Origin of the sequence: Salinivibrio sp. IB643 (assembly GCF_001996105.1) — a bacterium.
In the GTDB taxonomy this organism is placed as follows: domain Bacteria; phylum Pseudomonadota; class Gammaproteobacteria; order Enterobacterales; family Vibrionaceae; genus Salinivibrio; species Salinivibrio costicola.
In genome coordinates this window covers 1-57671 of the sequence record NZ_MUFF01000002.1, presented here as the reverse complement: position 1 = coordinate 57671, position 57671 = coordinate 1, and the positions used below count along the sequence as shown (strand labels likewise).

Genomic DNA, 57671 nt, shown 5'->3' with positions numbered 1-57671 from the left:
ATCAGCGTGCGCGAGATGTATCAAATCACCCTCCTCCATTGGCAAAAAAAGGGTTGGCGGCGTGCGCTGGTGGCTATGGTGTCGCGTTTGCATTGGCACTGTCATTTTATGCAGAAATTTGAAAGCGAGCACCACATGGAGCATCGGCCCGTCAATCGCGGCTACTTACATTTTGAGTACGTGAACGGTCCGCAGAGCGATGCGCACCTGCTCGCATGGCAACAAGGGTATACCGGTTATCCGCTCGTCGATGCCTGTATGCGTTGCCTACACGCCACCGGCTATATCAACTTTCGTATGCGGGCGATGCTGGTCAGTTTTTTAACCCACCACCTACTGATTGACTGGCGGCGTGGTGTGCATCATTTGGCGCAGCTATTTCTCGATTTTGAGCCCGGCATTCACTACCCCCAGTTTCAAATGCAGGCTGGCGTGACCGGCGCCAATACCCTGCGCATTTATAACCCAGTGAAACAATCGCAAGAGCAAGATCCGCAAGGGGCATTTATTCGTGAATGGTTACCCGAGCTTTCTCCCTTGCCCGATAGCTTGATCCACACCCCGTGGCAAATGACCGACATGGAAGCGATGATGTACGGCGTGGTGCTTGGCGAAGACTATCCCAAACCGATTGTCGATATCGAACAAACCGGCAAACGGGCGCGCGACATTCTGTGGTCGTTTCGTAAACAGGACACCGTTCGCATCGAGAAAGCACGGATCCTCGCCACCCATGTGCGTCCAAGCAGCCCTGAGCCAACAAAAAGCCCTGAGCAACGAATAAGCGATAAGCGGAGCATAAGCCTTGATCACGCGGATAAGCACACAATGAAACAACGGTCACGTGCCACTCAATCTACTGGAGGCAACCCAGATGGCGCATAAAAAGCCGCATCTCCCTAGCAAGGTATGTTTGACGTGCGAACGCCCCTTTACGTGGCGTAAAAAGTGGGCGCGCTGTTGGGACGAGGTTAGATATTGCTCTGACCGTTGCCGTCGCGAAGGTCGTCGCCATGCGCGAGCGGCGAAGATCTAAACGCTTCTAGCAGCGAGCTAAGTTGCGGATGCACCCACTGACGTTTAATCGATACCGCATAAAACGGCTCATACACACTCGGCAGTAAAGCATAGCGGGTGAGCATGCCGCTATCTAGCTCATCGCGAACCACCACTTCGGGCATTACCGCCAACGCGTCATTGTCTCGGGTTAACAGGCGTAGCATCGCCATATCATTGGCTTCTGCCATGATGTAAGGCTTGAGTTGATACTGCGCAGAGATAGCATCAAACCCCGAGCGAATCGGGTTATCGCCATAAGGTAACACCCACGCTTGGTGCTGGTAGCTGGCGTCTAAGGTCGGCGACAAGGCTTTACCCGGCCAGCCAATCACGGCCACCGGCTGGCGTGCCAGTTGCTGGTACTGCCAAATTTGTTTATTGGTGCCCCGCACCGCGATATTGGTTAGCGCCAAATCCAACTGGTGATCAGACAGCGCATGAAGCAAACCGGTTTGATCCATCGACTGCAACACATAACGGCACTCCCGTTGATTGACCAATGGCTGAATAAACTGCTCGATAAAGTTACGCGACATAGTGGATAAAGTGCCAATGCGAATCGTGGCACTAGACAGCGCCCCACCCGTCGATAACAACTGCTCAAGCTCTTCCCCCTGTCGGAAAATTTCTTCGGCATAGTTCATCGCTTGATAGCCACTTTCAGTCAACGTCAAGGTACGACCTTGCCGCTCAAACAATTGCACCTGCATCGCCTGCTCAAGCTGCTTGATTTGTGACGACAGCGCCGACTGCGAAATATGCAGCTGGCGAGCGGTCTGAGTCAGGTTGCCGTGGCGCGCCACCTGCCAGAAATAATACAAATGATGGTAGTTGAGTCGGCTCATCGTTCTCTAAAATAGAATGAAAAATAACTTATTATGTATTTTACTTAACTGTAGTAAGTTTTCACAATGTATCGCATAACTATTGTTGTGAGGTAAGTCATGTTATCCCTACTTCTCGTCACGCCGCTCAAACTGGTACTGCTGGCACTGGTTGCGCTTCTTGGCGGTGTTATCTGGCGATACAGTGCCACTGCGTTTGCAGGCCAAACCGATAAACACCGCTTTCTTTCATCCTTGCTGCTCACCTTGTCGGCGGTCTTATTGGTTTTAGTCAGCAACCACCTGTTGTTGTTTTGGCTTGCTTGGGTGGCGGTTAGCCTCTCACTGGGTCGCTTAATTCTTTTCTATCCGCATCGGCCTCGCGCCCAACTCGCGGCACACAAAAAAATGCTGCTCGCCCGCTTTAGCGAATTGCTACTCGGTGGCGCATTTTTACTGTTGTTTTTCCACTATCAAACCGCGCAGATTGACCAATTGATGTTTCAAGTCAGCCAGCAACCTCACACGCTGACCGTGAGCATCGCCGCCTTTATGTTGGTGGGCGTGGCGATTATCAAGTGTGCTCAACTGCCCTTGCACGGCTGGTTAATTCAAGTGGTGGAAGCGCCAACGCCTGTCTCCGCTCTGCTGCACGCCGGTATTGTCAACCTCGGCGGGATCTTATTGATGCTGTTTGCGCCGGTGCTCGCGGCGAGTCCCAGTGCCAGCCTTGCCCTGCTGGTTATCGCAGGCGTCAGTACGTTGGTCGCAGGACTGGTGAGCCTGACACGCGTGAGCATTAAGGTAAAACTGGCGTGGTCGACCGTCTCACAAATGGGTCTGATGTTAGTCGAGATCGCCCTAGGTCTTTACGAGTTGGCGCTGCTGCACTTGTTGGCGCACTCTTTCTACAAGGCTTTCTCTTTCCTCAACAGCGGCAATGGGGTGAATCATTGGCTCGCAACCCAACTGGCTGACGCCTCAGTTCCGCGTCGCTGCCATTGGCTTGCCGCGATGACCACCGCCGCCGGTTTGATTGTCGCCGTGCATCTGAGTGTTGGTATTTTAAATAGCTTGGCCGCCGGTTGGTTGCTGTGGATGGCGATGGCCATGCTGCTATTACCGGCCTTTACCCGCCCAGGCGCTGCTCGCCCGACACGCGTGCTGCTCAGTAGCGTGTTTGCGCTTGGCCTGCTCGGGCTCTACGCCGCCATTAAACATAGCTTGATTGTGTTTGTCGCGGGCGGAAATGCCACCTATTTATTTGCCGATGCCTTTGCGCTGGTGCTGTTTATCGCGCTGTTTGCTCTATCACTGGCGGTCCAGTACTGGCCTCACAAAGCGTGGGTCAACCGCCTGTTTATTTGGCTGAACGCCGGGGCTTACCTTGATGAGTGGGCGACGCGCCTAACACTCAAATGGTGGCCGAGTGCTTCTTTAATCCAACTACAAACGACCCCATGGCAGTCGCATAAGGAGACGCGTTAATGATTGCGAAAACGCCCAACGTATCTGCACACCCTGAGTCCCTCGATGTGAGCGATTTTCGCGATGCCACCCAGCAAGCGGTCGCAGCGATTGCGCCAAGCTGGCCGTTGGATCAAATGATTGCAGTGAACCCATGGTGGCCGCAACGCTTTACCACCATTGAGCAAGTCTTTGCTGAGCAAGCGGTGTTAAGTGGCCACTGTCCGCTAATGCCGTCGGCGTACTATCTGTCGCATTGGCAATCGCCCATTAGTGAGGCACATCTTGCCGAGGCCATTTCAACCTCTGACAGCGCATTAACAGTGAGTGATTGTCTGCGTGCACTGCGTAGCCATAGCAGTAACCTCCCGCGTTGGAAGCCATTGGCTGAGTTGTGTGACTACACCAGAGAAACACAAGAAGGCTTATCGTGGCAGCAAGAAATCCAGCAGCAAGTGAGCCAGTTTCTCGCGCTTTATCACCAATACCCACAGCGCTTTGATGCCCAAGGCCAAGGCGGTGAACACCTTTATCAATGCTGGTTGAGTGTGGTGAGCCAAGATAAAGGCATTAAAACCCTCACTGGCGTGGATTTGCTCGCCGATTTCGCCGCTCTGCCCACCCAAATGGATGCCTTGATCGCAGAAGCGGCCGCCTTTTGGCAACCGATCCTTCACGACCAAGACGGTAACTTGGCCTATTGCCACGCGCTGATGCATGGCTTATCGGGCTGGGCAAGCTGGCAGGCTTGGTTAGATTGGCAACAACAGCTCAGTGACAGTGAACAGCAAGATCATGGCATGGGCCTGTTCGCGATTTTACTCGCGTGGGATACAGTGCTGGCACGCTGGCTTGCCAAACACCGTGAAACAGCGTGGGCAAGCATTCGCCAGTCCATGCACCACCAAGCGGTGAATGTGCGCCATTGGTATCACCAAGCACAGCAACAGCTCGCGCCGTTGTGGATTTGGCAGCAAGCGCTGGAAATCAGTCAGCAGCGCCCTTGGGCACACGCCTTGTCCGCGCAGGCCAGTGTCGACACTCTCGCCACCTCTCCTACGCTGCAAGCTGTGTTTTGTATCGATGTGCGCTCTGAACCGATGCGTCGCGCGTTAGAAGCACAATCTGATCGGATTCAAACCCTTGGCTTTGCTGGCTTTTTTGGCTTGCCGATCGCCTATCAACCCACTGATAGCCAGATTCAACGCCCGCAAATGCCCGGCTTATTGGCACCGGCGATCACCGCCTCACAAACTCATGCCACCCCCGAACGCTGGTTGCGGATGACCAAGCTCGGCTGGCAACGTAGCCTTGATGCGCCCGCCGCCAATTTAGGGATGGTCGAAGCCGGTGGCATGCTAAAACTGGTGAGCCTATTAAAACGCGCATTACGCATTTCTGGCACCGAAAACCCGCTAAATCGACTCAGCCATACTGACAGTGATTGGGCGCTCACCCGTGACAATATGCCGTTAACCCCAGCAGAAAAAGCAGAGCTAGGCACTGGTATCTTGCGCGCCATGGGCATTGCTGACCATTTAGCCGATGCCGTCTTGTTGGTGGGTCATGGCAGTGAAACCTGTAACAACCCTCATGCAGCAGGGCTTGACTGTGGTGCTTGCGGTGGGCAAACCGGTGAGGTGAATGTCCGCGTACTCGCACAGCTTCTTAACGATGCCGACGTGCGTGATGCCATGGCACAGCAAGGCGTAACGATTCCCGCCAGCACCCGTTTTTATGCCGCCATGCACAACACTACCACCGACGCACTGGATGTCTTTCAGGCCCCCGAGCATGCCCAATGGCAAACGTGGCTGGCCGCTGCGAGCGAACAAGCACGTGCAACCCGCGCCAACCAATTTGCTCAAGCGCCTACCCAGGCATCCAAACTCAAACGCTTCTTTGCCTCACGGGCCAAAGACTGGGCACAAATGCGTCCTGAGTGGGGACTGTGCGACAACGCGGCGTTAATCGTGGGCCCGCGCACCCTGTCTCGACAGATTAATTTGCAAGGTCGCAGCTTTTTACACGAATACGACATGCACAAAGACAGTGACTTTAGCCAGCTTGAAACCATACTCACCGCGCCCATGGTGGTGACCAATTGGATCAATCTGCAGTACTTTGCTTCTGTCACCGCACCGGAAAAATTCGGCAGCGGAAACAAACTACTACATAACATCGTGGGTGGCCATATTGGGGTGTTTGAAGGGAATGGTGGCGACTTACGAATCGGCTTATCGCATCAATCCGTGCACGATGGTCGTCGATATCGCCACCAGCCAGTGCGATTAAGCGTATTTATCGCTGCCCCTCGGGAGGCAATTGATAGTATACTTGCACGCCATGACGATATAGCCGCGCTGGCGAATCACGGCTGGCTGTACTTGATGCAAATTGATGCGCAAGGTGCAGTATGGCAACGCGATCGCTCGGGTCAGTGGTATCACCTGAACGTAGCAAAATAAAACGGAGCATGTCGTTGAAAACGCAACTTCTCTCAGCGCAGTGTTCAACGGACCTAACACAAGCCGCCGAGCTACTGAAAGCCGGCGAACAAGTCGCGGTGCCTACAGAAACCGTGTACGGTCTGGCAGCGGATGCCAGCAATCCAGACGCCGTCGCGGGCATTTTTACCGCCAAAGGGCGACCCGCCAATCATCCTTTGATTGTGCATCTCGGTGACGTCGCATCGATCACCGAGTGGGCAACGCCGATCCCGGATGAAGCATATAAGCTGGCGAATGCCTTCTGGCCAGGGCCGATGACGCTGCTGCTGCCACGAGCCGAGCATGTTTCACCAGTGGTCACGGGTGGATTAGATACCATTGGGCTTCGCGTGCCCGCGCAACCTGTGTTATTGGACCTGCTCGCCACCCATCAGCTTGCCGTTGCCGCCCCGTCAGCGAACCCGTATAAAAAGCTCAGCCCCACCACGGCAGAGCAAGTGATGCATGGTTTAGGCGGAAAAATCGCCGCGGTGATTGATGGCGGCCCTTGCCAGCATGGGCTGGAATCGACCATTGTCGATCTTACCAAGCGTCCATTCCGTGTACTTCGCGCCGGTCCAATCACCGCCAGCGAGCTGAGCGCCGTATTGGGTGAAACGGTCGACGCCCCCGAGCAGCACGACACCGTGGTGCCCGGCAATGTGGGAAGCCATTATCAACCCAATACCCGGTTGCAGATGGTGGCTGCAGACTTATCCGATCTCCCAGCGCCCCATCCGGAAAAGCGCGCGGCCTTGCTTCACTTTGGCGACGCCCCGACACGGGATGATCTAGTCTGCATTGCCATGCCGGATGACGCCGCGCGCTACGGGCAAGCGTTATATCACCAACTCGCGCAAGCCGACCAACTCGGCGTCGATGAAATCTGGCTCGCCCAGCCCCCTCATGGCGAAGCGTGGCTTGCCGTACATGATCGCCTACGCCGCGCCGTCAGCTAGTTTTTGACGCTCACGACACGCGTGTTTGCATAAAGCTTGCCGTTGCACTGGCACACACAGTGCCAGCAACGGTCAGCGTTGCCTCCAACCGACTCATGCCGTGTTTCGCTTTTACACACCAAGCACGTATCTCAGCCTCAACCGCAATGGGCACTGGATGGTGATAGCGAATATTAAGTGACGCTGTCACACTTTGCGGGGCAAACAAGAAGGTACAATGGGTCAACGCCGCATCTAAAAGCGTCGCAATCACCCCACCGTGCAGCTGGTTTTGATACCCCTGCCAAGCGCTTTCTAACCAGACTTTTGCGGTGACGGCATTGTTATCGTCTTGATAAAATTTAAAATTAAATAGCCCGTTGTCACTGCAAGCCACACACTGATGATGCGAACGTGGCGGCATCACGCGTAATTCAGTCATGGCAGCCGCAACCCTTTCCACTCGCGCGACCGCCTTTACCTTGCCGCTTAACACACCCTCGATTTTGATGACCTAAACGGCGGCCTTGCGCGCCACAACCTTTCCCACGCTCTGAGTAACAAGCGGCGTTCTGTTGTTGTGGTTTTTGCTGCTTCATTCGCTGCAACGCCGGTCGTCCTTGACTGGCATCCGTAAGCGGTTGCCAGTACGCAGGCGACAGCCACTGAGTGGGGTTTAGGCGACCATTGGTGAGCTGATACACATGTAAGCCAGCATCAAGTAACCCCGCTAACGCATGCTCACCAATATGACGGGTCACCACACGTGTTACTTGGTTGGCTTTTAGCATCGCAATCAAGGCGTTTTTGGCACTACAACCTTCCGTTACACGTGGGTTGGCGAATTGAGCAAGTGCTTGGCCATCGTCGTCAAACAGCGCGAAATGTTCTGCTTTCATAAAATGCCCCGCAGGACGGTCTTGATTCATCGCAATGGCAATTGTCATCTTCCGTTCTCTCTTTATATAAATGGCATATGCCAAAAATACTCTTGATTTGTAGCATATGCAAACTATTCTGTGAGAGAAAAATGAGAGCTGTCGCATAAAGATATGGAGAGTGATCGCGTCAAGCTGCAACGTCGTGCGACAAAACGCTTTTTCGAACACGCGCGCATCCTTGCTAAGTCGCATGATGAATGACAATAATTAAATGGAAGTATTGGTTTAAAAATACCCATTTTCACGGCAATCATTGACGTGAAATTACAGTTTAGTAAACCATAAAAGCACCTTGGTTAGTCACGCGCAGCACAGACCTTATTTTTGTAGATGGTTAACCCAACACTACTCTTCTGACTCAAACACCAGTGCTTTGCCTTCTACGAGGCAGGCGGTGGTTTTGGCGCGGGCGCGTTTAACCAGGTTGGCTAACGTTTGACGAGATACGCCCATGACTTCCGCGGCTTGCAGTTGCTGCATCCCTTTATGGTCAACAAGGCGCATGGCTTCGAACTCATCCAGACCAATGGTCACCGTCTCTAACTCACTGAGTGGAATGGCGTTGGGTTTAAAACAGTTGGTATGCGGTTTCCCGCAGATACGGCGGGGCATTTTAGGACGCGGCATAGGGTCTCCTTTTTCGCCTATGCTAAGCAAGTTTATTGCTTATGCCAACAAAAAGGGATGCCAATGCATCCCTTTTCTATTTATTATTACTGGCAGTGACTTAGTCTGCCACGTTACACGTCGTACGTCGTCGAGGCAGTGTTACCACCGGTGCCCGTCCAGTTGGTGTGGAAGAACTCACCACGTGGCTTATCGAGACGCTCATAAGTGTGCGCGCCAAAGTAGTCACGCTGGGCTTGCAGCAGGTTGGCTGGCAAACGAGCGGTGGTGTAGCCATCCAAGAAGGTCAGCGCCGATGTAGTACACGGCATTGGGATACCGGTTTCCATCGATTTCGCCGCTACTTTACGCCATGCCGCTAAACAGTTATCTAAGATCCCTTTAAAGTACGCATCTGAGCCCAAGAAGGCCAAGTCAGGATCCTTAGCAAAGGCATCACGGATGTTACCCAAGAAGGCCGAACGGATAATACAGCCGCCACGCCACATCAGCGCGACGTTGCCGTAATTCAGATCCCAGCCGTTCTCGTTTGACGCTTCACGCATCAGCATAAAGCCTTGCGCGTAAGAGATAATTTTTGACGCCAGCAGTGCTTGACGCAACGCATCAACCCACTCGGCTTTATCGCCATCAACCGGTTGAATGTGTTTTTCAAATAGCTTCTCTGCCGCGACACGCTGATCTTTCAATGCTGACAGGCAACGCGAAAATACCGATTCAGAGATCAGGGTCAGCGGAATGCCAAGATCCAGCGCGTTAATCCCAGTCCATTTACCGGTGCCTTTTTGACCCGCGGTGTCGAGGATTTTCTCAACCAAAGGCTCACCGTCTTCGTCTTTATAACCCAAGATGTCCGAGGTGATCTCGACAAGGTAGCTATCCAACTCGGTTTTGTTCCAGTCGGTAAAGACTTGCTGCATCTCATCATGGCTCATACCAAGACCGTCTTTCATGAACTGGTACGCCTCGGTGATCAGCTGCATGTCGCCATATTCGATACCGTTATGCACCATTTTCACAAAGTGACCGGCGCCATCACGTCCAACCCAATCACAACATGGCTCGCCGGTATCGGTTTTTGCTGCGATACCTTGGAAAATAGGCTTCACCGCTGGCCACGCTTCTTCAGAGCCACCCGGCATAATTGATGGCCCAAAACGCGCGCCTTCTTCACCGCCAGACACACCGGCACCGATAAAGTGAATGCCTTTTTCTCGCAGCGCTGCCACACGACGGTTGGTATCTGGATAGTTGGTGTTACCGCCATCAATAATGATGTCGCCTTTCTCAAGCAATGGCGTCAGTTTGTCGATAAAGGTATCGACCACATCACCAGCACGAACCATCAGCATCACCTTACGTGGCGTTTCTAGCTTCTCAACCAGCTCTTCCAGCGAATAAGCGCCAACGATGTTAGTGCCCTTGGCTGGGCCTTCAAGAAACTCATCGACTTTGGCCGCAGTACGGTTATGTGCCACGACTTTAAAGCCGTTGTCGTTCATGTTGAGGATCAGGTTTTGGCCCATGACCGCCAAACCAATTACGCCAATATCACCTTTCATCGTGCTCTCCATTAATTCTGTCCTGGTAATTTTTTTGCTGCCGCGGCATCGAGTACCCATTCCGTCGTGCCTTTGGCACTGCGGATATTGGCGGCAGGATATGGCAGTTGAGTGGGCTCATGTGTGGCGATCTCATGTACAATCGCTTGCTTGCCTTCACCCAACACCAGATAACTGATTTTCTTCGCCGCGCGCAGCACACGGGCGGTTTTTGATACACGCTTTTGACCCGATTCAGGATGCGAGGCCACCAGCGCCAGTGCGGTATTGTCATACTGAGGATCGTGCGGGAATAGCGAGGCGGTATGGCCATCGCCACCGACGCCCAGCAAGATCCAATCAAACACAGGTGTGCCGTTTTCGCTTGGGATCAGCGCTTGCATTTCCGCACTAAAGCGCGCGGCTTCCACGTTCGGATCGTCTTCACCACGAATGCGATGAATGTTCTCTTCTGGAATGCGAATCTGGCTAAACAGCAGTTTGTCGGCTTCGCCAAAGTTGCTCTCGGCATCATCCGGTGCCACACAGCGCTCATCGCCCCACCAAAAATGCAAGTTTTGCCACTGAATCGCCGTGGCGTAGTCATCACTAGCTAAACGCTTAAATAGCATTTTGGGCGTGCTGCCACCAGATAGCGAGATGTGTACGGCACGATCTTGCTCGCTGAACGCTTGCATCGCGTCAGCTAAGTGATTGACCACCGCGTCGGCGTCATCAAAAATACGGGCATTGATCATAGTTCGCAGTATTCCGTGTCTGTGAGGTTTTTGCAGGGGAAACGCCACGCATGGTCGTCTCGCGCCAGCAAGTGATCGGCTTCTTTCGGCCCCCAAGTGCCACAGGCATAACCATATAGCGCTTTGCCATTATCCTTGTATTGGAGAATTGGCTCAACAAACTGCCAGCAGGCTTCCACCGCGTCACTGCGGGCAAACAAGGTTGCATCGCCTTTTAAGGCATCAAGCAATAAACGCTCGTAAGCCGTCAGCATCTGGGTTTCTTCCAACGACGTATAATGAAAATCCATGTTTACCGCTTTGGCGTTAAAGCCTGCACCCGGCTCTTTCAGACCGAAACTCATTTGAATGCCTTCGTCGGGCTGAATACGGATCACCAAGCGGTTTTCGGGCGCATTTTTGCCGAACACAGGATGCGGAGTCTGTTTAAAGTGGATCACCACTTCGGTCACGCGTGTTGGCAAGCGTTTACCGGTGCGCACATAAAAGGGCACCCCATTCCAACGCCAGTTGTTGATAAACATCTTCAGGCCAACATAAGTTTCAGTGCGCGAGTCTTCGGCGACACCTGGCTCATCACGATAGCTGGGTAATGCTTTGCCCCCAACTTGCGATTCAGTGTACTGACCCAGCACCAAGTTATTGTGCAGGTCGTCTTCAGAGAGCGGCTCGAGCGATTGCAGCGCTTTAAACACCTCATCACGCATTGCATCAGCATTGATCTGTGCAGGCGGCTCCATCGCCACAAGCGCAAGCACTTGCAGCAAGTGGTTTTGGAACATATCGCGCACTGCACCTGATTGGTCGTAGTAGCCACCGCGACCTTCTACGCCAAGATGCTCCGCACCGGTAATTTCAACATAGTCAATGAAGTTGCGGTTCCAAAGCGGCTCGAACATCGCATTGGAGAAACGGAAAACCAACAGATTCTGTACCGTTTCTTTGCCTAAGTAATGGTCAATACGGTAAATCTGATGCTCTGCAAAGCAGGCGTGAATGTCTTTGTCTAACTGACGAGCGGAGGCTAAGTCATAACCAAACGGCTTTTCGACCACCAAGCGTTTCCAACCGTTACTTTCATCATTTAAGCCATGTGCGGCTAGGCAGGCAGGAATAAAGTTGTACAGCTTCGGCGGCGTAGCAAGATAAAACAGCGTATTACGCTGGGTGAAACCATATTGTTCGGACAATTCGTCTAAACGCCCTGTTAGCGCGTCATATTCGTGGGTGTCAGAGATATTGAACGATTGATAATGCACGTGCGCCATAAAGGCGTCGAGCGTGGCAGGCTCGGTGTCTTCAAGCTCTTGCATCGAGCGACGGAGCTTGTCACGGAACGACTCGTCACTATAGAAAGTGCGGCTTGCGCCAAGAATTGCGAAAGACGCAGGCAGCTGTTTGTTCGCATACAAATGATACAGGGCTGGGATCAGCTTGCGGAAGGTGAGATCGCCAGATGCACCAAAAATAACAATACTGCTGTTTTCTGGAATTACCATCATCTTTCCTTTGATAATAAAGGTACTGCATGTGATTTGCGCCACAAATTAGCAGCGCATTGGCCAAATTGGTAATTGGCCCTACCTATTGATGCCATTGATATCGCCACTGAAATATGGAGCCGGCTAACTCATCCCTACATTTGCAGCCAGCACGACCAATTCAATGTGCGACAAAAGCACTTCAGTCTAGCACTTTATTCGTCAATAAGCTGCCCCACACTGGTAAGAGGTGCTCAATCGATATCGCTCGCCATCCAGTCAGTGCCGCTTTCCAGCAGACACGTAACGAACTGCGAGACTTTATCGCTTTTCGCCCCGTATGCGGTATAAACACCCACGTTGCCCCGTTTTTCTGCATTAACCCAAAGCATGTTAATTCCCTTAGCGCCGAGAAATGACGCGGCTTTATCGGTGTAAGGCATGACAGCATGCGTACGTTGCAACAACGAGATGCTGGCTGAGAGTGAGTCGAGATCAAAGGCATGCGGGTGAAGGTTTAGCAACGGTGGTAAAGGGCGAGAAAGTAAGTGGGCATGGCGAGGATGATCGGGTGTCACTCGCAATAATGGCCAGTCAAAAAGATGTGCTGACAACACCGGCTGATGGTGGCGCTTTAATTGGTCAAACAAAGGATGATCCTGATGTGCAAACCAAGCTTCTGTATCTTGGAACAACGGGGTAAAACGCACCTGACTGGTGGCAATTAGTTCACTAATTTCATGGCCAATAAAAACATCAATATCGCCATTTAAAAGCGATGACATTAATGCCAACCGATTACCAAACTCCATATGCACCGAACACTGATGCTCGGCTTGATACGCCACCACCGCCGATTCAACAAACAAAGGCCACCAGGCTTCTCCCGTCCCTAGCTTAACCTGTCCGGCTTCTCTGGCTTGTAACACATGCAACTGTGCTTGTAATCGTTGGCGCGCAGCGTGTTGGGCCGTTGCGTGCTGATAATAAAGCTCGCCAGCAGCCGTCATACTGACGCCACGCGGATGCCTTATTAATAATTGGCTTGATAGACGCTGTTCTAACTTTTGGATTTGCGCGGTCAATGTAGGCTGACTGATCCCTAGCTTTAACGCTGCGGCTTTGATGCTGCCACTCTCAGCCACAGCCAAAAAATAACTTGCCGCTTTTTCTACGTCCATTGCATCACCGTTCACATTTTTGCTTTAACCGTTATAGTTTAAAACACTTACTCGCATCAATCATAGCCGTTAAATAGGTTTATTTTCACTCTTTGGTATAGCCATATAGCTATAACAAAGAGAGAGTTATCTATTTTTAATCCCCGTCTTGGGCAGGTACATTCATATCCATTATCGAACGCGTGTTCAAACTGATAAAAAACAAAGAGGTAATGGGTATGCAGTACGCTTGGTGGCATGATGCCGTTGTTTATCAAATCTACCCACGTAGTTTTTACGACACCAATGATGATGGCATTGGCGATCTGAACGGAATTATCGAGAAACTCGATTACTTACATTGGCTCGGCGTCAATGTGTTATGGCTATCACCGGTGTACCAATCGCCGATGGATGACAATGGCTACGACATTTCCGATTACTGCGCGATCGCGCCTGAATTTGGCACCATGGAAGACATGACGCGCTTGATTGATAAAGCCGGCTCGCTCGGCATCAAAATCGTGATGGATTTGGTAGTCAATCACACCTCCGACGAACACCCTTGGTTCCAAGCTGCGCTTCAAGACAAAAATAGTCCCTATCGCGACTTTTACATTTGGCGTGATGCCAAACCCGATGGCAGTGCGCCGGATGATCAAGGCTCAATTTTTGGTGGCAGCGCATGGCAATGGGAGCCAAACACCGAGCAGTACTACTTTCACTTGTTCTCCAAACGTCAGCCCGATCTGAATTGGGAAAACCCCGCCGTCCATGACGCCGTGTATAAGATGATGAACTGGTGGATTGACAAAGGCATTGGCGGATTCCGCCTCGATGTAATTGATTTAATTGGTAAAGAGATCGACAAAGGCATCACTGGCAACGGCCCGCGCCTTCACCCTCTGCTGCAGGCGATGAACCAAGCAACATTTGGCGGCAAAGACTTGCTCACCGTCGGCGAAACATGGGGCGCAACGCCGGAGATTGCCAAGCTTTATAGCGCACCGGAACGCAATGAACTCTCCATGGTGTTCCAATTTGAACACATTACCGCGACCTGGAAAGACGGCGATAAATGGCAGCCCGTGCCGCTGGATGTCGCCGCCCTTAAACAGGTACTGTTCAAATGGCAACAAGAGCTGGCCGATAGCGGTTGGAACTCACTGTTTTGGAACAACCACGATTTGCCGCGCGCCGTATCCAAATTTGGTCACGACGGCCAATACCGAACCCGCTCGGCAAAAATGCTCGCCACAACCTTGCACTTAATGAAAGGCACGCCCTATATCTACCAAGGGGAAGAGATTGCGATGACCAATGTCGCCTTCCCGTCTATCGACGATTATCAAGACATCGAAACCCGCAATTTCTACGACTTGCGTGTGGCAGAAGGGGTCGATCCCGACACTATGATGGAGGCGGTATACCAAAACAGTCGCGATAACGCCCGCACCCCGATGCAATGGGATAACGCACCGCAGGCAGGCTTTACCCAAGGAACACCGTGGTTACCGGTTAATCCTAACTACCCCACCATCAATGTGGCACGAGCGACTGAAAATAGTGGCTCGGTGCTTTATCACTACCGCGAACTGATCAAGCTCCGTAAGCAATACCCAGTGATTGCACATGGCCAGTTTGCGCCTGTAGAAGAAGCCCACCCTGACGTGATCGCCTACGAGCGCTTCGACGATACCCACCGTATTCTCGTGGTCAGTAACTTTAGCGAGCAAAAACAAACCATCACCCTCCCCGAACACTGGCACGATAAGGCCTTAACTTGCCTTAGCTACAATATGGATCCGGTCAAACAGTTAAGCACCACCTACAAACTGGCTCCTTATGAGTCGTTTGCGGTGATGCTGTAGCAAGACGTTTAGTCGCCGATATCATCACGCGCCTGCAGATAGCTGCAGGCGCCCAGCCAAAGGCGACTCACCCCTCTTACACGCCATAAACGACGTCTACCGAAGGCATTAATACATATACCCAAGCCAATCCATATGCCCTGTAGGCCATGATTTGTCTGTCATCGGTTTTACATACAATTCATCAACATACTCGACCGCAACGCCATAGTTGGTGTGTTCATGAATGCGTAGCCAAGAGGCATGTGACTTGACAAGCTGAAAGCCATTAGCCACATAAAAATCGTGCAGCTCAGAGATGAGAATAATGAAATCAACATCTTTGTCTTTGGCATAGTCAGTCAGTTGCGCCAGCATACCCGAGCCAATCCCTTTTCTTTGCCAAGCGCTGTCGATGCAAAAATCACTCACGCCTAACACTTTATACACCTCACCACCGACATTCACTGCCCTATAGTCTAAACCCATACAACCAATCAGTTGATTACCTTGGTACTGCAAAGCTCGCATGTGGAGAAGCTGCTTATAGTAAGAACGGGAAACTTGGTGGTCAGGAAATGCCTTGTTTCTAAGCGCTTGAATAGCCTCATGCTGTGCGTTCGACACTTCGATTTCTGGGAGAGCTTCCATGTTTAAGCTATTGATAATAAATCCATTTATTCAATTATTAACCAGTTCGCCATACTAATAGGGTTCCTATCATCTTGGCTCATAGGTGACGGGGAAATGTGTTTTAGCTCACACAATAAAAATGGCGGCTTCTACGTAAAGTAAAAGCCGCCATTACTTACTCAACATTAACTTACGCAAATCTCTCTCAGCACGCATAACAAACAGAATAAACACCTTGTCTCCGTCTTGCTTATAGAAAACACGACATGGATTAACGACAACTTCACGATAACTTAAATGTTCTAGTTCGGGTGGAATACGACCTGACTCTGGGAAAGTTTGTAGTCGTTCGACGTTAGAGAAGATCGTTTGTACTAACTGTTTTGCAGCAACAATATTGTCAAGTGCGATGTATTCTGCGATATCGTTGAGGTCAGATAACGCTGGATCAGTCCAGATTATTTCAGCCATTTTGACATTTTGCCCTTGGCTTCATCATGACTTACCGCTTTACCGTCAGCTAGTGCGCGTTCACCTCGTGCTATCCCCTCAAGAATCGCTAAACGATGTTGCATAAACTCGTAGTCATCAACATCAACTAGATACGCGGATGGCTTACCATGCTCAGTAATTAATACTGGTTCTTTGGTGTCGTGGAGATCAGCGAGGATCTTAGTTGCTTGACGTTTGAGTGATGTAACTAGTTCTACTTTCATGAGAGCTGCTCCAAAGGAAGACTAAAGTGATACTATTCTATCACTCTGAGTATAGCAAGCTACATGACGGCTAACGAATGACATGGATTCTCCCTCTTGAAGGCCTGCCACACTTAGGTGCGGCCTTTAACCTTTAATAACGGAGGTAAACATGTCTACTCAATTCTTTTGTGGCGTTGATCTCGCCAAGCACCACTTTTCTCTTCACGCAGCTCATTACTCTTTCTCGCCACCGATAAACCGATACACCAAGGGCCTAATATTGCGCCAGCGATGGGAGCACCCCAGAATAGCCATAGTTGTGCGGTGATAGTTGTGCTATGGCTGAAAAAAGAGCGTGATTGCATTGTGCCATACTGCCAATGAGCGCTTTTGCTTCCCCCTGCTTTCTCCCTCTTGTAGACTACGCGCGCGTTGACTATCTACTGATAAGAAAATTGATTTATGCCTGCGATTACACCGGCCTTTAAAGTGATAGACGGTTTCTCTCTCTGTGCCACTGACACAGAGCGCCTTGATGTATTCTTTACCTACCTGCGTGAGGGTGCGCCCGAGCTAGCAGAGTTGCGTCTTGAGCAGCTTGTCTTAGCGTTAGCCAACTCCCCCTCTCAAGCCACGCTCTTTGCCAATAGCGTTTGCAATGAGGCCAAGAAAATAAAGCTGTCACCGGCGTTTGTGCAGCTGGGGATTTTCTCTAAAAACGGCCTTGTGACTGACATTTTTGGTCGACTTTATAACAAAGTCAATCCACCGCCTAAGCGCTGTAACGATATTAACGACCTATTAAGTTACTTTGTGGGAGGGGAAGATAAAGCGTGGGTCAAAGCCATCTCTCATAAGTGCTGGTTTAAGCTATACCGCCTATTAGTAAAAAGTGCCGCCCCAGAAGCAATTCGCTCAACCGGGGCTTATATGAAAAGCGAGTTGTGTTATTCGCTAGAAATGCTCTCTATCTGGATTGCCGCGGAGGAATTGGACCCAGAGTTATTGCGCATTGATCGGCGTCTCAGCGAGGTTGATTCACCGTTCATTGCATTGCAGCGTGAAACCCACCAACTTGTGAACGCGATTAAAAACGACACGTTGGATCCCAAAGACAGGGCACATTTTTGGGTGATAATTGAGCAATGCCAGCAGCAGGTTAAGCGGATCCGAGCTCGTGGTATTAACCAAATGGGCTTCTCCGCGCACGCTTCACGTATGCTTGAGCGCTTGGATCAAACGTTAAACCGAATGGTGCTCCTGATCCAAATCTTAGACTTTCGGCACCCACACCAAAAAGCACGCTGCGTATTAAACCTCTGGCGGCAATTGCTTATTTCAGTGACTGAACGCAACAGTGTACGCGCGATTTATCGCAAAAGTACCCGCACATTCGCACAAAGCGTGACACAAAATAAGAGCAACCACGGCGAGCATTATATCGCCAAAACCAAAAACGATTACTTTAAAATTCTGCGCGGCGCCTGCGGCGCAGGGGTGATTATTGCCCTGTTAGCATGGGTAAAAATGTATATCGAGACCCTGCAATTATCACCACTTAACAATGCATTACTGGTCAGTTTAAACTACGGCGTCGGCTTTATGCTGGTGCACATTTTACACTTTACCATTGCCACCAAGCAGCCGGCGATGACCGCGGCAAACTTTGCTGCACATGTAGAAAAGAACAAACAAGGGCGCACGCGTAGTAAAAAGCTGGCACGGTTACTGATCAATGTGAATCGTTCTCAGTGGTTTGCAGTCTGGGGCAATATCACCGCGGCAATTATCGTAAGTGTGTTGGTTAGTCTGCTTTTTAGCCATTTATATGGCAACCCGGTACTAAACAGCGAACAAGTGGCCTATCAAACCGCTGCGATTCATCCGATCCATGGTTTAGCCTGGCTTTACGCCGCTATCGCTGGGGTCTGGCTATTTTTGTCAGGTATTATTACCGGCATACTCGATAATCGGGCGGACTACATTGAGTTGAAAGATCGGTTAATCGGCCATCCGTTATTCCGCGCAATCTCGCTTCAACGACGAGAGCGGATAGCGCTGTATATTCATCAAAACTATGGCGCATTGGGGGGTAACTTTATTTTTGGTGTGCTTTTAGGCATGACCAGTTACTTAGGCTATCTTATTGACGTTCCGCTTGATATTCGCCATGTTGCCTTTTCTTCTGCCCATGCGGCCTATGCGCATATTAGCGATTACCAGTCGTGGTTGTCGGTTTTATCCAGCCTGTTTTTTGTATTGATGATTGGCTTTATCAATCTGTGGGTCAGCTTTGGCCTCGCGTTATTCGTCGCGCTGCGCTCGCGTAACTGCGAGCTAGACATCGCATCGGTCCGATCCGCCGTTATCAACCAAATAAAACAACGCCCAACCTCTCTGTTTTGGCTAAATGATCACCAGCCCCTGACTAAATCACAATCGTCTAGTCAGCGTCGTACGCCATAGATAACAGACATGACATCGACGAGGGCTCATGCAAAAACGTCAGTTTAGTCCGCGATTAACCGCTATCATGCCGCTGTAATCACAGCGGCATTTTTGTCTAGTCGGCATAGGGTATCTACTGAAAAGATAGACAATTTAAGGTCTACCCTTTTTCTCTTTGATGATTTAGCTATCAATGTAAACGTTGAGCGCGCATATAAATTTATAGCTTTCATCACGTTATAGACATTAATCACACGGTTATCACAGGTAAAAAAGATCACGACGCTCATATTTTTTATCTCGTCTACGCTTATAAGAAGATAAAAAAATTGGAGGCACCATGCCCAAACACCTGTTCAAACTCGCTTTCTCAGTATTACTACTGATCACGACACCCGCTCGTGCCGATGTGCTGACTATGCCTTTAATCAAGGACTCAAAAAAATCGATATCGAACAGATAATGAAAGAACGTTTGGGCGAATAATCTCCCTTACCAATAAAAGCGATCGAAATGGATCGTGCGGCAAAGACAAATGGAAGAGTAGCGCTATGTTTAAGAGTCTTAAAGCAATACTTGTCACTCAAGTGATTATTGCTGTTTCTATCGTGTTAGGCATATCAAGTTATATTGATTACCAGAGCACGAAAAAGGAACTGAGTAGCGCGCTTGAAACCACCGTGGCTAAAGCCACCAACCGAATGAACCTCAGTCTCCCAAAAGCGATTTGGGATTTTGATTTGGAAGCGGCGAAGTTATCCATTTCTGCCGAGCTCAAAGCGCCAGATATAAAAGCGGTAAGAGTGCTTGATAAACAAGGCGAAACCATGGTGTTTTTGCGTCTTGGCCAAGACAATGGCGAAGACGGTGAAAGGCAGGCAAAAACGATTGGTGATGATGAAAAATCGATGTACGAATCGATGATGCTGAAAGAGACCGAGCTGTCATTTACCGAATATGGAGAAACCAATCAAGTCGGTACATTACAAGTTTTCTACAATACTGAGCGATTAGAAGCCGCACTAGCAGACACACTGAAACGAAGCGTTATCGAACTCGTCGTGCTTGATCTTGTCATTATTGTGTTCCTAATTCTGGCACTCACTGCAACGGTGGTGAAACCACTCAATGATCTCACTGCTAGAGTTCGTGAATTAGCCAGTGGCGATGGTGATCTTTCTAAAGTTATCCCCGCGCCAAAGTATAAAGAATTTGCTCAGATAACCGAACATATTAATCATTTCACCGCCTCTCTTCGTGAGATCGTCAATGAAGTGACACAAGCATCAATTAATCTCGCCAGCGTCTCAGCAGAAAGTGGACAAATGGCACGAACCAACGCCGAGCGTTTAGAACAGCAAAAACAGAGCCTGTCTACCGTCGCTGCGGCCGCAACACAAATGAACCAGTCGATAGCAACGGTTGCGGATACAGCGAATGATGCAGCGACACATGCTGCCAATGCAACCGATCTTGTCAATCAAGTCTACGGCATTATTGAAAGTTCAGCATCTGAAATTATTAACATGCGTACTGAGATGGAAAATGTGAATACTGAAATGCACAAGCTGTTAGAAGAGGGGGAGAAAATYTCAGGTGTCGTCAACGTGATCAACGATATTTCAGAAAAAACAAACTTATTAGCATTGAATGCCGCGATTGAGGCCGCACGAGCGGGCGAACAAGGGCGAGGGTTTGCGGTTGTCGCCGATGAAGTGCGTAGCTTATCAGTGAAAACCAGCGAATCGACTGAGAAAATCCAATCCAACATTAAGTCACTGAGTGACGCAACGGAATCGGTTGAAAAAGAAATCAATCGTATTAGTAGCATCTTAGAAAGCACCGCAGGACGCGTATCAGAATCACAAGAATCCGTTAGCCAAGTGCGCGAAACAATTACGGATATTTCTGAGCGCAGCGGCCAGATTTCGCAAGCAACCGATGAGCAGCGTCAGGCCATCGATGAAGTCAGCCAAGCGATTAACGAGGCCTCAGAAGCGACTAATCAGGTTACAGAAGGGGCACAAGATAATGCCACGCGCACTGATAAAGTGCTGACGCTCAGTGAGGATATCAAAGGGCAAATGGAGAAGTTTAAAACCTAGCTCAAGCGCTAATAAAAAGGAGAACACATGAAAAAGTTAATCTCAGTTGGCTTAGGGTTATTACTACTTATACCCAGTGCCATAGCTAAAACATTGACAGCTGCGCAAGATCCTTGGCCACCTTTCGTGACTGAGGATCCAGAGCGACCTGGTATTTCTGTTGAGCTAGTGACAGCAGCCATGGAAACACAAGGCTATCAGGTGGACTTTAAAAATATGCCATGGGCACGTGCACTGGATGCAGTGAATAAAGGGAATATCGATATATTACCGGCAACGTGGCACACCAAAGATCGCACTGAATTTTTGCACTATAGTGATGCATACATGGATAACGAGCTGACGTTTATAAAACGGTCTGGCGATGGCTTCCAATTCTCTAACTTGAATGATCTTGAGGGTAAAGCCGTTGGTGTTGTGCGTGATTACGGTTATGGTGATGCCTTCTTAAGTGCCACAAACTTTGAAAAACCAGTTGCCAATAATCTTGCAAAAAATTTAAGAAAGTTACTAGCCAGCCGAATAGATTTGACTCTGGAAGATAAAATCGTCGCCCAGTCCGTCATGCAAAAAGAAGGGCTTGATAGTAACCAGTTTTCTTTTACTGATAAGTCACTATCAACCAACGCTTTGCATGTGACGAGTGGTAAGGACAACCCAGATGGAAGAGCGATTATTGATGCTTATAACCAAGGACTTAAAGCTATCAAGGAAAACGGTACATTTGAAAAAATCGTGAAAAAATACGGTGTCGATTAATAAACAATGCACCCATGACATAAAAAGAGGTGCGATTGCACCTTTTTTATTACTATTTACGTGCGTTAAGTTCGCACGTTTAGTTTAAATAACCATCAAGTATTGATTTTAATTGACCGGACTGACGCATGGATTCAAAGTTTTGGTCGAGCAATGCTTTTATATCATTAGCCTCTGGGTATTCACGCGAAATCATCATATAGAACTTATCACCCATATTGCCAGGAATCGGCTCGACTTGCATCCCGCCAGCGAGATAATCAATGCCTTGTGCCGCTTTGAACCCTGCGAGTATTTCGTAGCATGCTAAAAATACATCACAGCGCCCTGCTTGCGTCTGTTTTACCAGTTGCTTAACGTCTAACGCCAAAATCAGAGCAAACAAGGTGACACGATTGATGGAATACCCAAAAGCGAGATCAAGCCCCAGCGCCGCGCCATAGCTAATCGGAATCGCGATGGCCACGACCAAGGCACTGCGCCAGTTTAAAAACAGCCCCACAAACACCACCACGGTCAGCATGGCAATGCCTAAGCTCGAGACTAAATTATTGACTTTAGCATCAGCGGTTTGACCATAGTTGCGAATAATCTCAACCTCTACGCCCTCCGGGAACTATCACTTAACGTGGCGACATCTTGTAAGTACACAGGCTTGCCATTCACAACCGCGACAACTAACTGGCGAATATCGTCACGGCTTTGATACCACTGTCCGGTTTCAAGGACATACCGCTGGCCTCGATGCTGAATATCACCGGCGTTACGTTTTTGATGACTCAGTGAAAACGCACGGGTTAAATCGGCCACACTGATTTGATAACTTGCCATTGCCGCCGGATCGAAAGCCACTAACACCTGGCGTGGCATACCCCCGACAACGTTAACCACATTGGTTTGGGGAAGGGCTTTTAAATCCAAAGTGGCTTGCTCAGCAATACGACGCAGCGCGTAATGATCGACAGTATCTGGCTTATCGCTACGCAGCGCCGCCATCACAATAGGGACATCATCAATTTCAACTGGCTTAATCGCCCACTCGCTCACCGCGGCAGGGATCGCATCTTGGTTGGCGTACAGCTTGTTATATAGCTTGACCAGCGCTGACTCGCGATCTTCTCCAACATAAAAACGCACGGTCACACGCGCCGATCCGGTTTGTGTCGTGGAATAAACATACTCCACCCCGTCTATTTGACTGACTTTTTTCTCCAGCGGCTGCGTCACCTGCTTTGCCACTTGTTGCGCGCTTAAGCCCGGTGCTTGTATCAGCACATCTGCCATCGGCACCACAATTTGCGGATCTTCTTCTTTGGGTGTAAGCCACAGCGCGGCAGCCCCAACCAAAAGCGCCAACGCAATTAAAATAGGCGGAAAAAAACTGTTCATCACACGGGTAATAAACGGGCCTTGAGGTTGATCATCTCGCATAGCAGTTCCTTGTTGCTGTCGTCCGTGCGCATCCTTTACGGAATAGATATAACGTCTACATGCCTAGATATAACTTAGTTAACCATCGCCGTCTGATATGTTGTTAGCATCACAACAACGAGTAATAAATCAAGATTACGGGCAATAGATGCGTTGTAACGTGGCGATAATATCCGCGACGTTGGGATCTCGTAAGCGATAAATACCTGCTGTGATGATTTACGTACGCTCACCAGTTGATGACGTTTGAGCACGCTTAAGTGTTGAGAAAACGCCGACTGACTGAGGCTCGAACCTTGTTGCAACTGTCCCACATGGGTCTCTCCAGCCAGTAGCTGACATAACACCACCAGGCGCTCAGGATGCGCCATTACCTTCAACAAGGTCGCCGCTTTCGATGCTTGTTGTCGCATTGCGCCAATGTCCATATCAGGCACATTATCTTTTTCATATAACCCTGTCTGAACCACCATGTTAGGCTCCTGTTGTAAGGACTTCATTAAGCTTAGCTCCCTTTATTATTTAGTCAACTCTAATTTAGACATATTATCATTAGACTTTTCTAAACATAGCGACTACAGTGAAACTAACGCTGGATTCAATCCACATAACAGGACACGCACCCAAAGCAACCAACGTCAGTCGAGCGGTAGCTACGGTGCAATATCAATGCAAAGGAGTCTTACAATGACAATTGAAAATGCAGTTCGCGTGATCGCTGGCAGCATAGTGCTGCTTTCTGTGGTACTTACCCTCACCGTGCACAGCCAATTTGTTTGGCTTACTGTATTCGTGGGCGTAAACCTCATTCAAAGCGCGTTTACAGGGATTTGTCCGGCAGCCTTTTTCCTGAAAAAACTTGGATTACGTCACGCTTAACGGAGTCAAAATGACCAAGATAGTAATTATTGGAGGCGTCGCCGGTGGCGCTTCTGCTGCAGCTCGTGCACGCCGTCTGACCGAGGACGCTGAGATCATTATGTTCGAACGCGGCCCCTACGTTTCGTTCGCTAACTGTGGTTTGCCTTACCATATCGGTGGCGATATCACGGATCGCAGTAAGCTCTTGCTACAAACACCAGATAGTTTTCGTGCGCGCTTTAATGTCGATGTGCGTATTAATAGCGCCGTCAGTAACATTGACCGCGAAAACAAAACCGTTACGGTCACTCGGGCCGATGGCAGCACCTATCAAGAGAGCTACGACAAATTACTATTAAGCCCTGGCGCGGCGCCAATTATGCCGCCAATTCCTGGCTTAGATAACCCACTCACGCATTCTTTGCGCAACATCCCGGACATGGATGCAATTTTGCACACCATCGAGATGAACAACCCCAGTCACGCAACCGTCGTCGGCGGAGGCTTCATTGGTCTTGAGATGATGGAAGCACTCCATCAGCGTGGCATTGAAACCACCCTTTTAGAAATGGCCGATCAGGTGATGACGCCGGTTGACCGCGAAATGGCAGGCTTTGCCCATCAGAGCATTCGTGATCATGGCATTGATTTACGCCTGGGGACGGCCTTGGCGTCGGCCGAATACATTCCAACCACGCATGTGGCCAGTGATGACGCCGGTGAACCCAGTGAACCGCAACACTTAGAAGGTTTACTGAGCCTCACGCTAAATAATGGTGACACGCTACACACTGAATTGTTGATCATGGCTGTCGGCGTAAAACCTGAAGTCACCCTAGCACAACAGGCCGGCCTGGCGATTGGTGAAAAAGGCGGGATCGTGGTCAACAGCACCATGCAGACCCAAGACCCAGATATTTATGCGGTCGGGGATGCCGTCGAAGAAATCGACTTTGTCACTCACAAGCCGACGCTGGTACCACTGGCTGGACCGGCTAACCGTCAAGGGCGCATGGCCGCTGACAACATGCTAGGAAGCACTGAGCATTATCTTGGCACCCAAGGCACCGCCATTTGTAAGATTTTCGATCTGGCCGTTGCCTCTGTGGGCCAAAATGAGAAGCAACTTAAACAGGCCAACATTGATTACCAAAAAGTCTATGTTCACGCGGCAAGCCATGCGGGTTACTACCCGGGCGCAGAAATTGTCTCGTTTAAAATGTTATTTGCACCCAACACGGGCGCTATTTTAGGCGCACAAGCGGTAGGCAAAGATGGCATTGATAAACGCATTGATGTCATGGCGGTTGCACAGCGTGCCGGGATGACGGTTGAGCAACTACAGCATTTGGAGCTGACCTATGCCCCACCGTATGGCAGTGCTAAAGATGTGATCAACCAAGCCGCTTTTGTAGCAACTAACCTGATCAAAGGTGACGCAAAAGCGGTTCATTATCACGATTTAGCGACCCTAGGTGATGACCAAGTGCTTCTGGATGTGCGCAATGCCCCTGAACGCGAAAACGGTGAGTATATCGAAGGCGATATCCATATTCCGGTTGACGAACTGCGCGGGCGCATTCATGAGCTCCCCAAAGACAAAGAAATTTTGATTTACTGCCAAGTCGGCTTGCGCGGCAACGTCGCCTATCGCCAGTTAGTCAATCATGGCTTTAAAGCCCGTAATTTACTGGGCGGCTATCGCACTTACAAGTTTGCCACAGCTTAAATACGAATCATTGCCAGTCAAAAGCCACAAGCGCGAGCCAATGCTCGCGCTTTTTGTTTATTGGAAAACCCGCCCAACCTGGCTTATACCTATTAAGTTATCATCATAATTTGTCAGTTTTGTTGATAATCAAGGTACCGACTTAGGGCTCACTCCTTTTGTCCCACAGCTTTAAGGCCATTAACAGAGAGGATCAATATGCTAGGTCGTTCTAACTCTCACCTACAAGCGCTTGAGCAAGCAATTATCGCGGTTGTCACCATTGATCACCACAATAACATCACTTTCTTTAATCAGGCAGCAGAGGACATTTGGGGATATTCAGCAAGCGAGGTGAAAGGAAAGAACGTAGCAATGCTGATCCCCACCGAATTACAAGCCAACCACGACAGCTACGTCAACCGACACAGATCTGGGGGCGAAGATCGCATCGTCGGGCGTTCTCGTGAAGTGCAGCTTAGACGAAAAGACGGCTCATTGACTTGGGTGCAACTGTCTTTATCCAAGATACGCGTCTCTGGCAAAATTCATTACACGGCATTTGTTCGTGATGTTACCGCTGAACGAGATGCGCGAGAGATGATGACCCAAACCCTCGAACAAGCGCTTGATGCTGTGGTGTGTATTGATGAAAACAATTGTATTACCTTTTGTAACAAAGCGGCCGAGCAGCTGTGGGGATACAGCAAAGAAGATGTTCATGGCAAGAACGTTAAAATGTTGGTGCCTCATGCAATCCAAGCCAACCATGATGACTATGTAAATCGCAACCGAAAGACCGGCGAAGATAGAATTGTTGGCACCAGTAGAGAAGTCGAGATCGAACATAAGGATGGTCATCGACTCTGGGGGCAGCTCTCACTATCGAAGGTACATCTTGGTAATCGAACACTTTATACTGCCTTTGTAAAAGATGTCACTGAGACTGTGCAACGCCGGGAAGAAATGCAGTTATTGTCCATGGTGGCAAACGAAACCGATAACGCAGTTGTCGTGACTAACCCTCAAGGGAAAGTGGTTTATGTAAACCGTGGTTTTGAGCGGATGTCAGGCTATAGCTTAGATGAGATGAGAGGGAAAAAGCCTGGTCATATTCTTCAAGGAGCAGATACTAGTCCTGAAACCGTGCAAAACATTCGTGATCATCTTGCCCGCCATGAGCCCTTCTATGATGAGATTCTAAATTATACTAAAGATGGGCAGCCTTACTGGATATCGCTTTCTATCAACCCTATTTGGGACGACAACCACCATATTACGCACTATATCTCTGTGCAGGCCAATATTACTCAGGTAAAACAAACCTACTTAGATTTCACCCGCAAATTAGATGCTATCAGCGGCGCATTAGTTATTATGGAAATTTGCCCCGACGGTAAACTTGATTCCATAAACTCTCTATTTGAAGACGCCTTGAAAAATATCGGTACGCGATGCGAAGACGCCTCCTATGACATCTACCATAAAATCACACACGAATTAAAAGAAAGTATCGATAAACAAGGCCATGCCTCTACCCTCATTGAGTTTAATGGAAAAGGGGAGCAACTCGCAATTGATGCGAGGATTTGTGTACTCAAAGATTTTTCCGGCAATATACTCAATTATGTCATGTTTGGTATTGATATCAGTGCTCGACGTAAAACCGTGGCAAAAACGCAAACATCAATGCAGTCCGTTTCTCAGTCAAGCCAGGAAGTGATGAAAATTATTGATACTATCAACAACATTTCCGAGCGCACCAATCTTCTGGCACTGAACGCAGCGATCGAGGCCGCTCGTGCCGGTGAGCTCGGACGCGGCTTTGCGGTGGTCGCCGATGAAGTTCGCCAATTAGCTCAAGTCTCTCACCAGTCGAGCAAACAAATTAGCGAGTTGGTAGAAAGTACCGTGCAAAGCATTGATGAGCTTGCGGTTTTATTGAACGACATTGAAAGCTAAAGCGTCAATAAGCGCGAGATCAAAACACTCGCGCTTTTTTCTTTTTATACGTTGGCCAAAGTCATGACCATTAAACCGACTGGGCTACAGCCAACTGCTCTAAAGGCGCTGGATAGCCTAGATAGAAACCCTGCACGTGTTGACAATCAAGCTGCTTTAACAGCATAAGTTGAGTGTGGGTCTCTACCCCTTCAGCTACCACGTTAATATCCAGTCGTTTAGCGATATCGATAATGCCAGCGGTGATCGCTTTGGCGCGACTATCGGTTTCCATCGCTTGAATAAAACTACGATCAATCTTAATTTCATCGACGTTGATCCGGTTAAACATACCTAACGAGGTATAGCCGACCCCAAAATCATCAATCGAAAAGGTGACGCCATGGCGTTTAAGCGTGTCAACCACTCGCGCGCACTCAATAATGTCATCTAATGCGGCAGTTTCTGTGATCTCCAGGCAAAGATAACGAGCGAATTCAGGGTTGGACTGCAAATAGGTATCGATACGTGCTATCGCATCCACACTGTTAAATTCAACCGCAGAGATATTGACCGATACCCGTTTAACCATATTACCTAGCAGCTGACTTTCATTCAGTTGTTTGGTGGCTTTTTCTAACACCAGTGCCGTTAAATCCTCGCAAAAATGCTGCTCTTCAGCGAGAGGAATAAACACACTCGGGGGTATATTGCCATATTGATCATGTGTCCATCTTGCCAATACTTCTAAACCACTTAATTGGCCAGAAACCACATGGTATTGAGGCTGGAAAACAACATCGATTTTATTGGTATCAATCGCCTGCTTAAGATCATTAACCAGGTTTTGCCGCTTTTTAGCCTCTTCTGTCAGATAGATATCATGATATGCAACGGCATTTTTATGCTTCTTCGCTTCGTTCAATGCGCGTGTCGCCGCTGTCATTAAAGCCGTGGTGTCTTCTCCATCCGAGTCAAACACCGCCACGCCTACCGAACAGGTAATGTCTCTATCGTATCGTTGCAAAAACTGGTTACACTGACGATGTAACTTGTCAATGTATGGCGTCATTTCGCTAACATTGGGTAACGTCAGCAAACATGCGAATCTATCGGAGTGAATTCTCGAGGTTAGGTTTTCAGGCACGGTGGGCGTATCTATTTTACGCGCCACCCCAATCAGCAGTTGATTGGTGCGATCAAAGCCCAGCTTATTCGTTACCGATGTATAGTCATCAATGTCAAGCACAAACAACGTATAGCATGATTCCGCATTAGCATGCTGCAGTAATGTATCAGCGCGACGAATGAACACGGAGGGACTATGAAGCCCGGTAACCGTATCGATGTCACTCGCTCGCTCTAAATCACGATAATTTTTCTGTGCCAACGCCCAAAGTAACACTGAGGTAATAACGACAAACAGCAGCCCCTTGAGAGACTGTGCCCAAGTAAACATTTCAAGATTATCGGACAGCACGTTAACCAATTTATCGGAAAACAGCACCCATAAAGAAGCAAAAAAGAAGTAGATTAAGGCCAATTTTAGTGCGTAGTACGCTGTTTTTTTCATTAACACTTCTTAACCTCTTCGTCTCGCTTATTAACTTATCATTAATTATTGCATCTTTTATCGCCGCCGCTAATCATAACAGTTCTATCGCTTCACCGCGGTAACCTTTTACTTACACCAACGAGTGCAAACCGCCTGCGCCTGCCCGCCTAAACATAAAAACAACCTAAATTAGTATTGACTTATTTATGTATCCGAGTATGCTACCCTTCTCATTTAGCCGTAACGTTTTTTGACTCACTGAGAGGAAAATCATGACGTTTCAAATCCCATGGGATGCCTTGTTTGGTGGCATGCTGGTTGGCACTGCCTGTCTCGCCCTTTTAGCACTCAATGGCCGTATTGCCGGGATCAGCGGTATTGTGTCAGGCGCGTTATCATCACACGGCCGTGAAGCTCAATGGCGAGGTCTGTTTTTGCTGGGTATGATCAGTGCGGGGGTCTTCATGCCATTTATCGGTTTTGAACTACCCAACTACACAAGCCTTGCGCCTGCACTCACACCTATGGTTGCCGTCCTCGCGGGGTTGCTGGTCGGGATAGGCACCAAATTAGGTAACGGCTGTACCAGTGGTCATGGCATTTGTGGCATGGGTCGCTTATCGAAACGCTCAATCGTGGCAACGCTCACTTTTATGGGTGCTGCCTTTGTCACTGTTTTTGTTCGTTTACACCTTTAAGGACGTTTATCGCTTATGTTTCGGCTTGTTGCTCTACTCTCAGGCTTTATCTTCGGTGTGGGTATGATGGTGTCAGGCATGGTCAATCCCGCTAAGGTAATTGGCTTTCTGGATGTATTCGGCCAATGGGATCCCAGCCTTGCGTTTGTGATGGGCGGTGCGCTGCTGGTCTTTGTTCCCGGCTACTTTTTGGCCGTACGTCGGCAGAAAAAACCCGTACTGGCCGATCAATTTTGTCTGCCCAAGACGCAAACGCTTGATAAAAAACTCATCGGCGGTGCATTACTCTTTGGCACCGGCTGGGGACTCGCCGGACTTTGCCCAGGCCCGGCAATCACGGCTATTGGCTCCGGCGCACTACCGATCGGTCTATTTGTGATTAGCATGCTAGTGGGGATGCGGCTTGTACAAGTGTTCAATGCCAGCTAAAACCGCGCTCTCGCGACAGAAAGTTAATAAACAACGAGTAAAAAAGAGCAGGCGGCACAATCGCCGCCTGCTCACGGTTTATCCTATTACGACGAGAACAATCCCGACGACAAATAACGATCGCCGCGATCGCAAATAATGGCCACCACCACAGAGCCGGGGTCAGCTTTGGCAACTTGCAGTGCCGCATATACGGCCCCGCCAGCGCTCACACCCGCACAAATCCCCTCTTCTCGCGCTAATGCTCGCGCCGTTTCTTTGGCGTCTTGCTCAGAAATATCCATCACCACATCGATATGCTCATCGGTATAAATACCCGGTAAATACTCAGCCGGCCAGCGCCGTATCCCAGGGATGGCACTGCCTTCTGTCGGCTGCAAGCCAATGGTTTGTATCGCGGGGTTTTGCGTTTTTAGGTACTTTGATGTGCCCACAATGGTGCCTGTGGTGCCCATGCTGGCAATAAAGTGGGTGATTTTTTGTTGGCTTTGCTGCCAAATTTCAGGCCCTGTACCGGTCACATGAGCCTGAAAGTTATCCGGATTATTGAACTGATCCAACACTTTGCCCTTGCCCTGTGCCTGCATGGATAACGCCAAATCACGCGCACCTTCCATTCCCGACGCTTGAGAGACGAGAATCAACTCACTGCCATAGGCACGCATCGCATCTTTGCGCTCCTGGGTAGCATTTTCAGGCATGATTAAAATCAGACGATAGCCTTTAATCGCCGCCGCCATTGCCAGCGCTATCCCGGTGTTGCCACTGGTCGCTTCAATCAAGGTATCGCCCGGTTGGATATCTCCCCGCGTTTCGGCCTGCACAATCATGTTCAGCGCGGGCCTATCTTTGACTGAACCGGCCGGGTTATTGCCTTCAAGTTTAACCAAAACAGTACTCCCCGTATCAGCGCCTAGACGCTGCAAGCGTACCAAGGGTGTTTGTCCTACGTAGTCTTCAAGCGTTGGGAAATCAGTCACGTCTCTTACCTCTGCCTATCTTTTTCACTGGCGTCATGCCGTGGGGCACTGTCTATAAACGCCATGTTACAAGGGTTTATCACTGGCACGCAGATAAATTGTCACTAACATATACAAAATAGTTATAGTAAAACTGTTTTTTATTCCTAATGATTGCTTTTATTCTGTGACTTATAGCGACTTCTTTTGTTGAACAAGCATCAACCGGTCATTAAGGAACATTACAATGAAGATATTCAAAACGCTGGCTCTGTCGGCCCTACTTGCCACCAACAGCGCACAGGTATCCGCCGCTGAACAAACACTGTTGAACTCTTCTTATGATATCGCAAGGGAGCTTTTTGCCGACTACAACCCACTGTTCGCAGAGCACTGGCAAGAAAAAACCGGCGACTCCGTAACGATTAAGCAATCCCATGGCGGTTCATCGGCGCAAGCGCGCGCAATTATGCAAGGACTGCAAGCAGATGTCGTCACCTTTAACCAAGTCACTGATGTGCAGGTACTGCACGATCGTGGCAAACTGATCGATGCCAATTGGAAAGACAACTTCCCCAATAGCAGCTCGCCCTATTATTCCACCACCGCCTTTTTGGTACGTAAAGGCAATCCCAAAAATATTGAAAACTGGGACGACCTGGCCAAAGACGATGTCGCATCGGTCTTTCCTAACCCAAAAACCTCAGGCAATGCGCGCTATACCTATTTAGCCGCGCTCGGTTATGCGCAAAAAACGTTTGGCAAAGACAACACCGAACAGCAAGATGCGTTTTTGAAGCAGTTACTCGCCAATGTGGCCGTATTTGATACCGGCGGCCGTGGCGCAACCACCTCATTTGTTGAACGTGGCATTGGCGATGTCTTAGTTACCTTCGAATCAGAGGTGAATAACATCCGCCAACAATATGGCAGTGATGATTACGATATCGTGGTGCCTAAAACCTCGATCCTGGCTGAATTCCCCGTTGCCGTGGTAAAGCGAAATGCTAAACGCAATAGCACCACTGAACTGGCGACAGAGTATTTGTCTTATCTTTACAGTGAAAAAGCGCAGCGCTTACTGGCTAACTTTAATTACCGCGTTCATCACCAAACCGTCGCAGACGAGTATGCCGATCGCTTCCCTCAGGTTGAATTACTGACGGTAGAAGAGATTTCAGGTAGCTGGGATAAGGCGATGAAAACCCACTTTGCTAGTGGCGGAAAGCTAGACCAGCTCCAGCGCCGCTAATTGCTATTACGACTTAAATCGAGACGTTATGCCATCGTTATCGCATCAACGCCAATCTATGCCACGGGGAGTGCGTCATCAGCGCGTACTCCCAGGGTTTGGTATCAGTCTGGGCGTATCGCTATTGTTTATCAGTCTGATTTTACTACTGCCAGCCAGTGGTTTAATCATGCAAACCAGTCAAATGACTTGGCAGGAATATTGGTTTGCCATCTCAGACCCACGTATTGTCGCCAGTTATAAAGTCACGGCCGGCGCGGCGCTTATCGCTTCCTTATTTAATGGTGCGATTGGACTGCTCTTTGCGTGGGTGTTGGTGCGGTACGATTTTACGGGTAAACGCTTTATTGACGCGTTGGTGGATTTGCCTTTCGCACTGCCCACCGCAGTCGCCGGTGTCACCCTCGCTACCTTGTATGCCGATAATGGCTGGATAGGTAGCGTACTCGCGAACCTCGGTATACAAGTGGCTTATACGCCGATAGGCATTATGATTGCGATGATGTTTACCAGCCTGCCGTTTGTCGTGCGCACCGTACAGCCCGTACTGGAAGAAATTTCTCAAGAGGAAGAAGAAGCTGGCACCTTATTAGGCGCAAGCGATTTTGCCGTGTTTTGGCGCGTTATCCTGCCGACCATCAGACCCGCTTTATTAGTAGGTATCGCCTTATCTTTTACGCGCAGTCTTGGCGAATTTGGGGCCGTGATTTTTATTGCGGGCAATACGCCTTACGTCAGCGAGATCACCTCATTGATGATTTTTGTCCGTTTGCAAGAGTTTAATTTCCCAGCGGCAAGCGCCATTGCTTCAGTGATCTTGATGGCATCATTGTCGTTACTGTTTGCGATCAACCTATGGCAAGGCCGCTACTTAAAACGTATTCACGGTCGCTAAGGATAGCTTTATGACTCCCCACACTGCCCGAATCGGTGATTCTGTTTGGATCAAACGTAGTTTGATTGGCTTAATGCTGATACTGGTTGCGCTCGTGTTGGTGCTTCCCTTATTGAGCATTTTTTCTATTGCATTTTCTGACGGTATTGGTACCTATTTTGAGCACCTTCTTGCCCCCGATACACGCCATGCGATTGGGTTAACGCTATTGGTTGCCGTTATCACGGTGCCGGTTAACTTAGTGTTTGGTGTCATGCTCGCATGGGCGGTAACTCGGTTTCAGTTCCCAGGCCGAAAACTGGTCACCACCTTGWTTGATATTCCCTTCGCGGTATCACCTGTGGTCGCTGGTCTACTCTATTTGCTGCTGTACGGTAGTAACGGCTGGCTAGGCGCGTGGTTGTTTGAGCATGATTTACAAGTGATGTTTGCACTGCCTGGCATTGTTTTAGTCACCCTTTTTGTCACCTGCCCCTTTGTTGCTCGCGAGCTTATTCCGCTGATGCAACAGCAAGGGCACGCCGAAGAAGAAGCGGCGGTGATTTTAGGGGCGTCTTGGTGGCAACTGTTTCGACGCGTCACCTTACCGAACATCAAGTGGGCCCTGATATACGGGGTGATCTTGACCAATGCCCGGGCCATCGGTGAGTTTGGCGCGGTGGCAGTGGTGTCAGGTAGCATTCGTGGCCAAACCAATACTTTACCTTTGCAAGTGCAGCTTCTGTATGAAGACTATCAAACCCAAGCCGCGTTCGCTTGTGCCTCATTGCTTGCCTTTATGGCATTGGCAACGTTAGCGTTCAAAGCCTTAGTGGAGTGGCGTCAGCAACGCGCACAGACAAATGTAACGCCGCTTGATGAGCACAGCGCGTCAACGCCAGCCCAATTTATCCCACAAACGACCCAGAGTGAGCAGTAACATAATGCAAATTCAATTAGACAATATCACCAAACACTTTGGCCAGTTTCAAGCACTTTCGCCGCTATCTCTCACCATAGAAAAGGGTGAAATGATGGGGTTACTTGGACCATCAGGTTCGGGAAAAACCACGTTACTGCGGATTATTGCGGGGTTAGAAAACAGCAATAGTGGCCAAATCCATTTTGGCGAACGCGATGTCACCCAGGTGCATGTTCGCGATCGACGCGTTGGCTTTGTCTTTCAAAACTACGCTTTGTTTAAACACATGACAGTCGCTGAAAACATTGCGTTCGGCTTACAAGTCATGCCGCGGCGCGAGCGCCCTTCAGCGGCCGCCATCACTCAACGAGTTAACGAGCTGCTCGAGGTGGTCCAGCTGGGTCATCTTCGTCAGCGTTATCCCGAACAATTATCGGGCGGACAAAAACAACGTATCGCTCTGGCACGTGCACTCGCGACGCAACCAGAAATTTTACTTTTGGATGAACCGTTTGGGGCATTAGATGCGCAAGTACGTAAAGAACTACGACAATGGTTACGACGCCTACATGATGAAATGGCATTCACCAGCCTGTTCGTCACTCACGATCAAGATGAAGCGCTGGAGCTATCCGATCGGGTGGTGGTGATGAGTAACGGGCAAATTGAACAAGTCGATAGCCCGGTTGATCTGTATGCTTCGCCGAAGAGTCGATTTGTGTTTGATTTTTTGGGGAACGTGAATGTCTTTTCCGGCCAATTTCAGCAAGGGGTATGGAAAAATGGTAACGCCTTTATCGAACCTGCCCTCAATGCGCAGACCAAACAATCCGGCGATTTGTATGTACGCAGCCATGAGCTGACGATCACCGATAAACCGAACAGCCAGGTATCATTGCCCATGCGCGTGGTATCAGTCAACCCTGTCGGCGCCGAGGTACGCGTATCACTGGCACCACAAGGTTGGGAAAGTGATCAATTGTGGGAGGCCACCCTAACTCATCATGCTTGGCAAGCCGCATCGTATCAAAAGGGCGATACCGTTTATGCCATGCCACATATTGGTTATTTCTTTAACCATGACGATACAGCCCCCCACCGCCTACAATGGCCATTTTTGGCGGCAGATAGCTTGGTCTATGATATTTAAATAACATTTTATGTGGCGGTGACCCTATCCTTATCAACGAAAAAAGACAGCAGGTGTCACCCCCCAAACACCTGCTGGTTGTCGCTTAGCATATAACTGGGTGAGTTCTACCCCGCCGCGCCTGTGCGTGCTTGGTGATATTTAACAATGATCTTTCTAACACTTACCTTGTTTGGCATGCCCAGGCGGGCAAAACTTTCCAGACGATCGCGTCTCACTATCTTTTGAGTTCACTTTCACCTCTACATTATCAAGCTCGCCTTCTACACGGGTCAGCTGACAGCCTGATAAAAGAGCAACAGTTAATAGCATCAATATCACATGTTTCAATTTTGGTACTCCACATAATCGAATAAATGTGAGTCTATCAACTACTATCTGACCCTGTGCTAATACAATGACAAAATCATTAATAACCGCCACATGTTTCTATTGGTCATTTACTCACCAAGCTCTACCTTGGCTTATCAAAAAGCTGGACGTCACCGGTGATAACCAAAACAATTTGCTCATCATTTACCCGCGCAATATTTAAGCGGTATAGATACAGATTAAGGAGGCCCATGACCAACCCATCTAGCACAAAGTTTGCGGTACTTGGCGCCGCTCTGGATGGGATGAAGAAGTGATCGAGGACACCGGTCTACAAGCGGCGTATGACCACCAACTGCATGATGATGAGGGCGAGCCCTATCGCGGGATAGAAATAGAAGAAAAGACCAAAACAGCCGAAGCAGAGCGCATAGATGAAAACTAATTACAAAAATGTTATTTAGTACAGATATAAAGTTTAAACTTGATCACAGTTCAAACACAAACTATGCTTTTACATACTGATATGTAATTTAGTTACACATAAGGAGCGTGTTATGTTATCAGCCATTAAGGAACTGTTTACCCCTCACAAAGACTATGCAGGTCGACACATTGATGCTGTTATCGACTGATTAGCGGCGCAAACAGGGACAGAAGCCCATGCTTGGTCTTATCTCCGAGAGCAAGCTGTGTATGAGAATACATTAAACGGCATGCGTATTTACCCGCATGAGCTGAGAAAGTACGCGGCTTAAAACAGACTGCACTCAGGACACCAGCAGATTTTACGTCGTGTGGATGTGGGGTTCGTGCTAGACTCCACGCCATTCAGTGTCTCCACCCTTTTTATGGGTGGGCGCGCGTTCATTGTTTGTTGAGTTTGCCATGCCATTTAAAAAACTGGGGTTAAGCGCCCCGCTTTGCCAAGCCATTGCCCAACGCGGCTATACCATCCCCACGCCAATTCAAGCCAAAGCCATTCCGATCATCCAACAAGGCCATGATCTGATTGCCGCTGCGCAAACAGGTACCGGGAAAACCTCAAGTTTTATCTGGCCCATTATCGATAAGTTGTGTGCCGGTGAAGCGGGACGCAAAAAGCGCGCTCGCGCATTGGTGATTGCTCCAACAAGAGAGTTGGCCTTGCAAGTCGCCGAAAGCGCCCGCCAAGATACGCAGTTTACCGCGCTTAAAACCTTAGCGATGGTTGGCGGCATGGACGAGCAGGCACAAAAGCAAGCCTTGATCGAAGGCGTCGACATTTTGGTCGCCACGCCAGGGCGCCTGCGCGATTTACTCAGCCAACGTGCCGTCTATCTAGATGAAGTAGAAGTGCTGGTGCTGGATGAAGCCGATCGTATGCTCGATATGGGCTTTATTGATGCAATTCAAAACATTCTCGACCGCTTACCGGCAAGCACGCAATGCCTGCTGTTTTCTGCCACCTTGTCTAATAAAGTGCGTGATCTGGCCAAAGCAACCATTGGTGATGAAGGCAAAGAAATCAGTATTGCTGCACGAGATGCCTCGAAAGACAATATTACTCAGTGGTGCATTCCGGTCGATAAAGATAAGAAATCCGCTCTGCTTAGCCATTTGATTAAAGAAAATGGCTGGACGCAGGCGTTAATTTTTATCGAAACCAAACACGGCGCCGCCAAACTCGCCACCCAGTTGGAAAAACGGGGCATTGCCGCTGAAGCGTTTCACAGTGGACGCAGCCAAGCCGTGCGGACCCAATTGCTGGAAGACTTTAAAAACGGTGACATCCAATTTTTAATTGCCACCGGTGTCGCCGCACGCGGCATTGATATTAAGTCGCTTGAGCGTGTAGTCAATTACGATCTACCCTTCCCGGCCGACGAGTACGTACACCGGATTGGCCGTACCGGCCGTGCCAGTGCTCAAGGCGAAGCGATTTCATTGGTCTCAAAAGACAACACCAAAAACTTGCGCATGATTGAAGCACGTCTCGGGCACCCACTTGAACGTCGCATCATCGAAGGCTTTGAGCCCAAAAAGCCGGTGCCGCTGACTGCGCCCAAGTGATAATGTGCAAACAATGATCGCGACAAAAAACGGCGAGCTTTATGCTCACCGTTTTTGTTTGCTTTATGCCTGAGTCAGTGTTTGCCATAGCGCCTGCCATACGTCAGGGCGCCGATAGTACTGGCTCATTGTGATGGCTTGCCATTGACCGTTTTGCTCCACCAGCATGGATGGAAAACCGCGCAAGCCATGCGCTGCCATCAATTGACGGGTTTGATTCACCACGGGCATCACGTCATTTTCGGCGCGATTCATCGCCTGTTGCCAAGCCTCTACCTCTATCCCCATCTCGCTGGCAAGCTCTGCGAGCGTGTCAGCGTCATAGACGGAGCGACCTTGCTGATAATGGCCACGCTGGATGCGTTTCAGCATCTCTGCGCCCTGACCATCAAGCTGCTGAGCAGCGAGAATAGCTTGCGCGGTAATAAAGGAGTCCAAAATGACCGGCTGGTCGCTTGCCACGCGGTCAAGATAGGCTTGACCAAATGTCTGTCCGGTTTGATCGGCAATGGTTTGATCAGCCGCCAAAATGTGTTGACGAAAGCTGTCTTCAATCGGCGCACGCTCACGCATACCACCTGGATGAAGCTGCAAGTTAATCTTAGGGTTGTTGCTTAGACTTTCAATCAATGTGGCGGCGCCAAAGCACCAGCCACACATTGGATCAAATATGTAGTGGGCGTTTACCATTCCATCTCTCCCGTGTGCACTTTCACACCAATTTCCAAAGCCATCGGTAAACCCGTTTTCGGATATTTCGCTTGCATGGTTTTAATCAGCTCAGCACTGTCTTTGCTGTTGGCTTTCGCCTCGGCGAAGTCTTGCAAATACTGCTGGGCAAAGATAATGGTGTCAGCGTGCCGTGCCTGCTTTCATATGGCCTGGGATCACCATTTCAGGTTTCAGTGCTGCCATTTCTTGTAGTTGTGCGGCCCAACCTTCACGTGCGTGATCAGATTGTGCGTCTGCCATCCAAAGGTGAACATTGCCATACACAGCGACGTTACCCAGGATCGCCTTGTTGGCTGGGATCCAAAGATACGGGCGATGCGCCAACTCGCCTTTCGCGCCACGAATTCCAATTTTACGACCGTCTAGTGTCAATGACGTACGGGGATAAGCAGCAGGTACCACTGGGTTTTGCGGGGCATTGTCACCCATGTTTGGAGTCCAAAATGCCATTTTTCCGTCCAGTTTTTCTGCAATGGTGGCGCGTCCGCTTTGGTAAAGCCCTTTATGGCCGCTCATCCCGGATTCGATGTGGATATTGAGATGCAGGATAAAGCGGTCGATTTGATTGCGGAACGGATTGATATTGCCATCCGCATTGCGTCCAACCCCGACCCTTCCCTAATTGGTCGCCCGATCGCCGCGTGTGATTCTGTCTTGGTGGCGGCACCGGATTATTTAGCCGCCCATACACCAATCCGCTCACCGGAGGATCTCACCGCGCATAGCTGTCTCAGTTACAAGCAGTTTGATCGACCGATTTGGCATTTAGACAAAGGCGAGGAACACGCCGCGGTTGCGGTGCAAGGTAAGCTCTCAGCTAACGAGGCGACTACCTTACTCAGTGCCGCCATTCAGGGCATGGGCGTGAGCATGCAGCCGGTATACCTAGCTCATAGTGCCATTGCGCGAGGTCAGTTGTCGGTCGTGCTCCCCGATTGGCAACCCAAAGCAATGGATATTTACGCCTTGCACCCGTCACGTCGCAACCAACCACCGGCGGTGCGTGCGTTGCTGGATGCGCTGATTGCCCACTTCGCAGGTAGTCAGTGGGCACCGGTTGCTATTTAGCTAGCAGAAAAAATTGCGTAAGAAGAGCTATTTAATGAGAGAAAAAGCGCGCAGGCTTAATCAGATGATTTTGCTTGCGCAGCATGATAACGCTGGGCTTTGACCAGCCATTTATCAAGCTGATTGGCAAAGGCTTGTTTTTGCTGCGGACCAAGCGGAGCAGGCCCACCTGTATGCACACCGCTACTGCGCATGGTTTCCATAAAATCACGGATATTGAGTCGGGCACGGATGTTTTCTTTGGTCAGCAATTCACCGCGGGTGTTAATCACTGTCACGCCCTTTTCAATCACTTCATCCGCCAACGGAATGTCTTGGGTGATCACCAAATCGTCCGCTTCTGCCTCGGCAACAATTTGGTTGTCCGCCACATCAAAGCCCTTTTCTACCTGACGTGCGCTAGCATAAGGCGACGGCGGTAAACGAATAAACTGGTTGGCAATAAAGGTGGCTTGAATATGCGTTCGGTGTGCCGCGCGCACAATCATCTCGCGCATCGCGACCGGACAGGCGTCCGCATCTACCCATATTTGCATGCTGGCTCTCTTAGCTTTTACGTCAATGCCTGCATTAAACCGCATCATCTTTATAAAAGCCAAAAAAAGCGCCGACAATTCGGCGCTTTCATCAGGAAAGTATGAGATGACTTACTTTAACAACGCCAATACCGCATTGACGCACGCTTCAGACGATACTGGGTTTTGTCCTGTCACTAAGTTGCCATCGGTGACCACATACGAAATAAAATCATCCGCTTTCTCATAAAGACCACCGTTTTCTTTGAGCATATCTTCGACTAAAAAAGGAACGACCTCGGTTAAGCCAACCGCGGCTTCTTCACCGTTGGTAAAGCCGGTGACTCGCTTGCCCTTTACTAACGGCTCGTCGCGATCTGAACGCGTATGGCGGAACACAGCCGGGCCATGACACACCGCACCAACGGGTTTGCCCTGATAGTAGAAGGTCTCAATCAACTGACGTGAAATCGGGTCTTCGGCCAAGTCCCACAATGGACCATGGCCGCCGGGATAGAAAATGGCGTCATATTCGTAAGCATTAATATCACTTAGCTTGACAGTATTATTAACCATGTCTTGCAGCTCAGCGTCTCCGTCAAAACGACGCGTTGATTCAGCCTGCGCATCTTCCGCTTCGCTATTCGGATCAATCGGCGCCTTGCCGCCTTTGGGACTGGCGACAACAATGCTTGCGCCGGCATCTTTAAACGCGTAATAAGGGGTGGTGAACTCTTCAAGCCAAAAGCCTGTCTGATGACCCGTATTGCCCATGGCATCGTGGGATGTTAGCACCATCAAAATTTTATGTTGTTGCATCATCGCTCCTTGTTGTCACGCGTTAGGATGATATTTCATTCATTTACTCTGTGTTGTCATTCGCTAGACTAACAGGCCAAAGAGGTAAACGTAATGGGTACCCGCTTAGATCAATACAATCAATTGACGGTTTATTTACTTTCCTTGTCTAACGCTGACCTAATACTAGCTCAGGAATGACAGCCTAACCTGCGCATTGCCTACAATAGTCTCATCCATTGCAGGCCATCGCCCGCACCGTTTCAGACTTAACATCGATACAATGAGGTCAATATGAAAAAAACATACCTACTCGCCCCTCTCGCACTCGTCGCCGTTTTAGTTGGCTGTGAGCAACAAACAAACGACCCTCAAGAGGGAAAGTCGCAAGTCGAATCTAGCGTAGAAAACGCCCAAACTGCAGTAACAGAAGGCACCGAACAAGCATTAGACAGTGTGGAAACGGCTATCGACAACGCTGAGGATACCGTTCATGAAATGGCCGATCACCACAACGCCAAAACCTCGCTGGACTGGGATGGTACCTACCAAGGCGTGATCCCTTGCGCGGATTGTGAAGGTATTGATACCACACTGACGCTTAACCAAGACAATACCTACGTTCTTAGCAAAACTTACTTGGGTAAACAGGGAGAAGCATTCAAGGAAGAAGGTTCTTTTTCCTGGGATCAAACAGGTAGCGTTGTGGTTCTTGAAGGCTTAACTGATAGCCCGAATCAATTCTTCGTGGCCGAAAACCAAGTTATTATGCAAGACATAAATGGCGAGACCATCGACGGCGATCTCGCTGATATGTACAAATTGRAAAAGCAGTAATGCGTCGAGCGCCTTATCGCTCACAACAAGCGGTAGGGCGTATTTTTTCTCCTTTAGCCTTAGAATGACGCGCTCTCGCTGTTTTTTCTACCTTAATGCCGCGATTCACTCTCTTTTGTCCCCCCACTGTTCGCACAATTTGTCACTTTAAGTGACAAATTTGTTGCCAATAAAACTTGACGATATTTCACTCTATGGTTTAACACTTAGATAGAGGCGAAACAAAATCTTATCCGGTTGGTGTTAAAAGCTCATACAAGAGAGCTGGACGCGGCAACCTGACAATACCTAGATTAGGACCACGCACCAAACGAAATCCTTCTCCGTTTGTTCGATGGCGTGACCGAAAAACGGCACCTTTCTGCATCGGCAATCGTGCTTGATCCAAGTTCGATTACCGGTCGGTAGTACGTTTTATAAGCACCACCGTCGTGGGATTGAACAGGAGTCAGCGTATGAGCGACGTTGTATTGAAGTTTTCATACGAAGAATACGGCGCCCGTTTAGCCAAGGTCCGCTATGCCATGGAAGAGAACGATATCGATACCTTGCTGGTACACGATCCATCGAATATGGCGTGGCTGACAGGCTATGATGGCTGGTCTTTTTATGTGCCCCAGTGTGTCGTGATTGGTTCGACCGGCGATCCGTTATGGTTTGGTCGTATCCAAGACGCCAATGGTGCGCTGCGGACTGTTTACATGAGCGCTGAATGCATCACCTATTACCCTGACCACTATGTCATGAATCCACCGCTCCATCCTATGGAGTACCTTTGCAATTATGTTCTGGCAGAAAACTACTGGGATCGCGGCCGGATTGGGGTAGAAAAAGATAATTATTACTTCAGTGCCACCGCGTTCGAATCCCTCAAAGAAAATCTACCGATGGCAACTCTGGTGGACACCACTGGGCTAGTTAACTGGTGTCGCGCGGTCAAATCTAATCAAGAACTCACGTATATGCACACCGCTGCACGTATTGTGGAGAATATGCATCGCGTGGCCTTTGAGATGATAGAACCCGGCTTGCCCAAACATTTATTGGTAGCCGAAATCAATAAACACGCGGTCGTCGGTCATGATGGTCACTTTGGCGATTACGCTGCCATTGTGCCTATGTTGCCATCTGGCGGCGATGCGGCAGCGCCTCACTTAACCTGGGATGACCGCCCATTTAAGCGTGGTGAGGGGACATTTTTTGAAATCGCTGGCGTGCATCGTCGCTATCACTGCCCGTTGTCACGCACCATCTTTTTGGGTGAACCTGGCGATGAGTTCAAACGCGCCGATGAAGCGCTACAAGCAGGACTTGAAGCTGGTCTCGCGGTTGCCAAACCGGGTAATACCTGTGGCGACATAGCCAATGCCCTTAACGACGCACTATTGCGGTACGGGTTCGATCGTGAAGGGGCGCGCTGTGGCTACCCTATCGGGCTAAGTTATCCTCCTGACTGGGGCGAGCGCACCATGAGCTTGCGCCCGAGCGATCAAACGATCTTGCGCGAAGGCATGACCTTCCACTTCATGCCTGGGCTTTGGATGAAAGATTGGGGGATAGAAACGACCGAGAGCATCATTATCACTCAAGAAGGGGCACAAACCTTGTGTGACTTGCCACGGCAGCTATTTGTAAAACATTAGTTGTAAAACACTGGCGTTTCGTGGATAGGTGCTACACTCATAACATCATGATTTAAAAACACTCTTATAGGCTTGGCACCTAGGCCGCTAACGGTGAAAAACGTCAATACATACCAAAAGCGGTCGCCACGTCCAGACTACAGCGAGAGTGAGAACGGTTATACCAAGGAGCAGTTATGGAGCCAACAGCCATTGAAGCCACAGTCGATTTTCACGCGGACGGTGTACAACATGGATTTCTCAAACTGCCCCATTCCCACGATCAATCCGCTTGGGGCTGTGTGACGATTCCCATTACCGTGATTAAAAATGGTGAAGGTAAAACCGCGTTGCTCACTGGCGGCAACCACGGGGATGAGTATGAAGGTATTACGGCATTACTCAATACATGCCATCAGCTTATACCAAGCAACATTAAAGGTCGGGTGATTATTTTACCCATGATGAATGCCCCTGCGGTAACAGCAGGCACACGCACATCACCTTGGGATCAAAGCAACATGAACCGTGCCTTCCCAGGCTCCCCGACCGGCAGTGTCACCGAGCAAATTGCGGACTATTTTACCCGTTATTTGATCCCGCAATGTGATACCGCCTTAGATATTCACTCAGGCGGTAAAACCTTAGATCTTATTCCCTATGCTGCCTCACATCGGTTAGAAAACCTGCAACAAGCCGATGCCTGTGCCGAGGGGGCTCGCCTGTTTGGCGCGCCGTATCAAGTGCAAACCACCGAAATGGACGCCACCAGCATGTACGACACTGCCGTCGAGCAACAAGGCAAAGTATTTGTTACCACCGAGCTGGGTGGCGGCGGCACCAGTACCCCTGAATCGATCGCGATTACCCAACGCGGCATTCATAATTTTTTAGTGTTTTCAGGTATTTTACAAGACGACTATCGCCATCCACCGGCTACGCCCGTCAAGCTCGAACTACCCGATAAACACTGCTATGTACAAAGTGAGCATGCCGGCATTATTGAGTTCTGTGTACACTTGGGCGATACCATCAAAAAAGGCGATTTGATTGGTAAAGTGCATAATATCGAGCGTACTGGCACCGAACCCGTTCCCTACTATGCCGAACGCGATGGCATTTTACTGGCCAAACGCCATCTCGGGCGGATTTATATCGGTGATACCTTTGCAGTCATTGCCGAACCTGTATGACGGAGGTGAGATGAAGCTCGACAAATTTGACATCAAAATCCTACACATTTTGCAGCAAGATGGGCGCATCACCAAGTCGAACCTCGCGCACGCCATTAACCTATCCGTAAGTCCCTGTTGGGAAAGAGTAAAACGGCTTGAGCAAGCGGGCATCATTGAAGGCTACGGCGCGCGTATTAACCCTGATGCCGTGATCAAGCTCAATACCGTATTAGTTGAAATCACCCTCGGCCAACATGATGTACAGAGCTTTCAACGCTTTGAGCGCGCCATGCAAGCTTGTGATGATGTCAAAGAATGCTGGGCCACAGGTGGCGGGATTGACTATATCGTCCGCCTTGGCGTCACCGATATCGACTACTATCAACGCTTGATAGATCGGTGGCTTACTGATGATCTTGGTATTAAACAGTACTACACCTATATCGTCACCAAACAAGTGAAACGTCCCGCCCTCACGCTCCCGCTCGAGGCTCCTGACACCGCCGCGAATGGATAAGCCTGCAGAAAATTTTATTCGGTAAAAGGTAGGGTTCAGAAAAAAATACCGTTTTATCGTCGTCTAACAAAAAACCTCTTTTCGATAAGTTGCATACAGTAAGAGTAAGCAAACGCTGATAGGCAGCGTGGCGATTTTGTCAGAGGAGGGAGTATGACCGTATTCCAATCACGTGATCTTCACTACACAGGATCAGCGGCCAATACACTACGTCACGATGCGACCGGTAAAGCAAGCGCCGATGTGCTCGCGTATCTTGACGATCAGCGCCTATTTCGGCAACTGGCGTATTGCAATGGCAAATGGGTCAATGGCGAGTCCGATACGCCAGTTTTAAACCCCGCAACCGGCGAAGTATTGGGCTACACCGCTGCCTTGAGTGCCGCACAAGTGAGCCAAACCATTGATGATGCCGAAGCGGCTTTTCACCTGTGGCGCGCCGAGTCAGCCGAGACACGGGCAAAACGGCTAATGCGGTGGCACGATCTGATCATGGAAAATCAACACGATCTTGCGCACCTCATGGTGCTCGAACAAGGCAAAACCTTGCGCGATGCCGAGGGCGAGGTGGAGTACGGGGCCTCATTCATTCACTGGTTTGCTGAAGAGGCTAAGCGGGTATATGGCGACACCATGCCTAGCCACATTCCCAATGCGCACCTGGCGACATTACGTGAACCTATTGGCGTGGCTGCCTTAATCACGCCATGGAACTTTCCCAATGCCATGATCACGCGCAAAGCCGCTGCCGCACTCGCCATTGGCTGTAGCGTGATAGTTAAACCCGCAGAAGAAACGCCCTTCTCTGCACTCGCATTAGCCGAGCTTGCTGAGCGTGCGGGGATCCCTGCCGGCGTGTTTAATATCATTTTAGGCGATCCTCCCATGGTCTCAGCACAATTGTGTCAAAGTGAAAAAGTCAAAGCGCTCAGCTTTACCGGCTCTACCCGTGTTGGCCGCCTACTGCTAGAACAAAGCGCCCAAACCGTAAAAAAATGCGCCATGGAGCTTGGGGGAAATGCGCCCTTTATTGTGCTGCCTGATATGGATATTCAACAAGCGGCGCGCGCCGCTATCGATGCAAAATTCCAAACGTCAGGCCAAGATTGCCTGGCGGCGAATAAAATTTTAGTGCCACGTGACAAACATCAAGCATTCGTTGATGCTTTTGCCGCACTGATGGATGAACTTGAAGTAGGCAATGGTCTATTGCCAAGCACAGACATTGGCCCATTAATTTCACGCCGTGCGGTCGAGAAAGCGCAATCGCTCGTCGATGATGCCATTGCCAAAGGGGCAACTGTAATGGGCGGCAAATTAAATCCCAACCTGGGTGAGAACTTCTTTGCGCCTACGCTTATCACCAAGGTGACGTCGGAGATGTTGGTCTATCAAGAAGAAACTTTCTGTCCCGTCGCTGCTGTGATTGCCTACGATGACTTAGACGAAGCCATCGCCATGGGCAACGATACCGAATATGGCTTATCAGCGTATGTGTATGGCCATGATATTCGAGATATTTGGCGCTGTCTGCGCGGCTTAAAAGTCGGGATGGTCAGTGTCAATTCAGTGAAAATGACCGGCCACCCGATTCCATTTGGTGGTGTCAAACAATCGGGCTTAGGCCGAGAAGGAAGCCGTTACGGCATCGACGAATTTAGTGAAATAAAATACTACTGCTTAGGTGGCCTGCCCACGGTAAGCGGCAGTTAATTCAGGTTTGCTGACGGATAAGGAGACTGATCATGCGTCCAGAAACAAAAGCGTTGCTAGAAAAAGATAGAAATACCGTATTCCATCCCTCTACGCACCTCAAGCAATATGCGCATGGCGAAATGCCTGGTCGCGTGATTGCGTCAGGTAAAGGGATCCGAATCACCGACTCTGAAGGCATTGAGCTTATTGACGGTTTCGCGGGCTTGTATTGCGTCAATATCGGCTATGGTCGGGAAGAAATGGCCGAGGCCATCTACGAGCAAGCAAAAAAGCTCGCCTACTATCACACCTATGTCGGCCACACCAATGAGGCTTTGGTGACCTTATCAGACCGCCTGATCAACATGGCGCCTGGCATGAGTAAGGTGTACTACGGTATGTCCGGCAGTGATGCCAATGAAACCCAGCTTAAAATTGTTTGGTATTACAACAATGCCCGCGGTAAACCTGAGAAAAAGAAAATCATCTCACGCGACCGGGGCTACCATGGTTCAAGCGTGGCGTCAGGCTCACTGACTGGTCTACCTTTGTTCCATGCGCACTTTGATTTACCGATTGAACGGATCAAACACACGATGGCGCCCTACTACTATCGCCGTGAAGACAGTGGCATGACTGAGCCCGAATTCGCGCAACATTGCGCGGATGAACTGGAAAAAATGATCCTCGCTGAGGGGCCTGATACTGTCGCCGCCATGATTGCCGAACCTGTACTCGGCACCGGTGGTATCGTACCGCCCCCCGAGGGCTACTGGGCGGCCATTCGTAAAGTGCTGGATAAATATGACGTACTGCTGATCGCCGATGAAGTGGTGTGTGGCTTTGGCCGAATTGGCAGTGATTTTGGATCGATTTATTACGACATGAAACCCGATCTTATCACAGTCGCCAAAGGGCTAACGTCTGCGTATCAGCCACTGTCTGGGGTAATGGTTGGGCATCGCGTCTGGGAGGTGCTTGAAGATGGTACCGATACATGGGGCGCCATTGGTCATGGCTATACCTACTCTGGGCATCCATTGGGCGCCGCGGCAGCACTGTGTAATCTTGATATCATTGAGCGCGAGAGTCTGACTCAGAACGCCGCAACCACGGGCGAATATCTGCAAATGAAAATGAAAGCCGCCTTTGCCGATCACCCATTAATTGGTGATAGCCGCGGAGTGGGGTTACTGCATGCGCTGGAGTTCTCGCCTGATCGCGCCCATCGCAGTCATTTTGATCCCAGCCTAAAAGTGGGACCACAAGTGGCGGCTGCGTGCTTAGAGCAAGGATTGATTGCGCGTGCGATGCCACATGGCGATATTCTCGGCTTTGCGCCCCCACTGGTGGTAACACCCAATGAAGTGGACGATATCGTCGCAAAAGCCAAAGTGGCGGTCGATAAGGTAATGGATAAACTGGTCACCAGCGGGCAGTGGCAACCTAAATAGCACCTCCCGAGGAAGGCCAGATATAAAAAAAGCGCCGACATTCGGCGCTTTTTCTTTAAGCTATGTATCTATGTATGACGCCATTAATTGGCCGTCGCAGGCTCTAGCACCAGATTCGCTTCTTTTTCTTTTTGCATCCGCATCACGGCTATTGGGCCGGTGATGAAGGTAAATGCAATCAAGAAAGACACAGGCACTGCAGTGATCACAATGAACGACTGGAGCGCGTTCAAACCACCGTCTCCGGCGAGCAGAAGCACACCAGCAACCACGCCCATCACAATCGCCCAGAACAGGCGATGTTTACGGGTTGGTTGGTTATCACCAGATACAGCCATCGCAATCGAATACGCCATTGAATCGCCAGTGGTTGCCACAAATGTCGTGGTAAGCAACATAAAGGCCGGGATCAAAATCAAGCTATAAGGCAGCTGTGACAGTGACGCAATCAAAATAGCCGGCAAACCCGCATCCGCCATTGGGCCAGAAATGCTCCCTGGAGACTGCAACTCATAGAAAATACCGGTGCCGCCTAGTACCGAGAACCAGAAGTTAGTCGCAATCGGCGCACAAATCGCTACCGCGAAAATCAGTTCACGAATAGAACGGCCTTTCGAAATACGTGCGATGAAGATCGCCATCATAGGCGCAAAACCGATAAACCAGCCCCAGAAGAACCAGGTCCACCACGCGTTCCAGCCACCATTGTCGGTATTCAGTGCGAGAGTATGCATGTTGTTCAGGTAGTAGCTAAAGCCCGAGCCAAATTGCTCAAAGATAAAGCCGGTAGGACCGAGCACGATAACCGCACCAAGTAACACTGCGGCGCCGATCACGTTCATACGGCTCAGCCATTGCAAACCTTTATCCATACCGGTAAATGCAGAAATGGAATAAATAGCCACGACAGCAGCCAAGATCAGCATCTGCATCGGCATGGTATTTTCAATGCCCACGAAGCTTTCCAAGCTATAACCCAGTTGGGTTGCTAAGAAGCCAATTGGACCAATGGTTCCGGCAGCTACGGCAATGATCGAACAAGCGTCGATCACAGAGCCAAGCCAGTGATTTTCTAGCTTGTCACCGAGCAAAGGATACAAGAGTGCACGAGGGCGCAAGCGTACGCCCGCCTGGTGGTGCGCATACATCAGTACAATCGTCGCCAAGGTACCTAACACCGCCCAGGCTAAGAAGCCCCAGTGGAAAAAGCTCTGGCTTAACGCAGGGGCGACGGTTTCCATCACACCCGCTTCCATCTCACCCAGTGCTGGTGGTGGCGTCATGAAGTGATAGATAGGCTCAGCCGCTGACCAAAAAACACCACCGCCGGCAAGCAGGGTACACATGATCATCGCAACCCAACGGAAACGGCTCATTGAGACCGTATCAGTGGCGCCAAGTTTCAATTTACCAAATTTACTGCCGCCAATAGCTAGCGCCAATACGAAATTGATGACCATTAGCCACTGCCACCAGTAACCAAAAAGGTTGGCAGACTCAGAGAATAGAGACTGGATCACAGAGGAGAAGTGTTTTAGGTCAAACAGGGCAAAGGCAAGAAATACAGCGACAAAGCCGATAGTAAATACGGCAACAAGTCGGTCGTTATTTTGTGTAGATTTAAGCATTAGTTCGCTCACAAGGTGTGTGAGGGATGGGACTCTATCAGTGTGGCGAATGAATGACCAGAACAAATTGACTTATAGGGATGGAATAGAAACCGTGACAGACATCACCTATTCAGTCATGGCGGGGACTGAATAGGTTTACGACATTTTTATTAAATGCACAAAAAACCACCAACTTGTGACCTATCAAGCTGGTTCTGCGCTTTTTTGTTTTTTCGTCGTCTTACCTGTCTCTAGGATTTTTTTATGCAACACTATCGTCGCACGATACAGTTTGGGGTGAACTTGTGCATCGCCTCTTTTGGCACGGTTGCAGGTAGAAATCAGCGCAGCAGTAATACAAGCCGCCACTTTTAACTGCCCAAGCTGGTAGGCATAGCTGGCGACTTTAATTGCCATAAAGACGGATTGATCGCTATGCTTATAGTTACGCACCGCGAATTTCTCAAAGCGGAGAAAATCCTTATGATAACTATTGAGGATCCGATTGATGTGGCGATCATAGTAATTTTTATAGTTGGCGTAGCTCCCTTTCGGATTACTCGCCACGATGTCTCTCACCCAGACAGACGCTTGCAGCTGTTCTTTTTCAAATAAGCCACTCAGCCAGGCAAACATATAACCTCCCTACCGCTAGCTTAGCCGCTTTATTCTACTTAATTTGCGCGACTAATCTATCAAAAGAAAGTGCTAAGTGGTTGAGTGACCGTTATTTAACCAGCAGTAAGAATGGCTGTTCAGGCTTGGGTATTGATGGTGATGGTATACGTCGCATCATCTACAGGTAGCATATGGAGGATCTGCTCTCCTAACTCTGGATGACTGAGCAAATAATTTCCCTGAGGAAAGCGGGTGTCTTCTGGACCTTTTAATACCAAACTGAAATTCTCGACGTAATGGTCGTTTACTTCATCGCCATGACCAGGGTGGGTATCAACACGAACAAGCGTCATAGCATATTCAGTATCTGTTCCGTCAATAAGCGTAATCGACTGATCGATCAACTCACTGACATGCTGACAAGATAGTACATTCATCGGCCCTCCCGCGTTCCGTTACTGCGTATTTACGCCTTTTCTCTCTTACCCTCAAGATTAGAAGAAAAATTCGTAAATGCACAACAGCTTAGTGCTTTTCGGACTTAAAATACGGGAAATATCACTCAGGCTGGGTGATGTTGCGTTAACCCCCTTGCTGTATCCCCTGATAAAAAATCACACACGACACTAGACGACCGGTCTAATCTTCATTATGCTACACCACATGAAATCAAGTAGCACATTAGAACACACTAGCCACAACGCTACCCACCAGCATTTGCTGGATACGGGTGTTAATGTAATGGCGCAGTTTGGCTTTAGTGGTGTGGGTCTTAGCGCAATACTGAAACAAGCCGGCGTCCCGAAAGGGTCGTTTTACCATTATTTTGCTTCAAAAGAGCAATTTGGTCAGGCGGTATTGCAGCACTATTTTTCGCGTTATTTAGCGGAAGTAAACAGTTTGCTGTCAGACACTACGCTGCCGCCTATTACGCGAGTTCATCGCTACTTTACCCTTTGGCAGGCCCAGTACTGCAGTATGGATCCCGTTCAAACTTGCTTGGTCGTTAAGCTAAGCGCTGAGGTGGCAGATCTTTCCGAGCCCATGCGGCTTGCGTTGCGTGATGGCACCGACAAACTGATTGGTAGCTTAGCGAGTGCACTCGCGCTCGACGAAAGCAATTTTAACCATGACAACGCCTTAACCACGGCGACGACGCTTTACCAGCTATGGTTAGGGGCAACACTGTTAACAAAACTGCACCGTAATGACAGCCATCTAGCGCAGGCGATGACCATTACGCAACAAAAACTCGGCTTGGCTGACTAGTATAAAAGTCAAACGAACAAACGCAGCATACGAGGAACAACGATGAGGTGCTAGTGAGCATTTCATTTCCGGTTTTTTGATAAAACAAGCATTTCAATAAGACCCGCCAAGGCGGGTTTTAAATAAACGCTAACTAGACGACCGGTCTAATCAAACGAGAAGACTGATTGACTGACAACAATGAAAAGGAAGGATGAGCAATGAACAACTTTGAGTTCTACAATCCCACACGTATCGTTTTTGGCGAAGGTAAAATTGCCGAGCTGGATCGGCTCATCCCAGCCGCAGCAAAAGTTTTGGTTCTTTTCGGTGGCCAGAGTGCACGCAAAACCGGCACCTTAGGTGAAGTTGAACAAGCACTTGGCGAGCGTCAATTTGGCCTGTTCAGTGGTATTGAGCCTAACCCACGCTACGACACGCTAATGAAAGCGGTCGAAAAAGTGCGTGAAGAAGGCTACGACTATCTGCTCGCTGTCGGCGGTGGATCAGTGATCGACGGCACCAAATTTGTTGCAGCAGCAGCGAAATACGATGGTGATGCATGGGACATTCTCACCAGCATGGGCAGCAAAATCGAAGCCGCACTGCCATTTGGCACCGTGCTCACCTTGCCTGCTACTGGCTCAGAAATGAACAAGGGCTCGGTGGTCAATCGCGAGTCAATGCAAGCGAAACTGCCGTTTATGAGCGAGTTGGTGTTCCCACAATTCTCAGTGTTGGATCCAGTAAAAACCTATACCTTACCTATCCGTCAAGTCGGCAACGGTGCCGTTGATGCGTTTGTTCACGTGGTTGAGCAATACCTCACTTATCCAGCTAACGCGCCGGTACAAGACAGATTCGCCGAAGGCCTGCTACAAACCTTGATCGAGCTTGGCCCACAAGCGCTGGAAACCCCGGAAGATTACAACATCCGTGCCAGCTTGATGTGGACCGCGACTCTCGCGCTGAATGGTTTGATTGGCGTGGGTGTACCACAAGATTGGTCAACCCATATGCTTGGTCACGAGCTAACTGCCCAACATGGTTTGGACCATGCACAAACCCTCGCGGTTGTGTTGCCGGCAATGCTGAACGAGAAGTTTGAGCAAAAACAAGCCAAGCTCGCACAATTTGCTGAGCGCGTCTGGCATATTGAGCAAGGCAGCGAAGCAGAAAAGGCTCAACAAGCGATTGAGAAAACCCGCGATTTCTTTGAGCGCATGAACGTGAAAACACGCATGAGCGACTATGACTTGGGCGAAAGCGCGATTGAACCATTGATTGAAAGCTTGACTCAGCACGGTATGACTCAGCTCGGTGAGCACGGCGATGTGACCCCGGATGTTTGCCGCCGCGTGCTGCAAGCCGCGCTTTAATTCCCGTACTGAATAAGGGAGGACACACATGTCATCACCAATGAACCAACGTTTTGTTCTTGCATCGCGCCCCGTAGGGGCGCCTACTGCAGAGAACTTTCGCTTAGAAGAAGTGGATATTCCTGCTCTCGGCAACCATGACGTTTTAATTGAAAACCACCACTTATCTATCGACCCATACATGCGCGGTCGTATGAGTGATGCAAAATCGTACGCCGAGCCAGTGGCAATTGATGGCCTAATGGTCGGTGCCACCGTGGGTAAAGTGCTGGAGTCTAACCATGCCGAATACCAATCGGGTGATTGGGTACTCGCTTACAAAGGTTGGGAAACGCATTCAGTTGTAAACGGCGATACGCTGATCAAACTCAATCCGGATCTGGCGCCGGTTTCTTACGCGCTCGGCATCTTAGGGATGCCAGGCTTTACCGCTTACATGGGTTTACTAGATATTGGCCAACCCAAAGAAGGTGAAACCCTCGTAGTAGCAGCGGCAACAGGTCCCGTCGGCGCAACTGTAGCGCAAATTGGTAAGCTAAAAGGTTGCCACGTAGTAGCGATCGCCGGTGGCGAAGAAAAATGTCAATACGCACGTGAAAACCTCAACGTTGACGCCTGTATCGACCACAAAGCAGACAACTTTGCCGAGCAGCTCGCTGAAGCCTGCCCTCAAGGCATTGATATCTACTTTGAGAACGTCGGGGGCAAAGTGTTTGATGGTGTAATGCCACTGCTCAACACCGGTGCTCGCATTCCAGTGTGTGGGTTGGTGTCACAGTACAACAACACTGCCTTGCCCGATGGCCCAGATCGCCTCTCACAGTTGATGGGCACCATCTTGGTTAAGCGCTTAACCATCAAAGGCTTTATTATCTTTGATGACTATGCGCACCGCTACCCTGAGTTCGCGCATGATATGGCCAAATGGGTCGGCGAAGGCCAAATTCATTACCGTGAACACGCGGTGGATGGCTTTGAGCAAGCGCCGCAAGCACTGATTGATGTGCTAGAAGGCCGTAACTTCGGCAAGATGGTCGTCAATATTAAGTAAAGCTCGTACGCTTTATTTCGCAATACCGAAAAACCTGCCTCCCCCTTAGCAATGGATTACTAAGGGGGTTTTTATATGCTTTTTACGTGTACTTTCCCAAGGACGAAGCGCTATTCCGCAGCCTCTTTCCCCCGATCTTTAACAATCATGGCGATCCCACGATTGCCGGTGGGGGGATCTGGCCGGAGCCCAACACCTTCACACCGGGCGTAGAACGACATAGTTTTTTTGGGGCCGCACAGGACCCGATATGGAATACTATGATGATTACAACAACCCTGATGGCAAGGGTTACCATATTGAACGCTGGTACCTAGCAGGAAAACAAGCACCTATCGATCGCTGCCGTTGGTCCAATGCCTATATCGACCCGTTTACCAAAGAGCCGATGATTACCTGTACCGTGCCCATGAAAGAAAACGATCGCTTTGTTGGGGTGGCAACGGTCGACATGAGGCTGAGCGGCATTGCCGACATTCTGTCTCGTTATGGCAAAGAAAACGATGGCTATGTGTTCGCCTTGGACGCTGATAACAAAGCGATAAGCTTCCCCGAAGCATCGGTAAAATTTAATCCTTATCGAAATACGCTGCGAACGGTTACCGAGTTAGAGCAAGCGCTCCCTTGGCTACAAGAAGCGTTGCAGGCAAGTCAATCTCTCCAAGACAGTCAACTGATCACGATAAAGAACGACGGCGTGCTAAACGAAGCCGCTTACGTTCATCTTATTAAATACCCTCAAACCGATTGGGTGATCGGCATCGTCGTACCTAAAAGCAAAATGACAGCGGCTGCCGATAGCATGGGGCTGTTCCTGATGTCCGCCATTGGCGGGCTGTTGCTCGTTGTGGGAATTATCGCCGCGATTACCGCTCGCAACCTATTAGGTAAAATTCAACAGACCACCCAGCAAATCTGGGAACTCATTGAAGGTGAAACCACCCAAGAGTTGACTGTAGGTAAGATGAACGAGGTAGGCGAATTGCGCCAAGCCGTTAACGCGTACGGTGAAAAACTCAAGTCACTACTTAGACGACTCGAGGCGATTCAAGAGGAATTGGTGCAGAATGAAAAGTTGTCATCACTCGGCTCGTTGGTCTCTGGCGTCGCGCATGAGTTGAATACTCCCATCGGTAACGCGACTTTGAACTACATCTGTTGATGAACGAAGTCCTTCTCTCGATGCGACCGACACTTCAGCGCGCGCCGCACCAGCTCGAAGTCGCTATTCCAGAGGGCATTCTGCTCAACAGCTACCCGGGCGCACTCACCCAAACGTTGATCAACTTAATCAATAATGCGTTAATTCACGCGTTTATCGGGCGTGACGCCGGGAACATACACATCACAGCCACCATGGCGACAACCGACAGGGTGAGTATTGTCATACGCGATGATGGCGCAGGGATGACGCCCGAGGTACAAAAACGTATTTTTGACCCCTTTTACACTACCCGCCTCGGCCAAGGAGGCTCGGGCCTTGGCCTACATATTACCTTCAACCTTGTCACCGGCTTACTTGGCGGCCGTATTGAGGTGAAAAGTGAGCCGGACAAAGGAAGCCGTTTTACGATTACTATCCCAAGCACTGCCCCTGATCATGAGGAGGCGTAGTGTTTGTATTGTTTTAGAGGTAACGACTGGCTAGTTCAAATTGTCAGATCAACGGATATCTGCCATTTATCAAAAAGCCGTATTCTCCTGCGATTAATACGGCTTTACCGACAAAAATCACATTTTACAGCTTAAAGAAAGTCAGTTGTTCTTTTTGCTTCTCAGCCAATAGTGAGAGCTCAGCACTTGCACTCGCACTCTGGCTGATACCGGCGACATTTTGGTTGACGAGCTCAGAAATATTAACCACGTTACGATTAATATCTTTGGTGACTTGCGACTGCTGCTCTGCCGCAGTAGCAACCTGAGTATTGGAATCATTAATATCCGCAACCGACTCAGAGATAGCAACCAATGCATCACTAACACGCTGTGTCAGCTCACTATTGTGTGCCAACATCGTGATCGTCGTTTGCATGCTTTCATTGGCTAATACAGATTGATTTTGTAAATCCTCGATAATGACACCAATTTCCTTGGTCGAACCGGCTGTACGACCAGCAAGCATTCTTACTTCATCAGCGACAACTGCAAAGCCACGCCCCATCTCGCCTGCTCGAGCCGCTTCAATCGCCGCATTCAACGCGAGTAAATTGGTTTGTTCCGAGACACTGTGGATGACTTCAACGACATTATTAATTTTCTCTGATTGTTCATTTAGTTGCTGTACTAAACTTGCCGCATGATGCAATGCTTCCGACATTTGTGCACTGGCTTGAACACTCTCTTGAGATGTCGCTAAACCAGATTTGGCTAACTCATCTGTCATACGTGCCGTCGAATCAGCGGCAGATGCATTATCACTGACATTATCAGCCGTGCTCGACAGCTCATTCACTGCCGACGCCACTTGTTCAATTTCCGATAACTCTTGTTGTGCATTGGATTCCGCTTGAGTCATCACCGCCGCCAATTCTGTTGACGCCGATGCCACGTCTTCACCCATTCGGTTCAACTGATCGACTATGCTATGCAATTGCGTCGCGGTTTTATTGACATCCTGACTAAGGCTTGAGATTTCGTTTTTACCCTCAACCGTTGCTCGAACTGCCAAATTGCCTTGTGCTAACTCACGCATAACGCCCTGAAGCTGCTGGATTGGTGCCACAATCATTTTTGAAAGTAGCCAAGCAATGATCAACGATACTGCAAGCACAGATAGCACAATAACCATCGCAGTATTTATTTTGCTTCGCTCGTATTCTTGAATCTGTGCATAGTATTTCTCTTCGCGCTCCTGGGATCTTTTACTGACATTAACAACCGTCGTCAGTAAATCGGCTGCCTGAGCCCTAAGTGCAGTATTCTGCGCCGCATACTCGCGTTCAGAAACGAGGCCTTTCTCATACTGTTCTAAAAATGTGAGCATCTTACTTGAGCTATTAACAAACTCATCGACAAGATTAAAAATATTAGGAACATCGTTTTGGTAATACTCGTCGTCTTGCAGTGTTTTTAAATGATGACCAATATCTTTTTCCCTTTGCTGTAAAGTAGAGATGAGAGCGTTTCTACGAGCTGGGGAGATAATCGCATCTGCAACCTGAAGACGCATATCATTAATATAATCAACAATATGCAATGATAGTGCATCAGTTTGATTTTGATATGATACTCTCATCACTGACGCATTTTTTAATACATCTTCCAAATCATTTTTAACAATCCACAAACTCACTGTTAGAGCAAATGTGGCAACGAGAACAGGAAGCATAACCTGTACCCGAACAGAAAAATTTTTCAACGAAATTTTCATACACGCTGTCCAATAAAATGGCTATAAGGTTCATCGAAACTAAAAAGAGGTATCTAAAGT

At 49.4% G+C, this 57671-nt stretch carries 51 protein-coding genes and 5 pseudogenes (1 of these 56 running past the window's edge); 33 read left to right on the top strand and 23 right to left on the bottom strand.

Annotation, left to right across the window (positions count from 1 at the left end):
• Positions 1–810 (top strand): annotated as a pseudogene (locus BZG77_RS01225) (FAD-binding domain-containing protein) (its annotated part extends 708 nt beyond the left edge of the window); the annotation flags it as partial.
• A gap of 64 nt (positions 811–874) precedes the next feature.
• Entirely contained in the window at positions 875–1036 is a 162-nt protein-coding gene (locus tag BZG77_RS01220; RefSeq protein ID WP_074214700.1) for a DUF2256 domain-containing protein, read from the top strand.
• On the opposite strand, the gene BZG77_RS01215 is transcribed toward BZG77_RS01220, so the two are convergent.
• Positions 972–1904 (bottom strand): LysR family transcriptional regulator, encoded by a 933-nt coding sequence (locus BZG77_RS01215; protein ID WP_077645879.1) that lies wholly within the window; start codon positions 1902–1904, stop codon positions 972–974. The genes BZG77_RS01220 and BZG77_RS01215 overlap by 65 nt on opposite strands.
• 99 nt (positions 1905–2003) lie before the next feature.
• Here BZG77_RS01215 and BZG77_RS01210 point away from each other — a divergent pair, with 99 nt between their 5' ends.
• The 3 genes from BZG77_RS01210 to BZG77_RS01200 are packed head-to-tail and all read left to right on the top strand — an operon-like array spanning position 2004 to position 6798.
• A complete protein-coding gene (locus BZG77_RS01210; protein ID WP_077645878.1) occupies positions 2004–3371 on the top strand; it encodes an NADH-quinone oxidoreductase subunit L in 1368 nt (455 codons plus the stop codon).
• Positions 3371–5818: a DUF2309 domain-containing protein gene (locus BZG77_RS01205; RefSeq protein ID WP_077645877.1), complete on the top strand. Its 2448-nt coding sequence runs from the start codon at positions 3371–3373 to the stop codon at positions 5816–5818. Before BZG77_RS01210 ends, BZG77_RS01205 begins: the two co-directional genes overlap by 1 nt.
• Before the next feature lie 8 nt (positions 5819–5826).
• A complete protein-coding gene (locus tag BZG77_RS01200) occupies positions 5827–6798 on the top strand; it encodes an L-threonylcarbamoyladenylate synthase (protein WP_108743918.1) in 972 nt (323 codons plus the stop codon).
• 10 nt (positions 6799–6808) lie between these two features.
• Here the strand turns inward: BZG77_RS01200 and BZG77_RS01195 are convergent, their stop codons facing one another.
• The 7 genes from BZG77_RS01195 to BZG77_RS01165 all read right to left on the bottom strand — a co-directional run bounded on the left by BZG77_RS01195 (position 6809) and on the right by BZG77_RS01165 (position 13306).
• Positions 6809–7219: a PaaI family thioesterase gene (locus BZG77_RS01195; protein WP_077645876.1), complete on the bottom strand. Its 411-nt coding sequence runs from the start codon at positions 7217–7219 to the stop codon at positions 6809–6811.
• Entirely contained in the window at positions 7212–7724 is a 513-nt protein-coding gene (locus BZG77_RS01190; protein WP_158011401.1) for a NifB/NifX family molybdenum-iron cluster-binding protein, read from the bottom strand. The genes BZG77_RS01195 and BZG77_RS01190 overlap by 8 nt, the downstream gene beginning before the upstream one ends.
• Before the next feature lie 339 nt (positions 7725–8063).
• Positions 8064–8345, bottom strand: a complete 282-nt coding sequence (locus tag BZG77_RS01185; protein ID WP_077645874.1) for a DUF134 domain-containing protein — start codon at positions 8343–8345, stop codon at positions 8064–8066.
• A gap of 113 nt (positions 8346–8458) precedes the next feature.
• The gene (gnd, locus tag BZG77_RS01180) at positions 8459–9907 is read right to left on the bottom strand and encodes a decarboxylating NADP(+)-dependent phosphogluconate dehydrogenase (protein ID WP_077645873.1); all 1449 of its coding nucleotides are present in this window, start codon (positions 9905–9907) and stop codon (positions 8459–8461) included.
• An 11-nt stretch (positions 9908–9918) separates the two neighbouring features.
• Complete coding sequence (pgl, locus tag BZG77_RS01175) at positions 9919–10644, bottom strand: 6-phosphogluconolactonase (RefSeq protein WP_077645872.1); 726 nt, start codon at positions 10642–10644, stop codon at positions 9919–9921.
• Positions 10641–12143, bottom strand: coding sequence for a glucose-6-phosphate dehydrogenase (gene zwf, locus BZG77_RS01170; RefSeq protein ID WP_077645871.1), 1503 nt, complete (start codon positions 12141–12143; stop codon positions 10641–10643). Before zwf ends, pgl begins: the two co-directional genes overlap by 4 nt.
• Positions 12144–12379: 236 nt before the next feature.
• Positions 12380–13306, bottom strand: coding sequence for a LysR family transcriptional regulator (locus tag BZG77_RS01165; protein WP_077645870.1), 927 nt, complete (start codon positions 13304–13306; stop codon positions 12380–12382).
• Positions 13307–13524: 218 nt separating this feature from the next.
• Here BZG77_RS01165 and BZG77_RS01160 point away from each other — a divergent pair, with 218 nt between their 5' ends.
• Positions 13525–15156: a glycoside hydrolase family 13 protein gene (locus BZG77_RS01160; protein ID WP_077645869.1), complete on the top strand. Its 1632-nt coding sequence runs from the start codon at positions 13525–13527 to the stop codon at positions 15154–15156.
• A gap of 108 nt (positions 15157–15264) precedes the next feature.
• Here BZG77_RS01160 and BZG77_RS01155 read toward each other — a convergent pair whose 3' ends face one another.
• The 3 genes from BZG77_RS01155 to BZG77_RS01145 all read right to left on the bottom strand — a co-directional run bounded on the left by BZG77_RS01155 (position 15265) and on the right by BZG77_RS01145 (position 16484).
• Complete coding sequence (locus BZG77_RS01155) at positions 15265–15786, bottom strand: GNAT family N-acetyltransferase (protein WP_077645868.1); 522 nt, start codon at positions 15784–15786, stop codon at positions 15265–15267.
• A gap of 153 nt (positions 15787–15939) precedes the next feature.
• Complete coding sequence (locus BZG77_RS01150) at positions 15940–16239, bottom strand: type II toxin-antitoxin system RelE/ParE family toxin (protein WP_077645867.1); 300 nt, start codon at positions 16237–16239, stop codon at positions 15940–15942.
• Complete coding sequence (locus BZG77_RS01145) at positions 16227–16484, bottom strand: type II toxin-antitoxin system Phd/YefM family antitoxin (protein ID WP_077645866.1); 258 nt, start codon at positions 16482–16484, stop codon at positions 16227–16229. The genes BZG77_RS01150 and BZG77_RS01145 overlap by 13 nt, the downstream gene beginning before the upstream one ends.
• A 444-nt stretch (positions 16485–16928) precedes the next feature.
• On the opposite strand from BZG77_RS01145, the gene BZG77_RS01140 reads away from it, so the two are divergent.
• The 3 genes from BZG77_RS01140 to BZG77_RS01130 all read left to right on the top strand — a co-directional run bounded on the left by BZG77_RS01140 (position 16929) and on the right by BZG77_RS01130 (position 21778).
• A complete protein-coding gene (locus tag BZG77_RS01140; protein WP_077645865.1) occupies positions 16929–18932 on the top strand; it encodes a hypothetical protein in 2004 nt (667 codons plus the stop codon).
• 533 nt (positions 18933–19465) lie between these two features.
• The gene (locus BZG77_RS01135; RefSeq protein WP_077645864.1) at positions 19466–21019 is read left to right on the top strand and encodes a methyl-accepting chemotaxis protein; all 1554 of its coding nucleotides are present in this window, start codon (positions 19466–19468) and stop codon (positions 21017–21019) included.
• 27 nt (positions 21020–21046) lie between these two features.
• On the top strand, positions 21047–21778 hold the full coding sequence (locus BZG77_RS01130) for a substrate-binding periplasmic protein (protein WP_077645863.1): 732 nt from the start codon (positions 21047–21049) through the stop codon (positions 21776–21778).
• A 361-nt stretch (positions 21779–22139) separates the two neighbouring features.
• Here the strand turns inward: BZG77_RS01130 and BZG77_RS01125 are convergent.
• Together BZG77_RS01125 and BZG77_RS01120 are read right to left on the bottom strand one after the other, a co-directional pair.
• Positions 22140–23209: pseudogene (locus BZG77_RS01125) on the bottom strand (efflux RND transporter permease subunit); the annotation flags it as partial.
• A gap of 135 nt (positions 23210–23344) precedes the next feature.
• Positions 23345–23637, bottom strand: a pseudogene (locus tag BZG77_RS01120) (ArsR/SmtB family transcription factor).
• A gap of 259 nt (positions 23638–23896) precedes the next feature.
• Between BZG77_RS01120 and BZG77_RS01115 the strand changes: the two are divergent.
• From BZG77_RS01115 to BZG77_RS15185, 4 genes and pseudogenes are all read left to right on the top strand, one after another.
• On the top strand, positions 23897–24088 hold the full coding sequence (locus BZG77_RS01115) for a YgaP family membrane protein (protein WP_077460700.1): 192 nt from the start codon (positions 23897–23899) through the stop codon (positions 24086–24088).
• A gap of 10 nt (positions 24089–24098) precedes the next feature.
• The gene (locus tag BZG77_RS01110) at positions 24099–25799 is read left to right on the top strand and encodes an FAD-dependent oxidoreductase (RefSeq protein ID WP_077645862.1); all 1701 of its coding nucleotides are present in this window, start codon (positions 24099–24101) and stop codon (positions 25797–25799) included.
• A 198-nt stretch (positions 25800–25997) separates the two neighbouring features.
• Positions 25998–27092, top strand: a pseudogene (locus tag BZG77_RS15190) (PAS domain S-box protein); the annotation flags it as partial.
• A gap of 375 nt (positions 27093–27467) precedes the next feature.
• Entirely contained in the window at positions 27468–27740 is a 273-nt protein-coding gene (locus BZG77_RS15185) for a methyl-accepting chemotaxis protein (protein WP_439438228.1), read from the top strand.
• A gap of 70 nt (positions 27741–27810) precedes the next feature.
• On the opposite strand, the gene BZG77_RS01100 is transcribed toward BZG77_RS15185, so the two are convergent.
• Positions 27811–29292 (bottom strand): putative bifunctional diguanylate cyclase/phosphodiesterase, encoded by a 1482-nt coding sequence (locus tag BZG77_RS01100; protein ID WP_077645860.1) that lies wholly within the window; start codon positions 29290–29292, stop codon positions 27811–27813.
• Between the two features lie 254 nt (positions 29293–29546).
• On the opposite strand from BZG77_RS01100, the gene BZG77_RS01095 reads away from it, so the two are divergent.
• Both BZG77_RS01095 and BZG77_RS01090 read left to right on the top strand, forming a co-directional pair.
• Positions 29547–29972: a YeeE/YedE family protein gene (locus BZG77_RS01095; protein WP_077645859.1), complete on the top strand. Its 426-nt coding sequence runs from the start codon at positions 29547–29549 to the stop codon at positions 29970–29972.
• 15 nt (positions 29973–29987) lie between these two features.
• Positions 29988–30401, top strand: a complete 414-nt coding sequence (locus BZG77_RS01090) for a YeeE/YedE family protein (protein ID WP_077645858.1) — start codon at positions 29988–29990, stop codon at positions 30399–30401.
• An 86-nt stretch (positions 30402–30487) separates the two neighbouring features.
• On the opposite strand, the gene cysM is transcribed toward BZG77_RS01090, so the two are convergent.
• Positions 30488–31381: a cysteine synthase CysM gene (cysM, locus tag BZG77_RS01085; RefSeq protein ID WP_077645857.1), complete on the bottom strand. Its 894-nt coding sequence runs from the start codon at positions 31379–31381 to the stop codon at positions 30488–30490.
• Positions 31382–31607: 226 nt separating this feature from the next.
• On the opposite strand from cysM, the gene cysP reads away from it, so the two are divergent.
• The 6 genes from cysP (at position 31608) to BZG77_RS01055 (ending at position 37922) form a co-directional block, all read left to right on the top strand.
• Entirely contained in the window at positions 31608–32612 is a 1005-nt protein-coding gene (gene cysP, locus BZG77_RS01080) for a thiosulfate ABC transporter substrate-binding protein CysP (protein WP_077645856.1), read from the top strand.
• A gap of 58 nt (positions 32613–32670) precedes the next feature.
• A complete protein-coding gene (gene cysT, locus BZG77_RS01075) occupies positions 32671–33507 on the top strand; it encodes a sulfate ABC transporter permease subunit CysT (protein ID WP_108743920.1) in 837 nt (278 codons plus the stop codon).
• 10 nt (positions 33508–33517) lie between these two features.
• Positions 33518–34426 (top strand): sulfate ABC transporter permease subunit CysW, encoded by a 909-nt coding sequence (gene cysW, locus BZG77_RS01070; protein WP_077645854.1) that lies wholly within the window; start codon positions 33518–33520, stop codon positions 34424–34426.
• A 4-nt stretch (positions 34427–34430) separates the two neighbouring features.
• On the top strand, positions 34431–35558 hold the full coding sequence (locus tag BZG77_RS01065) for a sulfate/molybdate ABC transporter ATP-binding protein (RefSeq protein WP_077645853.1): 1128 nt from the start codon (positions 34431–34433) through the stop codon (positions 35556–35558).
• A 625-nt stretch (positions 35559–36183) separates the two neighbouring features.
• On the top strand, positions 36184–36315 hold the full coding sequence (locus BZG77_RS15110; protein ID WP_021023439.1) for a hypothetical protein: 132 nt from the start codon (positions 36184–36186) through the stop codon (positions 36313–36315).
• A 443-nt stretch (positions 36316–36758) separates the two neighbouring features.
• Entirely contained in the window at positions 36759–37922 is a 1164-nt protein-coding gene (locus BZG77_RS01055; protein WP_077645941.1) for a DEAD/DEAH box helicase, read from the top strand.
• Between the two features lie 63 nt (positions 37923–37985).
• Here the strand turns inward: BZG77_RS01055 and BZG77_RS01050 are convergent, their stop codons facing one another.
• Positions 37986–38612, bottom strand: coding sequence for a DsbA family protein (locus tag BZG77_RS01050; protein ID WP_077645852.1), 627 nt, complete (start codon positions 38610–38612; stop codon positions 37986–37988).
• Positions 38606–39137: pseudogene (locus tag BZG77_RS01045) on the bottom strand (MBL fold metallo-hydrolase); the annotation flags it as partial. The gene BZG77_RS01050 and the pseudogene BZG77_RS01045, both read right to left, overlap by 7 nt.
• A 21-nt stretch (positions 39138–39158) precedes the next feature.
• Here BZG77_RS01045 and BZG77_RS01040 point away from each other — a divergent pair.
• Positions 39159–39722 carry a substrate binding domain-containing protein gene (locus tag BZG77_RS01040; RefSeq protein ID WP_077645851.1) on the top strand — a complete coding sequence of 188 codons (564 nt, stop codon included), beginning with the start codon at positions 39159–39161 and terminating at the stop codon, positions 39720–39722.
• Positions 39723–39778: 56 nt separating this feature from the next.
• On the opposite strand, the gene BZG77_RS01035 is transcribed toward BZG77_RS01040, so the two are convergent.
• Both BZG77_RS01035 and BZG77_RS01030 read right to left on the bottom strand, forming a co-directional pair.
• On the bottom strand, positions 39779–40258 hold the full coding sequence (locus BZG77_RS01035; protein WP_077645850.1) for a YaiI/YqxD family protein: 480 nt from the start codon (positions 40256–40258) through the stop codon (positions 39779–39781).
• 111 nt (positions 40259–40369) lie between these two features.
• Positions 40370–41056, bottom strand: coding sequence for a type 1 glutamine amidotransferase domain-containing protein (locus tag BZG77_RS01030; RefSeq protein WP_077645849.1), 687 nt, complete (start codon positions 41054–41056; stop codon positions 40370–40372).
• Positions 41057–41329: 273 nt separating this feature from the next.
• Between BZG77_RS01030 and BZG77_RS01025 the strand changes: the two genes are divergently transcribed.
• From BZG77_RS01025 to BZG77_RS01000, 6 genes are all read left to right on the top strand, one after another.
• A complete protein-coding gene (locus BZG77_RS01025) occupies positions 41330–41872 on the top strand; it encodes a copper resistance protein NlpE (protein ID WP_077645848.1) in 543 nt (180 codons plus the stop codon).
• Positions 41873–42327: 455 nt separating this feature from the next.
• Positions 42328–43515, top strand: a complete 1188-nt coding sequence (locus BZG77_RS01020; protein WP_077645847.1) for a M24 family metallopeptidase — start codon at positions 42328–42330, stop codon at positions 43513–43515.
• A gap of 176 nt (positions 43516–43691) precedes the next feature.
• Complete coding sequence (gene doeB / locus BZG77_RS01015; protein WP_077645846.1) at positions 43692–44687, top strand: N(2)-acetyl-L-2,4-diaminobutanoate deacetylase DoeB; 996 nt, start codon at positions 43692–43694, stop codon at positions 44685–44687.
• A 10-nt stretch (positions 44688–44697) separates the two neighbouring features.
• A complete protein-coding gene (locus tag BZG77_RS01010) occupies positions 44698–45186 on the top strand; it encodes an Lrp/AsnC family transcriptional regulator (RefSeq protein WP_077645845.1) in 489 nt (162 codons plus the stop codon).
• 153 nt (positions 45187–45339) lie between these two features.
• On the top strand, positions 45340–46899 hold the full coding sequence (locus BZG77_RS01005; protein ID WP_077645844.1) for an NAD-dependent succinate-semialdehyde dehydrogenase: 1560 nt from the start codon (positions 45340–45342) through the stop codon (positions 46897–46899).
• Positions 46900–46931: 32 nt separating this feature from the next.
• Entirely contained in the window at positions 46932–48335 is a 1404-nt protein-coding gene (locus BZG77_RS01000; protein ID WP_077645843.1) for an aspartate aminotransferase family protein, read from the top strand.
• 83 nt (positions 48336–48418) lie between these two features.
• Here BZG77_RS01000 and BZG77_RS00995 read toward each other — a convergent pair whose 3' ends face one another.
• The 3 genes from BZG77_RS00995 to BZG77_RS00985 form a co-directional block, all read right to left on the bottom strand.
• Complete coding sequence (locus BZG77_RS00995; protein ID WP_077645842.1) at positions 48419–49963, bottom strand: BCCT family transporter; 1545 nt, start codon at positions 49961–49963, stop codon at positions 48419–48421.
• Between the two features lie 186 nt (positions 49964–50149).
• Complete coding sequence (locus BZG77_RS00990; protein ID WP_077645841.1) at positions 50150–50581, bottom strand: hypothetical protein; 432 nt, start codon at positions 50579–50581, stop codon at positions 50150–50152.
• 119 nt (positions 50582–50700) lie between these two features.
• Positions 50701–51000, bottom strand: a complete 300-nt coding sequence (locus tag BZG77_RS00985) for a DUF6916 family protein (RefSeq protein ID WP_077645840.1) — start codon at positions 50998–51000, stop codon at positions 50701–50703.
• Between the two features lie 226 nt (positions 51001–51226).
• Here BZG77_RS00985 and BZG77_RS00980 point away from each other — a divergent pair, with 226 nt between their 5' ends.
• The 5 genes from BZG77_RS00980 (at position 51227) to BZG77_RS00960 (ending at position 55855) form a co-directional block, all read left to right on the top strand.
• A complete protein-coding gene (locus BZG77_RS00980) occupies positions 51227–51832 on the top strand; it encodes a TetR/AcrR family transcriptional regulator (RefSeq protein ID WP_101494592.1) in 606 nt (201 codons plus the stop codon).
• Positions 51833–52032: 200 nt separating this feature from the next.
• Positions 52033–53190 (top strand): iron-containing alcohol dehydrogenase, encoded by a 1158-nt coding sequence (locus tag BZG77_RS00975; RefSeq protein WP_077645839.1) that lies wholly within the window; start codon positions 52033–52035, stop codon positions 53188–53190.
• Between the two features lie 28 nt (positions 53191–53218).
• Positions 53219–54241 (top strand): NADP-dependent oxidoreductase, encoded by a 1023-nt coding sequence (locus BZG77_RS00970; RefSeq protein WP_077645838.1) that lies wholly within the window; start codon positions 53219–53221, stop codon positions 54239–54241.
• A 250-nt stretch (positions 54242–54491) separates the two neighbouring features.
• Positions 54492–55403 carry a sensor histidine kinase gene (locus BZG77_RS00965; RefSeq protein WP_077645837.1) on the top strand — a complete coding sequence of 304 codons (912 nt, stop codon included), beginning with the start codon at positions 54492–54494 and terminating at the stop codon, positions 55401–55403.
• 20 nt (positions 55404–55423) lie between these two features.
• Positions 55424–55855, top strand: coding sequence for a sensor histidine kinase (locus tag BZG77_RS00960; RefSeq protein WP_158011400.1), 432 nt, complete (start codon positions 55424–55426; stop codon positions 55853–55855).
• A 124-nt stretch (positions 55856–55979) separates the two neighbouring features.
• Here the strand turns inward: BZG77_RS00960 and BZG77_RS00955 are convergent, their stop codons facing one another.
• Positions 55980–57611: a methyl-accepting chemotaxis protein gene (locus BZG77_RS00955; protein ID WP_077645835.1), complete on the bottom strand. Its 1632-nt coding sequence runs from the start codon at positions 57609–57611 to the stop codon at positions 55980–55982.
• Positions 57612–57671 lie beyond the last annotated feature (60 nt).

Bases quoted from the DNA above. Each gene is read 5' to 3' on its own strand.
- BZG77_RS00965 (WP_077645837.1), top strand. From the start codon at position 54,492: ATGGAATACTATGATGATTACAACAACCCTGATGGCAAGGGTTACCAT.
- BZG77_RS01185 (WP_077645874.1), bottom strand. From the start codon at position 8,345: ATGCCGCGTCCTAAAATGCCCCGCCGTATCTGCGGGAAACCGCATACC.
- BZG77_RS01050 (WP_077645852.1), bottom strand. From the start codon at position 38,612: ATGGTAAACGCCCACTACATATTTGATCCAATGTGTGGCTGGTGCTTT.
- BZG77_RS01100 (WP_077645860.1), bottom strand. From the start codon at position 29,292: ATGAAAAAAACAGCGTACTACGCACTAAAATTGGCCTTAATCTACTTC.
- BZG77_RS01160 (WP_077645869.1), top strand. From the start codon at position 13,525: ATGCAGTACGCTTGGTGGCATGATGCCGTTGTTTATCAAATCTACCCA.
- BZG77_RS01020 (WP_077645847.1), top strand. From the start codon at position 42,328: ATGAGCGACGTTGTATTGAAGTTTTCATACGAAGAATACGGCGCCCGT.
- BZG77_RS01005 (WP_077645844.1), top strand. From the start codon at position 45,340: ATGACCGTATTCCAATCACGTGATCTTCACTACACAGGATCAGCGGCC.
- BZG77_RS01165 (WP_077645870.1), bottom strand. From the start codon at position 13,306: ATGGACGTAGAAAAAGCGGCAAGTTATTTTTTGGCTGTGGCTGAGAGT.
- BZG77_RS01090 (WP_077645858.1), top strand. From the start codon at position 29,988: ATGTTTCGGCTTGTTGCTCTACTCTCAGGCTTTATCTTCGGTGTGGGT.
- BZG77_RS01065 (WP_077645853.1), top strand. From the start codon at position 34,431: ATGCAAATTCAATTAGACAATATCACCAAACACTTTGGCCAGTTTCAA.
- BZG77_RS01055 (WP_077645941.1), top strand. From the start codon at position 36,759: ATGCCATTTAAAAAACTGGGGTTAAGCGCCCCGCTTTGCCAAGCCATT.
- BZG77_RS01035 (WP_077645850.1), bottom strand. From the start codon at position 40,258: ATGCAAATATGGGTAGATGCGGACGCCTGTCCGGTCGCGATGCGCGAG.
- BZG77_RS01215 (WP_077645879.1), bottom strand. From the start codon at position 1,904: ATGAGCCGACTCAACTACCATCATTTGTATTATTTCTGGCAGGTGGCG.
- BZG77_RS01220 (WP_074214700.1), top strand. From the start codon at position 875: ATGGCGCATAAAAAGCCGCATCTCCCTAGCAAGGTATGTTTGACGTGC.
- pgl (WP_077645872.1), bottom strand. From the start codon at position 10,644: ATGATCAATGCCCGTATTTTTGATGACGCCGACGCGGTGGTCAATCAC.
- gnd (WP_077645873.1), bottom strand. From the start codon at position 9,907: ATGAAAGGTGATATTGGCGTAATTGGTTTGGCGGTCATGGGCCAAAAC.
- BZG77_RS15185 (WP_439438228.1), top strand. From the start codon at position 27,468: ATGCAGTCCGTTTCTCAGTCAAGCCAGGAAGTGATGAAAATTATTGAT.
- BZG77_RS01155 (WP_077645868.1), bottom strand. From the start codon at position 15,786: ATGGAAGCTCTCCCAGAAATCGAAGTGTCGAACGCACAGCATGAGGCT.
- BZG77_RS00960 (WP_158011400.1), top strand. From the start codon at position 55,424: ATGCGACCGACACTTCAGCGCGCGCCGCACCAGCTCGAAGTCGCTATT.
- BZG77_RS00970 (WP_077645838.1), top strand. From the start codon at position 53,219: ATGTCATCACCAATGAACCAACGTTTTGTTCTTGCATCGCGCCCCGTA.
- zwf (WP_077645871.1), bottom strand. From the start codon at position 12,143: ATGGTAATTCCAGAAAACAGCAGTATTGTTATTTTTGGTGCATCTGGC.
- BZG77_RS00955 (WP_077645835.1), bottom strand. From the start codon at position 57,611: ATGAAAATTTCGTTGAAAAATTTTTCTGTTCGGGTACAGGTTATGCTT.
- cysT (WP_108743920.1), top strand. From the start codon at position 32,671: ATGCCACGGGGAGTGCGTCATCAGCGCGTACTCCCAGGGTTTGGTATC.
- BZG77_RS01110 (WP_077645862.1), top strand. From the start codon at position 24,099: ATGACCAAGATAGTAATTATTGGAGGCGTCGCCGGTGGCGCTTCTGCT.
- BZG77_RS01145 (WP_077645866.1), bottom strand. From the start codon at position 16,484: ATGAAAGTAGAACTAGTTACATCACTCAAACGTCAAGCAACTAAGATC.
- BZG77_RS01010 (WP_077645845.1), top strand. From the start codon at position 44,698: ATGAAGCTCGACAAATTTGACATCAAAATCCTACACATTTTGCAGCAA.
- cysP (WP_077645856.1), top strand. From the start codon at position 31,608: ATGAAGATATTCAAAACGCTGGCTCTGTCGGCCCTACTTGCCACCAAC.
- BZG77_RS00975 (WP_077645839.1), top strand. From the start codon at position 52,033: ATGAACAACTTTGAGTTCTACAATCCCACACGTATCGTTTTTGGCGAA.
- BZG77_RS01190 (WP_158011401.1), bottom strand. From the start codon at position 7,724: ATGACAATTGCCATTGCGATGAATCAAGACCGTCCTGCGGGGCATTTT.
- BZG77_RS00985 (WP_077645840.1), bottom strand. From the start codon at position 51,000: ATGAATGTACTATCTTGTCAGCATGTCAGTGAGTTGATCGATCAGTCG.
- BZG77_RS01000 (WP_077645843.1), top strand. From the start codon at position 46,932: ATGCGTCCAGAAACAAAAGCGTTGCTAGAAAAAGATAGAAATACCGTA.
- BZG77_RS01115 (WP_077460700.1), top strand. From the start codon at position 23,897: ATGACAATTGAAAATGCAGTTCGCGTGATCGCTGGCAGCATAGTGCTG.
- BZG77_RS00990 (WP_077645841.1), bottom strand. From the start codon at position 50,581: ATGTTTGCCTGGCTGAGTGGCTTATTTGAAAAAGAACAGCTGCAAGCG.
- BZG77_RS00980 (WP_101494592.1), top strand. From the start codon at position 51,227: ATGAAATCAAGTAGCACATTAGAACACACTAGCCACAACGCTACCCAC.
- BZG77_RS01130 (WP_077645863.1), top strand. From the start codon at position 21,047: ATGAAAAAGTTAATCTCAGTTGGCTTAGGGTTATTACTACTTATACCC.
- BZG77_RS01140 (WP_077645865.1), top strand. From the start codon at position 16,929: ATGCCTGCGATTACACCGGCCTTTAAAGTGATAGACGGTTTCTCTCTC.
- BZG77_RS01150 (WP_077645867.1), bottom strand. From the start codon at position 16,239: ATGGCTGAAATAATCTGGACTGATCCAGCGTTATCTGACCTCAACGAT.
- BZG77_RS00995 (WP_077645842.1), bottom strand. From the start codon at position 49,963: ATGCTTAAATCTACACAAAATAACGACCGACTTGTTGCCGTATTTACT.
- BZG77_RS01030 (WP_077645849.1), bottom strand. From the start codon at position 41,056: ATGCAACAACATAAAATTTTGATGGTGCTAACATCCCACGATGCCATG.
- doeB (WP_077645846.1), top strand. From the start codon at position 43,692: ATGGAGCCAACAGCCATTGAAGCCACAGTCGATTTTCACGCGGACGGT.
- BZG77_RS01210 (WP_077645878.1), top strand. From the start codon at position 2,004: ATGTTATCCCTACTTCTCGTCACGCCGCTCAAACTGGTACTGCTGGCA.
- BZG77_RS01205 (WP_077645877.1), top strand. From the start codon at position 3,371: ATGATTGCGAAAACGCCCAACGTATCTGCACACCCTGAGTCCCTCGAT.
- BZG77_RS01200 (WP_108743918.1), top strand. From the start codon at position 5,827: ATGTCGTTGAAAACGCAACTTCTCTCAGCGCAGTGTTCAACGGACCTA.
- BZG77_RS01040 (WP_077645851.1), top strand. From the start codon at position 39,159: ATGGCCGCTCATCCCGGATTCGATGTGGATATTGAGATGCAGGATAAA.
- BZG77_RS01095 (WP_077645859.1), top strand. From the start codon at position 29,547: ATGACGTTTCAAATCCCATGGGATGCCTTGTTTGGTGGCATGCTGGTT.
- BZG77_RS01195 (WP_077645876.1), bottom strand. From the start codon at position 7,219: ATGACTGAATTACGCGTGATGCCGCCACGTTCGCATCATCAGTGTGTG.